General features: G+C 54.1%; 48 protein-coding genes (2 of these 48 cut by a window edge). 17 read left to right on the forward strand and 31 right to left on the reverse strand.

Going from position 1 to position 57,671, the window contains the following annotated elements; translation table 11 throughout:
- From phnJ to OGX93_RS11785, 10 genes are all read right to left on the reverse strand, one after another.
- Positions 1-471: the 5' portion of an alpha-D-ribose 1-methylphosphonate 5-phosphate C-P-lyase PhnJ gene (gene phnJ / locus OGX93_RS11740; protein ID WP_174234025.1), read on the reverse strand. Its footprint begins 321 nt before the window's first position; 471 of the gene's 792 nt are visible here — the first part of the coding sequence; its start codon is at positions 469-471; its stop codon lies beyond the left edge, outside the window.
- A gap of 46 nt (positions 472-517) precedes the next feature.
- Complete coding sequence (locus OGX93_RS11745) at positions 518-1,585, reverse strand: carbon-phosphorus lyase complex subunit (protein ID WP_012134543.1); 1,068 nt, start codon at positions 1,583-1,585, stop codon at positions 518-520.
- On the reverse strand, positions 1,585-2,169 hold the full coding sequence (gene phnH / locus OGX93_RS11750) for a phosphonate C-P lyase system protein PhnH (protein WP_012134542.1): 585 nt from the start codon (positions 2,167-2,169) through the stop codon (positions 1,585-1,587). Before phnH ends, OGX93_RS11745 begins: the two co-directional genes overlap by 1 nt.
- Positions 2,166-2,618: a phosphonate C-P lyase system protein PhnG gene (gene phnG, locus OGX93_RS11755; RefSeq protein WP_012134541.1), complete on the reverse strand. Its 453-nt coding sequence runs from the start codon at positions 2,616-2,618 to the stop codon at positions 2,166-2,168. Before phnG ends, phnH begins: the two co-directional genes overlap by 4 nt.
- A 4-nt stretch (positions 2,619-2,622) precedes the next feature.
- Positions 2,623-3,348, reverse strand: coding sequence for a phosphonate metabolism transcriptional regulator PhnF (gene phnF, locus OGX93_RS11760; protein ID WP_024130818.1), 726 nt, complete (start codon positions 3,346-3,348; stop codon positions 2,623-2,625).
- Between the two features lie 20 nt (positions 3,349-3,368).
- Positions 3,369-4,148 (reverse strand): phosphonate ABC transporter, permease protein PhnE, encoded by a 780-nt coding sequence (phnE, locus tag OGX93_RS11765; protein WP_012134539.1) that lies wholly within the window; start codon positions 4,146-4,148, stop codon positions 3,369-3,371.
- Between the two features lie 104 nt (positions 4,149-4,252).
- Positions 4,253-5,269, reverse strand: a complete 1,017-nt coding sequence (gene phnD, locus OGX93_RS11770; protein WP_024130817.1) for a phosphonate ABC transporter substrate-binding protein — start codon at positions 5,267-5,269, stop codon at positions 4,253-4,255.
- Positions 5,270-5,292: 23 nt separating this feature from the next.
- Complete coding sequence (phnC, locus tag OGX93_RS11775) at positions 5,293-6,081, reverse strand: phosphonate ABC transporter ATP-binding protein (RefSeq protein WP_112001340.1); 789 nt, start codon at positions 6,079-6,081, stop codon at positions 5,293-5,295.
- Positions 6,082-6,213: 132 nt separating this feature from the next.
- Positions 6,214-6,660: a VOC family metalloprotein YjdN gene (gene yjdN, locus OGX93_RS11780; protein WP_047459584.1), complete on the reverse strand. Its 447-nt coding sequence runs from the start codon at positions 6,658-6,660 to the stop codon at positions 6,214-6,216.
- 120 nt (positions 6,661-6,780) lie between these two features.
- Entirely contained in the window at positions 6,781-7,116 is a 336-nt protein-coding gene (locus OGX93_RS11785; RefSeq protein ID WP_003031835.1) for a zinc ribbon domain-containing protein YjdM, read from the reverse strand.
- A 431-nt stretch (positions 7,117-7,547) separates the two neighbouring features.
- On the opposite strand from OGX93_RS11785, the gene crfC reads away from it, so the two are divergent.
- Positions 7,548-9,902 carry a clamp-binding protein CrfC gene (crfC, locus tag OGX93_RS11790; RefSeq protein WP_112001339.1) on the forward strand — a complete coding sequence of 785 codons (2,355 nt, stop codon included), beginning with the start codon at positions 7,548-7,550 and terminating at the stop codon, positions 9,900-9,902.
- Positions 9,899-10,792 carry a diguanylate cyclase regulator RdcB family protein gene (locus OGX93_RS11795; RefSeq protein WP_012134530.1) on the forward strand — a complete coding sequence of 298 codons (894 nt, stop codon included), beginning with the start codon at positions 9,899-9,901 and terminating at the stop codon, positions 10,790-10,792. Before crfC ends, OGX93_RS11795 begins: the two co-directional genes overlap by 4 nt.
- Positions 10,793-10,809: 17 nt before the next feature.
- Here OGX93_RS11795 and kdgT read toward each other — a convergent pair whose 3' ends face one another.
- Positions 10,810-11,808 carry a 2-keto-3-deoxygluconate transporter gene (kdgT, locus tag OGX93_RS11800; RefSeq protein WP_071257264.1) on the reverse strand — a complete coding sequence of 333 codons (999 nt, stop codon included), beginning with the start codon at positions 11,806-11,808 and terminating at the stop codon, positions 10,810-10,812.
- Positions 11,809-12,516: 708 nt separating this feature from the next.
- Here kdgT and proP point away from each other — a divergent pair.
- Both proP and pmrR read left to right on the forward strand, forming a co-directional pair.
- A complete protein-coding gene (proP, locus tag OGX93_RS11805) occupies positions 12,517-14,019 on the forward strand; it encodes a glycine betaine/L-proline transporter ProP (protein WP_047459579.1) in 1,503 nt (500 codons plus the stop codon).
- A 178-nt stretch (positions 14,020-14,197) separates the two neighbouring features.
- The gene (gene pmrR, locus OGX93_RS11810) at positions 14,198-14,287 is read left to right on the forward strand and encodes an LpxT activity modulator PmrR (RefSeq protein WP_052194426.1); all 90 of its coding nucleotides are present in this window, start codon (positions 14,198-14,200) and stop codon (positions 14,285-14,287) included.
- On the opposite strand, the gene pmrB is transcribed toward pmrR, so the two are convergent.
- From pmrB to uxuA, 15 genes are all read right to left on the reverse strand, one after another.
- On the reverse strand, positions 14,281-15,366 hold the full coding sequence (pmrB, locus tag OGX93_RS11815; RefSeq protein ID WP_024130816.1) for a two-component system sensor histidine kinase PmrB: 1,086 nt from the start codon (positions 15,364-15,366) through the stop codon (positions 14,281-14,283). The genes pmrR and pmrB overlap by 7 nt on opposite strands.
- The gene (pmrA, locus tag OGX93_RS11820) at positions 15,367-16,035 is read right to left on the reverse strand and encodes a two-component system response regulator PmrA (RefSeq protein ID WP_012134524.1); all 669 of its coding nucleotides are present in this window, start codon (positions 16,033-16,035) and stop codon (positions 15,367-15,369) included.
- Entirely contained in the window at positions 16,032-17,675 is a 1,644-nt protein-coding gene (gene eptA, locus OGX93_RS11825) for a phosphoethanolamine transferase EptA (RefSeq protein WP_214143876.1), read from the reverse strand. The genes pmrA and eptA overlap by 4 nt, the downstream gene beginning before the upstream one ends.
- Before the next feature lie 198 nt (positions 17,676-17,873).
- The gene (gene fumA, locus OGX93_RS11830) at positions 17,874-19,520 is read right to left on the reverse strand and encodes a class I fumarate hydratase FumA (protein WP_071257269.1); all 1,647 of its coding nucleotides are present in this window, start codon (positions 19,518-19,520) and stop codon (positions 17,874-17,876) included.
- Between the two features lie 86 nt (positions 19,521-19,606).
- A complete protein-coding gene (dcuB, locus tag OGX93_RS11835; RefSeq protein WP_012134520.1) occupies positions 19,607-20,947 on the reverse strand; it encodes an anaerobic C4-dicarboxylate transporter DcuB in 1,341 nt (446 codons plus the stop codon).
- 597 nt (positions 20,948-21,544) lie between these two features.
- On the reverse strand, positions 21,545-22,264 hold the full coding sequence (gene dcuR, locus OGX93_RS11840; RefSeq protein WP_012134518.1) for a two-component system response regulator DcuR: 720 nt from the start codon (positions 22,262-22,264) through the stop codon (positions 21,545-21,547).
- Positions 22,261-23,892 (reverse strand): sensor histidine kinase, encoded by a 1,632-nt coding sequence (locus OGX93_RS11845; RefSeq protein ID WP_024130815.1) that lies wholly within the window; start codon positions 23,890-23,892, stop codon positions 22,261-22,263. The genes dcuR and OGX93_RS11845 overlap by 4 nt, the downstream gene beginning before the upstream one ends.
- Before the next feature lie 109 nt (positions 23,893-24,001).
- Positions 24,002-24,955 (reverse strand): nickel/cobalt transporter, encoded by a 954-nt coding sequence (locus OGX93_RS11850; RefSeq protein ID WP_071257272.1) that lies wholly within the window; start codon positions 24,953-24,955, stop codon positions 24,002-24,004.
- 105 nt (positions 24,956-25,060) lie between these two features.
- On the reverse strand, positions 25,061-25,840 hold the full coding sequence (locus tag OGX93_RS11855) for a heme ABC transporter ATP-binding protein (protein ID WP_286449933.1): 780 nt from the start codon (positions 25,838-25,840) through the stop codon (positions 25,061-25,063).
- Positions 25,833-26,825: a FecCD family ABC transporter permease gene (locus OGX93_RS11860; RefSeq protein WP_047459566.1), complete on the reverse strand. Its 993-nt coding sequence runs from the start codon at positions 26,823-26,825 to the stop codon at positions 25,833-25,835. Before OGX93_RS11860 ends, OGX93_RS11855 begins: the two co-directional genes overlap by 8 nt.
- Positions 26,825-27,646 carry a heme/hemin ABC transporter substrate-binding protein gene (locus OGX93_RS11865; protein ID WP_104867877.1) on the reverse strand — a complete coding sequence of 274 codons (822 nt, stop codon included), beginning with the start codon at positions 27,644-27,646 and terminating at the stop codon, positions 26,825-26,827. Before OGX93_RS11865 ends, OGX93_RS11860 begins: the two co-directional genes overlap by 1 nt.
- A complete protein-coding gene (gene chuS / locus OGX93_RS11870) occupies positions 27,643-28,671 on the reverse strand; it encodes a hematinate-forming heme oxygenase ChuS (protein WP_286487805.1) in 1,029 nt (342 codons plus the stop codon). The genes OGX93_RS11865 and chuS overlap by 4 nt, the downstream gene beginning before the upstream one ends.
- A gap of 45 nt (positions 28,672-28,716) precedes the next feature.
- Entirely contained in the window at positions 28,717-30,699 is a 1,983-nt protein-coding gene (locus OGX93_RS11875; RefSeq protein ID WP_012134511.1) for a TonB-dependent hemoglobin/transferrin/lactoferrin family receptor, read from the reverse strand.
- Between the two features lie 75 nt (positions 30,700-30,774).
- A complete protein-coding gene (hemP, locus tag OGX93_RS11880; RefSeq protein ID WP_077956852.1) occupies positions 30,775-31,011 on the reverse strand; it encodes a hemin uptake protein HemP in 237 nt (78 codons plus the stop codon).
- 150 nt (positions 31,012-31,161) lie between these two features.
- Positions 31,162-32,226 (reverse strand): mannonate dehydratase, encoded by a 1,065-nt coding sequence (uxuA, locus tag OGX93_RS11885; RefSeq protein WP_012134508.1) that lies wholly within the window; start codon positions 32,224-32,226, stop codon positions 31,162-31,164.
- 478 nt (positions 32,227-32,704) lie between these two features.
- On the opposite strand from uxuA, the gene uxaC reads away from it, so the two are divergent.
- The 7 genes from uxaC (at position 32,705) to OGX93_RS11920 (ending at position 41,930) form a co-directional block, all read left to right on the forward strand.
- On the forward strand, positions 32,705-34,114 hold the full coding sequence (gene uxaC, locus OGX93_RS11890; RefSeq protein WP_104867875.1) for a glucuronate isomerase: 1,410 nt from the start codon (positions 32,705-32,707) through the stop codon (positions 34,112-34,114).
- A 20-nt stretch (positions 34,115-34,134) separates the two neighbouring features.
- The gene (locus tag OGX93_RS11895; RefSeq protein WP_275155485.1) at positions 34,135-35,679 is read left to right on the forward strand and encodes an MFS transporter; all 1,545 of its coding nucleotides are present in this window, start codon (positions 34,135-34,137) and stop codon (positions 35,677-35,679) included.
- Positions 35,680-35,752: 73 nt separating this feature from the next.
- Positions 35,753-37,216: a mannitol dehydrogenase family protein gene (locus tag OGX93_RS11900; RefSeq protein WP_286449931.1), complete on the forward strand. Its 1,464-nt coding sequence runs from the start codon at positions 35,753-35,755 to the stop codon at positions 37,214-37,216.
- 372 nt (positions 37,217-37,588) lie between these two features.
- Complete coding sequence (locus tag OGX93_RS11905; RefSeq protein ID WP_012134504.1) at positions 37,589-38,632, forward strand: TRAP transporter substrate-binding protein; 1,044 nt, start codon at positions 37,589-37,591, stop codon at positions 38,630-38,632.
- Positions 38,633-38,708: 76 nt separating this feature from the next.
- Positions 38,709-40,583 (forward strand): TRAP transporter large permease, encoded by a 1,875-nt coding sequence (locus OGX93_RS11910; RefSeq protein ID WP_058668440.1) that lies wholly within the window; start codon positions 38,709-38,711, stop codon positions 40,581-40,583.
- Between the two features lie 117 nt (positions 40,584-40,700).
- Entirely contained in the window at positions 40,701-41,465 is a 765-nt protein-coding gene (locus OGX93_RS11915; protein ID WP_012134502.1) for an SDR family NAD(P)-dependent oxidoreductase, read from the forward strand.
- Positions 41,466-41,510: 45 nt separating this feature from the next.
- Entirely contained in the window at positions 41,511-41,930 is a 420-nt protein-coding gene (locus tag OGX93_RS11920; RefSeq protein ID WP_049011918.1) for an RbsD/FucU family protein, read from the forward strand.
- A gap of 38 nt (positions 41,931-41,968) precedes the next feature.
- Here OGX93_RS11920 and OGX93_RS11925 read toward each other — a convergent pair whose 3' ends face one another.
- Positions 41,969-43,036, reverse strand: a complete 1,068-nt coding sequence (locus tag OGX93_RS11925; RefSeq protein WP_353622170.1) for a LacI family DNA-binding transcriptional regulator — start codon at positions 43,034-43,036, stop codon at positions 41,969-41,971.
- Between the two features lie 343 nt (positions 43,037-43,379).
- Here OGX93_RS11925 and OGX93_RS11930 point away from each other — a divergent pair, with 343 nt between their 5' ends.
- Together OGX93_RS11930 and OGX93_RS11935 are read left to right on the forward strand one after the other, a co-directional pair.
- Positions 43,380-45,587 carry a TonB-dependent receptor gene (locus OGX93_RS11930; protein ID WP_286449929.1) on the forward strand — a complete coding sequence of 736 codons (2,208 nt, stop codon included), beginning with the start codon at positions 43,380-43,382 and terminating at the stop codon, positions 45,585-45,587.
- 30 nt (positions 45,588-45,617) lie between these two features.
- Positions 45,618-46,019: a hypothetical protein gene (locus OGX93_RS11935; protein WP_286449928.1), complete on the forward strand. Its 402-nt coding sequence runs from the start codon at positions 45,618-45,620 to the stop codon at positions 46,017-46,019.
- 31 nt (positions 46,020-46,050) lie between these two features.
- Here the strand turns inward: OGX93_RS11935 and OGX93_RS11940 are convergent, their stop codons facing one another.
- Positions 46,051-46,827 carry an SGNH/GDSL hydrolase family protein gene (locus OGX93_RS11940; protein WP_286449927.1) on the reverse strand — a complete coding sequence of 259 codons (777 nt, stop codon included), beginning with the start codon at positions 46,825-46,827 and terminating at the stop codon, positions 46,051-46,053.
- Between the two features lie 10 nt (positions 46,828-46,837).
- Positions 46,838-47,875 carry a porin gene (locus OGX93_RS11945; protein ID WP_012134495.1) on the reverse strand — a complete coding sequence of 346 codons (1,038 nt, stop codon included), beginning with the start codon at positions 47,873-47,875 and terminating at the stop codon, positions 46,838-46,840.
- A 414-nt stretch (positions 47,876-48,289) separates the two neighbouring features.
- Here OGX93_RS11945 and OGX93_RS11950 point away from each other — a divergent pair, with 414 nt between their 5' ends.
- Positions 48,290-49,660, forward strand: coding sequence for a class-II fumarase/aspartase family protein (locus OGX93_RS11950; protein WP_012134493.1), 1,371 nt, complete (start codon positions 48,290-48,292; stop codon positions 49,658-49,660).
- 37 nt (positions 49,661-49,697) lie between these two features.
- Here OGX93_RS11950 and OGX93_RS11955 read toward each other — a convergent pair whose 3' ends face one another.
- Positions 49,698-50,591 (reverse strand): MurR/RpiR family transcriptional regulator, encoded by an 894-nt coding sequence (locus OGX93_RS11955; RefSeq protein ID WP_049010346.1) that lies wholly within the window; start codon positions 50,589-50,591, stop codon positions 49,698-49,700.
- Between the two features lie 347 nt (positions 50,592-50,938).
- Between OGX93_RS11955 and dcuC the strand changes: the two genes are divergently transcribed.
- The 3 genes from dcuC (at position 50,939) to OGX93_RS11970 (ending at position 56,283) form a co-directional block, all read left to right on the forward strand.
- Positions 50,939-52,306: a C4-dicarboxylate transporter DcuC gene (gene dcuC / locus OGX93_RS11960; RefSeq protein ID WP_198447254.1), complete on the forward strand. Its 1,368-nt coding sequence runs from the start codon at positions 50,939-50,941 to the stop codon at positions 52,304-52,306.
- Positions 52,307-52,333: 27 nt separating this feature from the next.
- On the forward strand, positions 52,334-54,028 hold the full coding sequence (locus tag OGX93_RS11965) for an NAD-dependent malic enzyme (RefSeq protein WP_199976384.1): 1,695 nt from the start codon (positions 52,334-52,336) through the stop codon (positions 54,026-54,028).
- Positions 54,029-54,384: 356 nt separating this feature from the next.
- The gene (locus tag OGX93_RS11970; RefSeq protein ID WP_080750339.1) at positions 54,385-56,283 is read left to right on the forward strand and encodes a methyl-accepting chemotaxis protein; all 1,899 of its coding nucleotides are present in this window, start codon (positions 54,385-54,387) and stop codon (positions 56,281-56,283) included.
- A gap of 128 nt (positions 56,284-56,411) precedes the next feature.
- Here OGX93_RS11970 and OGX93_RS11975 read toward each other — a convergent pair whose 3' ends face one another.
- Positions 56,412-57,671, reverse strand: the 3' portion of a protein-coding gene (locus OGX93_RS11975) for an EAL domain-containing protein (protein ID WP_248622991.1). The gene runs 174 nt beyond the window's last position; the window shows 1,260 of its 1,434 coding nt (coding positions 175-1,434); the start codon falls outside the window, past its right edge; its stop codon occupies positions 56,412-56,414.

Raw genomic sequence — 57,671 nt, forward strand, 5'->3', positions numbered from 1 at the left:
CACCGGGTAGGCGTAGGTGGTGGCGATATGGCCGAAGCGGGCGATATCTTCGTACAGCTTCACCTGCATGACGCCGTACTCTTCCAGCGCGTGCATGGTGCGGGTTTCGGTTTCGCGCGGTTCGATAAAACGCAGCGGTTCAGGGATCGGCACCTGGAAGATAATGATCTGATCTTCGGTCAACGGCGTTTCCGGGATCCGGTGACGGGTCTGGATCAGCGTCGCGTCTTCGGTGCGTTCGGTGGTGTTCACGCCGGTTACGCGCTTAAAGAAGTTGCGGATCGACACGGCGTTGGTGGTGTCATCCGCCCCCTGGTCGATCACTTTCAGAATGTCCGGCTCGCCAATCACGCTGGCGGTAAGCTGAATGCCGCCCGTTCCCCAGCCGTAGGGCATCGGCATTTCACGCCCGCCGAACGGCACCTGATAACCGGGGATCGCCACCGCTTTTAAAATAGCGCGGCGGATCATGCGTTTGGTTTGCTCGTCGAGATAAGCAAAGTTGTAGCCGGAGAGGTTAGTCGTCACGGGCGGCCTCCTGTTGCAGGCGTTTGAGCAGTTCCAGTTCAGCCTGGAAATCGACGTAGTGGGGGAGTTTGAGGTGCGAAACAAAACCCGCCGCCTCGACGTTATCCGCATGCGCCAGCACGAACTCTTCGTCCTGCGCCGGTCCCGTGACCGTTTCATCGTATTCGGGTGCCTGTAGGGCTCTTTCCACCAGCGCCATCGCCATTGCTTTACGTTCGCTCATGCCGAACACCAGTCCGTAGCCGCGGGTAAAGTGCGGCGCGTCGTTTTCCGGTGCGACAAAGCCGTTGACCATTTCGCATTCCGTCATCAGCAGTTCGCCGACGTTCACGGCAAATCCCAGCTCCTCCGGCACCGTTTCCAGCCCGACGTAGCCGCTGCGGATCTCACCAGCAAACGGGTGGTTGCGCCCGTAGCCGCGTTGCGTGGAATACGCCAGCGCCAGCAGATACCCTTCGTCGCCGCGCATCAGCTGTTGCAGGCGTGAGGAGCGCGAACAAGGGTAAACCGGCGGCGTGCGGGTGATGTCATCCGGCACGGCGCCGCTGTCTTCTTCACGCTTCGCCAGCCCCTGGTTCGCCAGCAGAGAAAAAACGTGCGGCGCGGCGTCCTGCATGGCGTCAGCGGTACGCAACGGCGGCGTTTCGCCGTTCGCCAGCAGGGTAAAATCGAGCAGGCGATGGGTGTAATCGTAGGTCGGCCCCAGCAACTGCCCGCCGGGAATATCCTTGTAAACGGCGGAGATACGGCGCTCTAAACGCATCTCTGCGGTGTTCAGCGGCTCACTGACCGCCAGTTTTGCCAGCGTGGTGCGGTATGCGCGCAGCAGGAAAATGGCTTCAATGTTATCGCCGCTGGCCTGTTTTAAGGCGAGCGCGGCCAGTTCGCGGTCGGCGATGCCTCCTTCGGTCATCACGCGATCCACGGCCAGGTTCAACTGTTGCTCGATTTGCGCCACGCTCAGTTCGGCGAGGGTGTCGTCGCCCCGGCGTCGGTTTTCCTGCAACGCGTGGGCGTTGGCTATCGCCTTTTCGCCCCCTTTGACGGCTACGTACATCAGCACACCTCCACATGGGTGGTTCGCGGAATCGCCAGCAGTCGCTCGCCGCAGGTGAGGATGAGATCGACCCCCAGCGGGAACGGGTGCGGGCGCTCAGTCAGTTCATGGATGAGGCACTCCGGCAGCTGCGGGGCAATCATGCGTTCTTCGGCGATACCCGCCCCGGTCAGGCGCAGCATGCGTCCGCCGCTCAGGCTGGCGACCTGGACGATCAGGGTGGCGCTGGTTTCCGGCGCGACGGCGCTTCCGGCGGAAAGGGCGTTTAGCTGCTCGCTGCTGATGCGTTCATCGGCGACGGCAAAAGCGGCCTGCTGCGGCTGTTCAACCAGCGGCGCGCTGGTGTGAAAGCGCAGGTTCTGACTGGCAATGTCGTTGTTGATGGACGGCGCGAGCCATACCGGGGTGTCGCCGTCAACCAGAGTGAGCAATACGCTGGTGGTGGCCAGATTCAGCGGCTGCCAGCCGTGTTTCAGTTGATGCAGGGCGACAATCACCCCTGGCTCGCTCATCGCCTTCAGCAGGCGACGAAAACTCTGTTGCGCGTCCTGAACGGGCAGGGTAAAGGCGGTTTGTAGGGTCATGCGTTATCTCCGCGTACCAGCGTAAAGAAGTCGACCCGGCTGGCGTTTACTTCGGCGCGGCGAGCGGTAATGTGTGCGTCGCGTTCCGCCTCCAGCGGGGCAATTAAGGTTTCCATTAAGGTCTGGAAGTGAGTGTGCTCCTGCAACAGCGCGTCGATGACGGCGCACTGCTCGGCGTGGTGTTTGTTGCGTCCCAGCAGGTAGCTGTAGCCCAGCGTGCCGCTCTTAAGACGCACCACCGCACGGGTCAGCGTGGTATCTCCGGCGAAAAAGCGGTTGCCGGTGCCGCCCATGCGGGCCTGAATCTGCATCAGCCCGGTTTCCGGGGCGCGAATCAGTTCGTATTCCGGCGTGAGTTTCAGCGCCTGCATTTTCACGTTAAGCGCGTCGGCGTTGCTGTAAGCCAGCGCGCGCATCCAGCGCTGGCGAGTGGCGGTATCGAAGTGCATTCCGTCAGTGCTCCATAGTGAATTCGATCATGTCGGCGCGGGTCAGGCTGACGGAGTACTCCGTCGCGTTTTCCTCGCCGTCACGGTGGTTCAGTGTGCGCACGCACAGCAGCGGCGCCATATTGGGAATTTCCAGCACCTTGCTCTCTTTGGCCTGCGCACGGCGGGCACTGATGCGCGTCTGGGTGCGCTGTAGCGCCAGACCGCACTGCTCGCGCAGGTAGTCATGCAGCGAACCGTGGTTAAAGCCCTGCAACAGCGGCCAGAGGGCGAGGTCGGAAAAGTAATGGTCGATCAGGCACAGGGCGATGCCATTTACCCGGCGCAGGGTGCGCAGGTGGATGACGTTATCACCCTCTTTGACGCTCAGCGCATCGGCGATGTGGCTGGATGCCGGGCGCAGCACCGCCAGCAGTTTTTCGCTGGTGGGATGACTGCCTTGTTCCAGCAGATTCTGGCTAAAGCGCGCCTGGGCATTGAGCGGGTAATCGAACGGGCGCATCAGCACCAGTACGCCGACGCCCTGGCGACGCTGCACCCAACCGCGCTCCACGAGCTGATCGATGGCGCGGCGCAGCGTGTGGCGGTTCACCTCATAGCGGGCGGCAAGCTGATGTTCCGCCGGAAGGTAATCGCCGCAGCGGTAATGCTGGCGAAGCTCCTGCTCAAGTCTCGCGGCAATCTCCTGATAGCGCGTTGGGTAACTGGTCGGATGTGTAGACAAGTGCATAGCCATCAATGCCTCGCTAATCAGATAAAGTGCTTACGCAAACGCTGGGAGAGGAAATCCAGCAGGCTGACGGTAATGATGATTAACACCATCAGGGCGCAGGTCTGCGGGAACTGAAAGCCGCGAATCGCTTCCCACAGCGTGACGCCGATGCCGCCTGCGCCCACCATGCCGACCACCGTGGCGGAGCGGACGTTGGACTCAAAACGGTACAGCGAGTAGGAGATGAGCAGCGGCATAACCTGCGGCAGCACGCCGTAGAGGATCTCTTCAATTTTGTTGGCGCCGGTGGCGCGAATGCCTTCAACCGGGCCGGGTTCAATGGCTTCCACCGCTTCGGAAAGCAGCTTGGAGAGCACGCCGGTGGTGTGGATAAACAGCGCCATTACCCCGGCAAACGGCCCGAGACCAACGGCGACCACGAACAGCATGGCGAAAACCATTTCGTTAATCGCGCGGCAGGCGTCCATCAGGCGACGCATCGGCTGGTAAATCCACCACGGCACGAGGTTATCGGCGCACATCAGGCCGCAGGGAATCGACAGAATGACCGCCAGCGCAGTGCCCCAGACGGCGATTTGCAGGGTGACGGCCATTTCGCCCAGATAGTGCTGCCACTGGCTGAAGTCCGGCGGGAAGAAGTCGGCGGCGAAGGTCGCCATGTTGCCGGAATCCTGAATTAGCGTGAGCGGGGCCATTTCGGCGCCCTTCCACGAAACGACCAGGACGGCGAGAAGGATGGCCCAGCTCAGGAGCGAGAACCAGCTACGCTTTGGCGGGGCGACGGTGATGCTTTGCATGTTTAGCTCCGTGCGTCGTTTATTGCCGGATGGCAGCGCTTGCGCCTTATCTGGCCTACAGAACATCGTAGGCCCGGTAAGCGAAGCGCCACCGGGCATCAGGTTTACTGCACCGCTTTGGTGACGCTGGTCATCGCGCCCAGCGCGGCGGTCAGGCGGTCGAGATCGTCCAGCTGCGCTTTAATCGCGGAGGTTTTGCTGGTTTTTTCGCTCTCGTTCAGCCCTTTGTTGTCCTTCACGCCCTGCATTTCTTTAAACAGCGCCAGCTGGCGAATCGGCACCAGTTGCAGGTCGCTGGAGGGGCGGAATGGCGCCCAGCCCAGGCGTTCCAGCACGGTTTTCTCTTCCGCTGTTTTGCCGTAATTCATAAAGAAGTCGTACACCTTGTCCTTGGTGGTTTCGGAGAGATTTTTACGCCAGACGATTGGATCGCCCGGGATCAGCGGCGACTTCCAGACAACCTTCAGTGCTTTCAGCTTGTCCGGCGCGGAGGTTTTCAGTTTGTCGAGGTTTTCGGTGTTATTGGTTGCGACATCCACCTGCTTGTTGGCGACGGCCAGCGCGTTGGTTTCGTGGCTGGCGTTAACGGTGCGTTTGAAGTCGCTGGCGGAGATGCCGTTTTTGGCGAAGACGTAATAACCGGGGACGAGGAAGCCAGAGGTGGAGTTCGGATCGCCATTGCCGAAGGTGAGATCTTTACGTTTGGCGATCAGATCGTCCAGGTTATTGATCGGGCTGTCTTTGTTGACGATCAACACGCTCCAGTAGCCCGGCGATCCGTCTGCGGCGACGGTCTGGGCAAATACCTGACCGTTAGCGCGATCCACGGCTTCCATCGCCGAGAGGTTGCCGTACCAGGCGATATCCACTTTGTTGAAGCGCATTCCCTGAATGATGCCCGCATAGTCAGGCGCGAAGAAGGCGTTCACTTTGACGCCCAGTTTCTTTTCCATGTCCTTCAGGAACGGGTCCCACTGCGGCTTCAGGTTTTGCTGTGATTCGGTCGAAATAATGCCAAAGTTCAGTGCTTTTTCCTGTTCTTCCGCATGTGCCGGGCTTAACAAGGTGCTGATGCTGAACATGCTGGTGAACGCCAGCGCGGCAACGGCTTTGTAGCTCATTTCCATTCCTCATTGTGGGGATGTTAAGCAGCCTGCGCGTTCTGTTCGACGCGGTTCATGCTGCGGTAGAGATGGTCAAAACGATCGTTATCAAAGTGCTGGCTGCTGCCGTCATAGAACACATGCCCCTGACGCAGCGCCACAATGCGTTCGCAGTAGCGCAGGGCGTAATCCACCTGATGCAGCGTGACGACCACGGTGATGCCGTCGGTCTGGTTAATGTCGCGCAGGGTGTCCATCACAATGCGCGCCGACTCCGGGTCCAGCGAGGCGATCGGCTCATCGGCGAGGATCACTTTCGCCTGCTGCATCAATGCCCTGGCGATAGCAACGCGCTGCTGCTGTCCGCCGGAAAGCGTCGATACGCGCTGATGCGCGAAGTGCGCCATCCCGACGCGGGTCAGCGCCTGTAGCGCGCGCTGCTTCTGCGCCTGGGTGAACCAGCTAAAACAGGTACGCCAGAACGGCGTGCTGCCGAGCGCGCCAATCAGCACGTTCTCCAGTACGGTCAGACGGTTCACGAGGTTGAACTGCTGGAAGATGTAGCCGGTGTGAGCGCGGCTTTTGCGGATGTCCCGCGCCAGTTTGCCCTCACGCTGTACCGTGCGGCCCAGCAGCTCGACATGGCAGTCCGGCGCTTTATCGCCGGTAATCAAACCGCTTAAGTGACGTAAAAGGGTGGATTTGCCGGAACCGGAAGGCCCAAGCAGAGCCACCATCTCACCGGAAGAGATGTTCAGATCAACCGCATGCAGCGCCTGATGCTGATTGAACGTTTTGGAGAGTTTCTCGACGCGAATAACCGTTTGCATGATGCGGCCTCCCTAAAAAAGTGGCCCCATCGTGGCGGATTAATGTGACGTTTTAGTTAAGGGATGGTTACTTGACGATGAAGAATTGAAGGGGCTTCGATGACAGCACGGGAGGGCGCGCCTCCCGTCGGTTTACTCTGTCGGCTGCGGCTGTTTCACCACATTGATCATCCACGGTACGCCATATTGATCGGTCACTTTCCCGAAACCGTGCGCCCAGAAGGTTTCCTGCCAGTCCATTTCGATTTGTCCCTGTGCGGCCAGGTTATCAAACCAGCGTTTCCCTTCGGCGACATCCTGCGTGTCGAGCACCAGCGTAAAGCCGGAGTAACTCGCGTTACCCGACGCGACGGCGTCGCTCATCATGATGTCGCTGCCTGCAATGCGCACGTTGGCGTGGGCGATGGAGGTATCAGGGAATTGCATGCCTGACGGGCAACCGTCTTCGCTGCCCTGCTCTGGCGGGGGCATTTCACCAAAGGTGATTTTATAGAGGAGTTCCGCGCCTAACGTTTTGTGGTAGTACGCGATAGCGTCGGCACAGTGACCGGCAAAAGAGATGTAGGGACTTAACGGCATAATCGTGACCTCAGGTAAGAGAAGCCAGTTAAGTGTAGTTATCGTAGGCCCGGTAAGCGAAGCGCCACCGGGCAATAAATGCCGGATGGCGGCGTAAACGCCTTACCGGGCCTGGAAAAATCAGTTCTTTTTCACAAACTCAGATTTCAGCTTCATCGGGCCAAAGCCATCGATCTTGCAATCAATGTTGTGGTCGCCTTCAACCAGACGGATGTTCTTCACTTTGGTGCCAATTTTCAGCATGGAAGAACTGCCTTTTACTTTCAGATCTTTAACAACGGTCACGCTGTCGCCGTCTGCCAGCAGGTTGCCGTTGGCATCTTTTACGATCAGCTCGTCGCTGTCCTGCGCCGGTTCTGCGTCGTTCCATTCATGGGCGCATTCCGGGCAGATGAACATGCCGTTATCTTCGTAGGTATATTCGGAGTTGCATTGTGGGCAATGGGGTAATGACATGTCGATTTCCTCAAAAAAGTCAGCAGGGGCAAAAGCGCCCAAAAAATGGCAGATTGCCGAAAAAGGCCGCAATTATACACAAAATCCTTAACGTTGTCGGGACTACTCGCAATTTAAGGATACGACAACCTGTGGCTGAAGGTTGCCGCCAGGGAAAGAAAAATGTCATGACTATTTTTTTAAGGGAAATTGCTACGTTTTACTATTTAAGATAAGGTGAGAGGAACGACCAGACGCGTTATAAATCTTTATCCCTCTTACTTTTACACGGTAAGAGAGACAGGTGTGGTTGATAAAAATATCTCTAATATTAACAATAAGTTATTTTAATAAAATTATTTCCACACGTAATTATAAAAGCCGAAAAGCAAACAAATAAAATCATCCGGCTAAATAAAAGTAATAAAGTTTGCGTTAAGGAAAGATTTTCCATGTACACACAGACAATATATGAATTAAGCCAGGAAGCGGAAAGATTGTTGCTGCTTTCTCTGGAACATCTCCGGTTATTGCAACAACTGCCTGTGGCTTCGCTGGGTGGCGCCGCTCAGGAAGGGGGGGAAGGGAATGAAAATACCCGGTCTCAGCATGTTAGCGGGCGTGACGTGGAGGCTCAGCACGGCACGCTCAATAATGAGCTACGCAAAATAACGCGCCTGGAGATGGTGCTGGCGATTGTCGGGACGATGAAGGCTGGGAAGTCGACGACAATTAACGCCATTGTCGGAACCGAAGTCCTGCCCAACCGTAATCGGCCGATGACGGCGTTACCGACGCTGATTCGCCATACGCCAGGGCAGAAAGAGCCGGTGCTGCATTTTTCTCACGTCGCGCCGATTGATACGCTCATGCAAACGCTGCAACAGCGTATGCAGGCGTGCGATCGCCAGCATCTGACCCAGGTGCTGGAAATCGATAAAGACATGAATGCGCTGCTCCAGCGAATTGAAAAGGGCGTGGCTTTTGAGCGTCATTACCTGGGCGCGCAGCCCATCTTCCACTGTCTGAAAAGCCTGAACGATCTGGTGCGCTTGTCAAAAGCGCTGGGGGTCGATTTTCCTTTTGCGGCGTATGCCGCGATTGAACATATTCCGGTGATTGAGGTGGAGTTTGTGCATCTGGCGGGGCTGGAGAACTATCCGGGGCAACTGACGCTACTGGATACGCCCGGCCCTAATGAAGCCGGGCAGCCGCACCTGCAAAAGATGCTTAATGAACAGCTGGCGCGCGCTTCTGCCGTACTGGCGGTGATGGATTACACCCAACTGAAATCCATTTCGGATGAAGAGGTGCGCCAGGCCATTGCGGCGGTGGGGAAATCCGTGCCGCTGTACGCACTGGTGAATAAGTTCGATCAGAAAGACCGCAACAGCGACGATGAAGAACAGGTTCGCGCGCTGATTTCCGGCACGCTGATGAATGGCAGCATTACGCCCGGGCAAATTTTTCCGGTCTCTTCCATGTGGGGGTATCTGGCGAACCGTGCGCGTCACGAACTGCGGGTGCACGGGCGGTTGCCGGATCATCAGGAACAGCGCTGGGTGCAGGATTTTGCCGAGGCGGCGCTCGGCAGGCGCTGGCGGAGCGCAGATCTTGATGATATCGAACATATTCGTCATGCCGCCGATCTGCTGTGGGAAGATTCGCTATTTGAACAGCCCGTACAGCGGCTGATTCACGCCGCTTACGCCAACGCCTCACTGTATGCGCTCCGGTCGGCGTCGCATAAGTTATTGAATTACGCACAGCGCGCGCGTGAATATCTGGATTTTCGCTATCACGGGCTGACGGTGGCGCATGACGCGTTGCAGGTCAATATTTCCCGCGTCGAAGAAGATATGCGGCAGCTTCAGGTGAGCCAGGATCGCGTGAGCGATGAGGTCGGCCATGAAGTTGAACGGATGATGGAGGCGGCGAACACGTTCCTGAGCCAGCAGCAGGCCGATATTTTGCACCGTATCGCGCCGCTTTTTCGCGAAGAGAGCGTGGTGGCGTGGCTGCCGCGCGATCCGCTTTCCCCTGAGCAGGAGGCGGTGGTCGAGGGCGAAACGCTGGTGCTGCATAACGAAAGGCAGGCGCAGGTCGTTTTAAGCAAAATGCGTGCGTCATGCGAAGCGGTATTACTGGCGGCGCAGGAGAACATTAGCCGCGATCTGGCGCTGCGCTTCGAACAGCTCGAATCGACGCTAAGCCGGGTGTTAAATGACGCGATGCGGCCAATTGAGGCGCGGGTAAAAGACGATCTGAGCCAGGCGGGGTTCCGGGCGCGAATCAGCTTCCCGACGTTTCATGCCAGTATGTTTAACTTCAATACTCAACCGTTGTTTAGCGAGGCGGTCGCTCAGGAGAACCCGCCGGAAGGCGCCGCGCCTCGCGCGGGCGGTGTGCGCGACACCTTTGCGCGCTGGCTGAATCAACCGAACTGGGGATGGAATGATTATGTGGAAGCCAGGACACGCTATGTCATTGATATAACGGCATTGCATAACACTCTGATCCAGCATGTCAGCCATTTCTTCCAACAAATTCATAAAGCTTTAGATGCCCAGGTCGATGTTTCTGTTACGGCAGGTATGGCGACCTTTTTTGCCGATTTTTCGTTGTGTCTGTCGGGATTGCAGGAGAGCTTGCGCGAGAGTCTGGTGACGCGCCAGCAACATGAATCGGTTGTGAACAGACTGAGCCAACAGTTACAGCACAGTATCTCCGCCACCCGGTGGATTCATGAAGATTCCCGCCTGTTACGTGATGATATCCAGACCCTTTTTGCAGCCGAGCACTCATGACGAACGTGTTACTGGAAGGCCCGGGACGGATGCTGGAATGCATTCACCCGAAGTTTATGGTCGATCTGGTTCAGGGAGAAGAGCCGAAGCGACCTGGCGGCAACCTGCAACAGCAGCAGCGTTTTCGCGAACGCCTGACGCAAGAAATTCTGAGCCAGACGCAGCTTCGCGCCTGGGTCATGGCGGGCGTATTCAATGAGCATCTGATGATGCGTCTTAAGCTGGTGGAAAAACTGGCGGGGATGCTCGATCCCGGCCATCTGGCGCTAACGCGCATTTCCCGGCAATTGACCCTTCTGCAACAGACGGAAAGCCCCAGAGGGCAAGCTATTCCTGGCATCACGCAGCAGTTAGCGGCGCTGAGCGACGGGTTTGCCCGGCGCAGCGAACATAAAGAGAAGGCGCTGACCCGGCGTGGATTGACGGTGCAGGCGGGCGAACACAGCGAGCAGATTTTTACCCGCTGGCGCGCCGGAGCCTATGACGGCTGGTCATTGCCGGGGCGCTGTTTTGTCGCGCTGGAGGAACTGCGCTGGGGGCCGTTTGGCGATGCCTGTCGGTTGGGCAATATGGAAGTGGTCGCGATGCTGAAAGATAATTTGCGCGCGATGGCTACCGATTATCTGGCGCACAGTATTCACGCCGCGCCCACCACGCGTCATTATTACCATCAGTGGCTTCATTCGCCCGCTGTGGCCGGCGCGGGGGAGCACAATGACATGTTGAGCTGGATTGGCGACTGGTGCGATCCCGATAAACATCCGGTGTGCTGGTCAGTGACCCAGCGCTGGCAGACGGTGGCGTTGGGGATGCCAAGGCTGTGTTCGGCACAGCGCCTGGTGGATGCGATGATTGAGGAGATTTTTGCGCCGTCCCCTCTCGTGGGCTGAGAGGGGACGTATGACGTTTAGTGATGGAGGGATTCCGTTGGGTTTGCCTTCGCGTTGCCCGGCGCCGGGACGTTGCCGAAACGTTTTGCATACAGGGCGGTGATAATCGGAACCAGAATCGCCGTCACAATCACGCTGGCGGCAACCAGCGCCGTGGCGGACGCGGCGACGGGTTCAAACGCCGGGTTAATCTGCGCGATGATCACCGGGTTTGCTACCGCAGCGCCTGCCGCAGAGGAGGCCGCGACGCCCGCAGTGCCGTTACCGCCGCCAATGACGCGGTCTGCGATAATCAACGGGATTCCGGTAATAATGATAACCGCGACACCCAGCAGGATGCCCAGCAGGCCGGTATCGACAATCACGCTCAGGTTAATGGTGTTACCCAGCGCAAAGCCGAAGAACGGGATCAGCACTGGTGTGGCTTTGCTGAAGAACGCGCGCAGGTCGTGGTCCAGGTTGCCTAATGTGAAGCCAATCAGGAACGGCAGCACGGCGCCGACAAAGTGATGCGGTTCGAAGGAGGCGAGGCCTGCGGAACCCAGAATCACCATCGTCATCAGCGGGCCAGATTCCAGAGACATCAGGACGAACGCGCCGGACTCTTCTTTGGTGCCGTACTGGTTCATCAGGCTGGCGTACAGGCCGCCGTTGGTCATGTCCATTGCGGAGACGATCGCCAGTACGGACAAACCGGCGAAGAAGCCGGTTTGAATACCGGTATCCGGGATAAACGAGGCGGCAATCATCGCGACCACCCACGCCACGGCTATTTTAGTAATAACCAGCGTACCCGATTTACGTAATACCGTCCCGGTAGCGCGCAAATCAATCGAGGCGCCAATACAGAAGAACCAGACGGCCAGAATCGGCACGGTGCCGCTGATCATGCCTTTTGTAAATGAACCAAAATAGGCGCCGGTATCCGGGGCCAGGGTATTTAAAATTGCGCCGAGCAGCAGAGGGATCAACATCATCCCGCCAGGGATGCGTTCAATCGTGGCTTTAATTTTCATAAAAGTCCTCACATCTTGTCGCGCGGAACTAACGGACAAGTCGATAAATATTATTTAATTTCAATTTGTTATTTCACAAAGAGAACGGCGGGAAACCCTCTTTCTCCCTGCGTGATACATAATCGAATGTGGCATACGTCTGTTTGTCACAATCCTCAGGGATGTTGCGTCGGGTGTTATCTTGCATTCAGTGGAATATTGATTCAATCAAAATAAAACACTGTTTTAGTTATCTTCATCACATATTTTACGTAAAGGCCAGGGAACGCGATGATTATTAAAAATGCTGTAAATTGTTTGTGAAGAGTTATGGCGGATTTTTTGCTAGCAGCATAATAGTGACGGACGTGATATTTCGAAAAGAATAACGAAATCGCCTCTCATTTATTGTCAATAATGCGCTTTGCTGACAATGTAAAAATACAGATAAAAATGCCCTTATTTACGCTCGCTGACGAAACGGCAATATATGTGTGAAGTTGATCACAAATTTAAACACTGGTAGGGTAAAGAGGTCATTAACCGCCCAATCAGGCGTCAACAGGTTCGGTTGTACAGACCTTGACCAGTCAGTGTAAGTAAACCTGCTACGCTTGTTCTACGAGGAATTGTGCCCGCACGATTCCAACGCTCGACGGTGACGTTAGCGCTTTGTGCGCCAATGAATGCAGTATGTAGCGAGACAGGGCTTAGTCTACGAGGACAGCTATGCTGAAAAGGAAAAAAGTAAAACCGATTACGCTTCGCGATGTGACCATTATTGATGATGGTAAACTGCGTAAAGCGATTACCGCAGCCTCGCTGGGTAATGCGATGGAGTGGTTTGATTTTGGTGTTTATGGGTTTGTCGCCTACGCGTTAGGTAAAGTGTTTTTCCCGGGGGCTGACCCCAGCGTGCAGATGATTGCCGCACTTGCCACCTTCTCCGTTCCCTTCCTGATTCGACCGCTTGGCGGCTTATTCTTCGGTATGCTCGGCGATAAATATGGTCGCCAGAAGATTCTTGCCATCACGATTGTGATTATGTCGATCAGTACGTTCTGTATCGGGTTGATTCCCTCTTATGCCTCTATCGGCATCTGGGCGCCGATACTGTTGCTGCTGTGTAAGATGGCGCAGGGCTTCTCGGTCGGCGGCGAATATACCGGCGCGTCGATCTTTGTCGCCGAATACTCGCCAGACCGTAAACGCGGCTTTATGGGAAGCTGGCTGGACTTCGGCTCCATTGCGGGCTTCGTGCTGGGCGCGGGCGTGGTGGTGCTGATCTCCACCGTTGTCGGCGAGGAGAACTTCCTCGACTGGGGCTGGCGTATTCCGTTCTTCATCGCACTGCCGCTAGGGATCATTGGTCTTTATCTGCGCCATGCGCTGGAAGAGACCCCGGCCTTCCAGCAGCATGTGGATAAGCTGGAGCAGGGCGATCGCGAAGGTTTGCAGGAAGGGCCAAAAGTCTCCTTTAAAGAGATTGCAACCAAACACTGGCGCAGCCTGCTGGCGTGTATCGGCCTGGTGATTGCCACCAACGTGACCTACTACATGCTGCTCACCTATATGCCGAGCTATCTGTCGCATAACCTGCACTACTCGGAAGACCACGGCGTGCTGATTATTATCGCCATCATGATCGGGATGCTGTTTGTGCAGCCGGTGATGGGGCTGCTCAGTGACCGTTTCGGTCGCCGTCCGTTTGTGATTATGGGCAGTATCGCGCTGTTTGCGCTGGCTATTCCGGCCTTTATTCTGATCAACAGTAATATTATCGGCCTGATTTTTGCCGGTCTGCTGATGCTGGCGGTGATCCTGAACTGCTTTACCGGGGTGATGGCTTCTTCTCTGCCAGCGATGTTCCCGACGCACATCCGTTACAGCGCGCTGGCGGCGGCGTTTAATATCTCGGTGCTGATTGCGGGTCTGACGCCGACCCTGGCCGCCTGGCTGGTGGAAAGCTCGCAGAACCTGATGATGCCAGCCTATTACCTGATGGCGATTGCGGTCGTCGGTTTTATTACCGGTATTACCATGAAAGAGACCGCCAACCGTCCGCTGAAAGGGGCGACGCCAGCGGCCTCGGATATCCAGGAAGCGAAAGAAATCCTTGGCGAGCACTACGATAATATCGAGCAGAAAATCGAAGATATCGATCAGGAGATTGAGGAGTTGCAGGCTAAACGTTCGCGGTTAGTGCAGCAGCATCCGCGTATTGACGAGTAAGCTTTAGCGCACCGCCTGATGGCGCTGCGCTTATCAGGCCTACAGACGGTGCAACACCTTTGCCTGATGGCGCTACGCTTATCAGGCCTACAGACTGCGTTTATCAGGTCGACAAATCTTAATGTTCGCTTAATCTTCGTCAGGCATACTCTCCTCCAGACCATCGGAGGAGAGTGTGATGAAAACGCGAATGTATGAAAGTCTGACAACCCTGTTCAGTATGCTGATTGTCAGCAGTTTCCTGTATGTCTGGGTTACGACTTACTGATCTCTTTTCAACAGCACCCACGCGCGGGTTCCCGTCGTTCCCACACGGTTTTGCAAAAAGAATTGCCCGTGGTGCAACTGCGTGATGCGGGAGACGATGCTCAATCCCAGCCCGATACCGCCATAGCGACTGTCCATGCGGACAAACGCTTCACTTAACTCCCCGCATTTACTTTCATCAATTCCCGGCCCTTCGTCTTCGACGGCCATCATCGCGTCGCTTTCCGCATTATTGAGGATAATGGTGATGGTTGACCCTTTCGGACTGTAGCGGTGCGCATTTTCCACAAGATTACGCAACAGCATACGCAGTAGCGTGGCATCGCCGCGCACGGTGGCGTCTGCTGTGCTTTCCGGCAGTTGCAGCGTCTGCTGGCGTGTTTCCAGCATGGTGTTCAGTTCATCGTAAGAGGGCAGGATCACGTCATCCAGCAGCTTCACCGACTGGTAATTACCGGATGAGAACGACTGCCCCACGCGCGCTAATTGCAGCAGCTGTGAGACGCTGTCCATCATTTGATCAAGACGCGCAATCAACGGCGTGACGTTAACGTTGTGCGCTTTCGCCAGCAGTTCCAGATGCAGACGCACGCCCGCCAGCGGCGTGCGTAGCTCGTGGGCGACGTCGGCGGTGAACAGGCGTTCATTCTCCAGCGTCGTCGTCAGGCGAGTGACCAGTTGGTTAAGCGCCGAGACGACGGCTTCAATTTCAATCGTCGAGCTGTGAATGTCGATAGGCGTCAGGTTATCGGCCGTGCGGGCTTCCAGCTCTTTTTGCAGGTCGGCAAGCGGGCGGGTGATGCGCCGGACGGCCTGATAGCAGATCAGCAGCGTCAGGCTGACCATAAACACGGCGGGAACGATCAGGCTGGCGACCGCTTCGCGAACCTCATGCCTGATGTGCCGATCGTTATTCCTGTCCTCCAGCAGCGCCTGCTCGAAAAGCTCAATCTGCTCGGTGCTCTCGTGCCATAGCCAGAAGGTGCTGATCAGTTGCAGCACCAGCAGGATAGAGCCAATGGTCAGCATCAGACGCTGACGAAGGGTCATCGGTCTGTGCAGAAAACGCGTAAGGTTCACTTAGTTTTCCTCAACGGCAACCAGCATATAACCAAACCCGCGCACCGTGCGGATACGTGATTTCCCCACTTTGTCGCGCAGGTTGTGAATATGCACTTCCAGGGTATTGGTTGACGGTTCGTTATCCCAGTTATAGATGTCGTTATACAAGATTTCACGGTGTACCGGGCTGCCTGCTTTGAGCATCAGCCGCGACAGCAGCGCATACTCTTTGGGCGTTAAGATAAGCTCTTGCCCGGCCAGCCACACCTGACGACGCCCCAGATTCAGCATCAGATTGCCGACGGTCAATTCGCTTTCACCCTGATTGTGATGACGACGCAGCAGCGCGCGAATACGCGCATGTAACTCCTCCAGCGCAAACGGCTTCACCAGATAATCATCCGCCCCGACATCCAGCCCGGTGATGCGGTCGTTGAGCGTGTCGCGGGCGGTGAGGATCAATACCGGAAGGGTGTATTTTTTCTGTCTTATTCGCGTCAGAAAATGCAGACCGTCCTCATCAGGCAACCCAAGATCCAGCACGACCAGGCTGTAATGCCCTGTTTCCAGACAGTGTTCCGCCGCCCGGGCGGTAGAAACGCCGTCGCAGGCGTAACCCTCCGTTTGTGCAGCAAGTATCAGTCCCTGTAATAACAGCGTATCGTCTTCAACAATCAGAATTTTCATTCAGTTAGCCTCCTGCAAGGTTGCAGAATATCGTCTGCGGCCTGGTAGTTCCTGGTCTGTACGCCCGTTAATCCGAGCATGGTTGAGAAAAGGTTGTCCTGCGAGAAATCCTCCTGGGCTGCCCGCTTTTGCAAACATGTCAGGTCTGTCCGGTAACGTTTCTGATAATCCTCCGAGAGCCAGAGGAGCATCGGGATATGCTTTTGTGCATCCGGCGCAATGGCGTATGGCAGCCCATGCAAATAGACGCCATTTTCTCCTAAAGATTCACCGTGGTCGGAAAGATAGACCAGGCTGGTGGTGAATTTATCCTGATGCGCTTTTAATATATTGATTGCCTTATCAACAATATAGTCCACGTACAGTACGGTATTATCGTACGTATTCACTAACTGTTGCTGCGAACAGGTCTGAATTTCATTGGTGTCGCAGGTCGGGGTAAATTGCGCAAATTGCGGCGGATAACGGTGATAATAGGTCGGGCCGTGGCTGCCGATGGTGTGCAGCACAATGACGCCATCGCCCTGGAGTTTATCGATGTATTCCTCCAGCCCGTGAAAGAGCACTTCGTCGTAACATTCGCCGTTAATGCACTGACCCGGCAATTTCAGCGCGGTCATATCCTGATGCGGCACGCGATCGCAGGCGCCTTTACAGCCGCCGTCGTTATCGTTCCACAGCACGCTAACTCCGGCTCGCTGAATGATGTCCAGCAACCCTTCCTGATGGTGCGCCAGCCCTTCGTTGTAGTGTTTACGCGGCATACCGGAAAACATGCAGGGAACCGAGATCGCCGTTGCGGTGCCGCAGGAGGTGGTGTGCGGGAAGTAGACCACATTATCCTGCGCCAGACGCGGATTGGTGTGCCGTGAATAGCCAGACAGCGAGAAGTTATCCCCACGCGAGGTTTCGCCGACGATCAGGATGGTCAGATTATGCCGTTTTTCTTTCAGCATCGCGGGATTGCGATGCGCATCTTCGCCAATGCGTACCAAAGGCAGGTTGGCGAGTTGTTCATGTGAATACCACGACCAACTGGCGACCAGGCTGTTCGACGGGCTGAGAGACTTGATCAGCTCTTTGTTATTGCGAAAAAGCGAGGCGTAATCTTTGTAGAAGCAGGCGGCGACCAGCACGATCAGCAAAAGCGAAGCCAGCACGTTGAGGGCGCGATACGCGCCGCTGCGTAATGTCAGAGAGGTCGGTTTGATTTTGATGCTACAGGCGATTACCGCCGCCAGAAGGCCGCTTAATCCCAGCGTAAGCGCCATTTGCGGCGTGACCAGCGCGAACGTTTCTGCCGGTGTGGTATCCATCATGTTGGCGATCATGGAGCGGTCCATGACGATGCCGTAGGTCATGATGAAGTATTGCGCGGCGGCGCCCGTCAGAATAAAGAGGCAGGCCAGCGGGCGGTTAAGCCACAGGAACGACGCCAGCGTCAGTACGATATTGATGACGCTAAACGCGACAAGCGGCATGGATAAAAACACCAGCACGTTGTGCATTGAATCCAGCGGCAGGGCTTGCATCACCTGCTTGTAGAAAGCGATGTTCAGACAGACGGCGATGTAGAATGAAAGGAGTAACAGCCAGGTAATGTGTCCGAGGGTCGGTCTTTTTAAAACGCGCTTCAGCATTATGGTATGTCCATCAACTAAGTGCGCCGATCCTCGCAAAGCAACATTAAGCCAACCTTAAGTTTTTAAGGTTGTGGGGCGACCTGCGATCGTCGCCACAGGACTGATAAACGTAGCGCCATCGGGGGGTAAACGGCGTATCCGCCATGCTGTAAATAAAGGGAAAAACGGCCCGACAGGATCGCCGGGCCGGGCAGGTTATTTCGCGCAGTTCGCGCACTGTTTGCTGACAATCTGCTGGAAGAAATCGTTGCCTTTGTCATCCACCAGGATAAACGCCGGGAAGTCTTCCACTTCGATTTTCCAGATCGCTTCCATCCCCAGTTCCGGGTACTCCACGCACTCCAGATGCTTGATACTCTGCTGCGCCAGCACCGCAGCCGGGCCGCCAATGCTGCCCAGATAGAAGCCGCCGTATTTGTGGCAGGCGTCGGTGACCTGCTGGCTACGGTTGCCTTTCGCCAGCATGATCATGCTGCCGCCGTGAGATTGCAGCAGGTCAACGTAGGAGTCCATGCGTCCTGCGGTGGTTGGCCCCAGGGAGCCGGACGGGTAGCCTGCTGGCGTTTTCGCCGGGCCTGCGTAGTAGATGGGGTGATCTTTAATGTACTGCGGCAGACCTTCGCCGGATTCGATGCGCTCTTTCAGCTTCGCATGGGCGATATCGCGACCGACGATGATGGTGCCGCTCAGCGACAGGCGGGTTGATACCGGGTACTGTGAAAGCTGGGCGAGGATCTCTTTCATCGGCCGGTTGAGGTCAACTTTCACCACTTCGCCTTCACCGGCCTGACGCAGGGCTTCCGGGATGTACTGCGCGGGATTGTGTTCCAGTTTTTCGATCCAGATCCCTTCACGGTTGATTTTGGCTTTGATGTTGCGGTCAGCCGAGCAGGAGACGCCCATGCCGACCGGGCAGGACGCGCCGTGACGCGGCAGGCGGATTACCCGGATATCGTGCGCGAAGTATTTACCGCCAAACTGTGCGCCGAGGCCGAGCTTCTGCGCCTCTTCCAGCAGTTCCTGTTCCAGTTGAATATCGCGGAAGGCCTGGCCGTGTTCGTTACCTTCAGTCGGCAGACCGTCGTAATAATGCGCACTGGCCAGCTTCACGGTTTTCAGCGTGCTTTCCGCCGATGTCCCGCCAATCACAAACGCGATGTGGTACGGCGGGCAGGCTGCGGTGCCCAGGGTACGCATTTTCTCAACGAGGAAGTTTTTCAGCTTGCCGGGCGTCAGCAGCGCTTTGGTTTCCTGATACAGATAGGTTTTGTTCGCCGAGCCGCCGCCTTTTGCCACGCAAAGGAACTTGTATTCGTCGCCATCAACCGTGTAGAGGTCGATTTGCGCGGGCAGGTTGGTGCCGGTGTTGACCTCTTTGTACATATCCAGCGCGGCGTTCTGCGAATAGCGCAGGTTGTCTTCGATATAGGTGTTGAACACGCCTTTGGAGAGCGCGGCTTCATCGCCGCCGCCCGTCCAGACGCGCTGGCCCTTTTTACCGACGATAATCGCCGTGCCGGTATCCTGGCAGGTCGGCAGAACGCCTTTAGCGGCAATTTCGGAGTTGCGTAAAAATTGCAGCGCGACGTACTTATCGTTTTCGCTGGCTTCGGGGTCATGGAGAATGGAGGCGACTTGTTGCTGGTGCTCCGGGCGGAGCATAAAGGAGGCATCGTGGAAGGCTTGCTGGGCCAGGAGCGTCAGGGCCTGTGGCTCAACCTTCAGTATCGACTCTCCTTCAAATTCGCCAACGCTAACGTGATCGGAGGTCAGGAGATAATACTCCGTTTTGTCTTCCCCCATCGGGAAAGGCGCCTGATATATAAATTCTTTATTCGACATATGCTTCCAGCCTTTTTAATTATCCTGAATTATTTGAATTGTATAGATGGCGTGCCGCGCGATAACGGGCGGCACGCAAGGTGCTGTTACAGGAACCCGTACATGGCGGCGAAGATCCAGCCAAATACACAGGAGACGCTTACGCCAATCAAACCGGGCAGAATAAAGCTGTGGTTAATGACGAAGCGACCAATGTGGGTGGTGCCGGAACGGTCGAACTGAATCGCGGCCAGATCGCTCGGGTAGGTCGGCAGGATGTAGTAGCCATAGCACGCCGGTGCTGACGCCACGATGTAAGCCGGGTCTACGCCGATAGCCAGTGCCAACGGAACGATCGCTGCCAGCGCCGCCGCCTGGGAGTTTACAAACTTGGAGACCAACAGCAGAACAATCGCATAGGCCCACGGATACTCTTTCACCATTTCGCCCAGCACGCTTTCGATTTCAGTCATGTGCGCGCCGAACATGGTTTCCGCCATCCAGGCAATACCGTACACCGCCACAATCGCGATCATACCTGAACGGAAGACTTCATTTTTTGAGATAGAAGCAGGATTGGTTTTTGTCAGGATAATAATCAGCGCGCCGGTCAGCAGCATGAACATCTGAATGACCAGCACCATCGACAGCGGTTTGCCGCCGAAGACCGGACGCAGTTCAGAGAAGGCGCCTAACAGAGCGACAACGGCGATGGCTGACAGGAAGATCCACATGGCCAGCCAGTTGCTTTTCGGCAGTTTTTTATCCAGCAGCGTGGCGGTGTCGCCATACACGTAGTGGTAGTTTTCCGGGACGGAGATGAACTTCTGGAACTCTTCGTCTTTATCCAGATCTTTACCACGGAACCAACTGAAAATACCGATAGCCAGGATACCCAGCAGGGTCGATGGAATGGTGATGGAAAGCAGGTCAAGGAACTCCAGATGCTTACCGTTAAAGGTGAAGTTACCCAGCATCGCGACCAGCGAAACGACCGCTACAGAAACCGGGCTGGCGATGATCCCCATCTGCGCGCCGATAGAACTGGCTGCCATAGGACGTTCCGGGCGAATATTGTTCTTAATCGCGACGTCGTAGATGATGGGCAGAATGGTGTACACCACATGGCCCGTACCGCACAGGATGGTCAGCGTGCAGGTTACAAACGGGGCGACGATGGAGACGTATTTGGGGTTGCGACGCAGCAGCTTCTCGGCAATCTGCAACATCACATCCAGGCCGCCGGAGGCCTGTAGCGTGGCGGAGGCGGCGACCACGGCGATGATCACCAGCATCACGTCGACGGGCGGTTTACCCGGCTGGAGGTGGAAAACAAAGACCAGAATGACCAGACCGATACCGCCTAATAAACCCAGCGCGATACCGCCTTTTCTGGCGCCATAAAACAAACACACTAATATTATGATAAGTTGTATACTAAATAACATTTATCTACCCTCGCGATAAACCTGTTTAATTTTTGATAAATAGATCACAGTCATGTTCTGTTTTTTGTGAGTTGTCCTCAGAGCCTGACGAATATTCGCTTTGTCTGTATTGATGATTAATCTCTAAACATGAAATAAGAATTTTTCAGTAAATCATGAGTCATTCTTGGCTTCTGTTTATGGCGTATTCAGAGAACGAAGCTCCCTGGCGATGGGCTGGTTAACAAAGAAGAGCAGGGCAGGTTGTGTGTTTTGTATTCTATGTCACTGAATTTCAGGAACATATCGTCTGCTCACAAAAATAGCGTTATTTTAATTTTTTTTATGTGTCCGGTGAATCCCAGACTACTCCTTTATAGTTAAAAATACACACTCTACGAGTCACATAATACTTAATTAACTTTTGTTACCGTTTTTGAAATTAAAAACAACGTGACGCTTCTGAATAATAAGCTGATGAATTAAAACATATTTGTGTTCATATTTGATCTGGCACAAATTCTCTATTTTTGAGGGTGTAACTTGTGCCTTTGTTATTTTTCATTATTGTAATAATTGTTACCTTTATATAACGCATAATGCGAAGCGGCTTCTTTTCTACTGGCAATATTGCTTAAGTAAAGAATAATGTTCGGCCTGAATACGATAACGGTAAACCGGTCTGCCGGTCACGCCATAATGGATGCTGGTAAACAGAATATGGCAATTGACCAGCCAGATAAGATATTTACGGCAGGAAACGCGGGAAATATTGACCTCATTCGCCAGCTCGTCAGTTGAAAATTCCTGGTCCTGGTGCGCATCGATCCACTGACACAGGGTGCGCAGCGTTTGCGGCGTCAGCCCTTTAGGCAGGCGTCGGGTATCCGGCTCATTGGATGCACTGCCGTGAATCAGCCGATCCAGCTCTGATTGTTCATAATACTGGTGCTTCTCCATCGCCGTTTTCTTTTGCAGCCAGCCGGTCAGCGCCTCTTCAAAGCGGGAAGCCTGAAACGGTTTGATCAAATAATCGACCACGCCGTAATGGAGCGAATCTTTGATGGTGGTGGCGTCGGCGGCGGAGGAGATAACGATGACGTCACATTTGCATCCGGCGCTGTGCAGGACGGGCAGCAGGTCCAGCCCGTTCTCCTTCTGCATGTAAATATCCAGTAAAATCAGATCAATATGGTTTTCGCCATCGAAAATAAACGCTTTTGCTTTCTCCAGCGTAGACGCGGTGCCGCAGCAATGAAAGCCAGCGATCTGCGCAACATAGCGGCGGTTTAACTCTGCTACCATCGCATCGTCATCGACAATTAAAACATTGATCATATGCTGGTCCTCTCCCCGTCCCAGGGTATTTGAACAAAAAATTGTGTGAAGATCCCGGGTTCCGATTCGACGGTAATATTGCCGCCGATACTCTCAACTTGCTGTTTTACTATCGCCAGACCGACGCCACGCTCCGTTCCCTTTGACGAGACGCCTTTGTCAAAAATTTGCTCTATGCGTTCGGGGTCAATTCCCGGCCCGTCATCGTTGACTTCACAATGCAGCCAGCCATGCCGATAATGCAAGGATACGCTGATTTCACCGCCGGGTTGTTGACCTAGCGCCTCCAGCGCGTTTTCAATTAAATTGCCCAGAATGGTAATCAATACGGTGATTTGATCTTCATTACGGCTGTCCGGTAATCGACTTTCATTGCTAATCACCAGGCTGTGCCCTAAATCGGAGGTGCGATTAATCTTACTGAGCAAAAAGCCTGCGATAACGGGCGACTTTATTTTCCCCAACAGTGAGCCGATCTCTTCCTGATAGTTATTAGCCGTCTTAATAATATAATCTTCAAGCTGCTTATAACTCTTCAGATGCAATAATCCCAGAATGACATGTAATTTGTTCATAAATTCGTGGGATCGTTCACGGAGTGCATCCGCGTAGTTGACCATTCCGTCCAGACGCTGCATGAGCTGGCGGACTTCTGTTTTGTCCCTGAACGTGGAGATCGCGCCGATGATTTTTCCATTGCTGCGTACCGGAACGGTGTTGATAAGCAGCAGACGATCTTTAACGGTAATCTCTTCATCCCGGCGCGGCGTACCGTCGCGGAGCACGTCGTTCAGATTCACTACCTGCGACCAGGCGTGGCTAAGCGAGGATAAGTGCGCGTCATCCTGCGATTTGCGGTAATCGAGAAGTTCCTGCGCCGCCTGGTTGATTAACGTCACCTCGCCGCCGTCGTCAACGGCGACCACCCCCTCTTTGATGGATTGCAGCATCGCCTGGCGCTGCTCAAACAGCGTGGAAATTTCATACGGCTCCAGGCCGAACAGGATGCGTTTGAGCACCTTCACCAGCACGTAAGTGCCCAGCAATCCCACCAGCGCGCCGAACAGAATCGACCAGATGATGCTCCAGCGGCTGTTGTTGATCTGCTCCGTTACTCTGCTGAGCTCAAGGCCAATCGCCACGACGCCGATCTGCTGATGATTGTCGTCATAAATGGGCGTGAAAACCCGCAGCGCTTTGGCAAGAAAACCGCGATTGATGGCGACGTTTTCATGCCCCTGTAGCGCCAGCAGGATGTCGTCGCCTTTAAACGGCTGGCCGATTCGCTGCGCTTCCGGGTGTGAATAGCGAATGCTCTTCATATCGGTAATTACGATAAATAACATATCGTTGCGCTTGCGAACCGCCTCGGCGATCGCCTGAATGCCGCTCTCTGTCGGCTTTTGCTTCATACGCTGGCGAATTTCCGGGGAGTCCGCCAGCGTACGGGCGACCGCCAGCGCTTTATCTGCCAGCGCGTCGCGCGTCATGTGGCTGATCTGTGAGAAATAAATCAGATGGACGACGAGCAGCACGGAGAACAACACGGCGCTGACCATCAATATCACGGTCGTGCCGAGTTTCATCTGGCGTTTTCGTCCAGCGCGGCGTTGCAGAGAATGTTTCATCGCGATCCTGAGATTACACATTGTGTGGGTATTATCCCTGATGGGACGGGTAATTCAAAGGAGGTAGGGAAAGACAGGGGCATAAGCACGCTATCGCCCGGCAAACAGGTTAACACCCCGCCGCAATATAATCACCGTTCGCACTGATGGGGATCACCGTCAGAAACAGAATGAGGGCAAACAGTACCAGCGCCAGACCGCCGATGATGCGGATAACCGGCCCCAGCCAGCGCAGGGGGGCATGGTTCCCGGCAAACAGCGCCTGGGTCTGGTTGCGTGCGTAACGTACCGCCAGCGACAGCCCCATAATCGACAGCGCCGTGCCGAAGGACATGGTCATGACGGCGGCAATCCCCCAACTGACAATGCCGAGCGCGTTGGAGAACAGTAAAATCATGATTGCCCCGCTACAGGGGCGGGCGCCTGTCGCCAGAATCACGCCGAGGCGTGTTTTCCAGTTGCCGTCGGTGAGTTCTGCGCCCACGCCGTGATGCCCGCAGCCACAGTGTTCGTCGTGGCTGTGCGGCAGAGAGAAACGCGAGAAAATGGGCCTTGGACGCAGGGTTTTTAGCGCCTGGTAGATGATAAATAGCCCGAACGCGCCAATCAGGACGGCGCTGATTTTCTCGACGTACCAGCGGCTGGTGCTGAGATCGCCGGCGGCCAGGTTGAAGCCGACCGCCAGAATAAACACGAACAGTATGGCGCTGACGCCCTGCATCAGGCTGCCAATAAAGGGCACGACCCGCGCGGCAAGCAGGCTCTCTTTCGTCGTGCTCAGCCAGGTGGTGACGATAAATTTCCCATGCCCCGGCCCAATCGCATGCAGTACGCCGTAGAAGAACGCGCCGGTCAGCAGCCATAGCCCGCCGGTGTACTGGTGGTTATTGAGTTGCAGCAAATACATGACCAGATAGCGGTGCAGGGTGATCTGGGCGGCGAGACACCACTGGATAAACGCTTCCCAATGGCTGTGCACGGTGAAACCTGCCCACAGCAGCGTCAACATCAGAAGTCCTGCCAGCGGTAAACGCAGGGAGGGAAGTTGTTTTGGTGCGATCATGATTCCGCCTGGTAATGAGTTTTGCGGAAAGTATAGCCTGAGGAAAGCGATTCTCCGCAGAATTGTCAGCCGGATAAGGCGAAGCCGCTATCCGGCATTTTCCGGTTAAGGCGCGAGGAAGATCTGCGGCCCGCCGCTTGTCGGGTGTGTTCCGACGTGGACTTCCGCGCCGTACCAGCGGGTTAGCGTACCGGCTTGCAGAACCTCGGCGGGTGCGCCTTCGGCAACGATGTTGCCGCCATGCAGCAACACGATTCGATCCGCCCACAGGGCCGCCAGGTTGAGATCGTGCAGCACGATGCAAACATGCAGATGGCCCTTACGGGTCAGCGTTTTCAGCAACCGCAGTAAATGCTGCTGATGGAACAGATCCAGCGCGGAGGTGGGCTCATCAAGAAAAAGCCAGCCGCGTGGGGAGCCGTCGCACCATAGCTGCGCCAGCGCGCGCGCCAGCTGTACGCGCTGCTGTTCGCCGCCGGACAAGGAGGCGTAACGTCTTCCCGCCAGCGACAAACATTCGGTAAGCTGCATCACCTGATGAATCACCGCCGCTTCGGGCTGCTGCGTCCAGGGCATTCGCCCCATGCCGATTACGGCCCCAACGGGCCAGTCAAACCCCATTCGCGTTTGCTGAAGCATGACCGCGCGGTAGCGGGACAGCGTCTGCGCAGACCATTGCTCAAGCGGTTTGCCGGCCAGCAGGCAACGCCCGTCTGCCGGAGTGAGATAACCGGTGAGCAGCCTTAACAGCGTCGATTTCCCGGCACCGTTGGGGCCAATTAATGCCAGCAGTTCTCCCTGGGTCAGGGAGAGCGAGATATCGCGAATAATTGTTCTGCCCGCAGCGGCGTAGCTGACGCTGTCAGCGAGAAAACGTTCAGCCATACTGACCTCCCCGGCGGAAAATAAGCCACAGGAACCACGGCGCGCCCAGAATACTGGTCAGCAGCCCGACCGGCATTTCAGCCGGGGCAACCAGCGTTCGGGCGATGGTATCGGCAATCAGCAGCAGAAAGGCGCCCGCCAGCACGGAGCCGGGGATAACCGCACGATGGTCTGCCCCTAACCACATTCGTATCAGATGCGGCACGACCAGACCGATAAAACCGATCACGCCGCTGACGGCGACAGCCGCCGCCACCAGCAACGCGCTACAGATCAGCAGGATTCGCTGAACAACCCGGACATCGACGCCCAGGTAATGCGCCTCTTCCTCTCCCAGTTGCAGCAGGTTAAGCGCGCCAGCAAGACGCCAGATGAGAAATACCGTTGGGATCATCAAAGAGGCGACCGCCAGCAGCGTTGACCACTGCGCCTGGCCAAGGCTGCCCATTCCCCATAGCGAGAGCTGGCGTAGCTGGGTGTCATTGCTGATCCACGACAACACGCCCACCGCCGCGCCGCATAGCGCATTAATGGCGATGCCGACCAGCAGCAGCCGGGAGAGCGAACTGTCCCGCTGTCGGCTGAGCAGGAAAATAACGACTGTTGCGATGAGCGCGCCAATGAATGCCGCCAGCATCGGCGCATACAGCATAATCAGGGGAGGCAGCGTGAGCGGAAGGACGACCCACAGCGCAACGGCTAACGCCGCGCCGCTGCTGATGCCGAGCAGTCCCGGATCGGCGAGGGGGTTGCGAAAGAGCCCCTGCATCACGCACCCGGCCAGCGCCAGCGAGCCGCCAATTACCAGCGCGAGCAGAACCCGGGGCAGACGAATGTTGAACCAGATCTGGCGTAACGCGTCGTCGCCGTCATGCCAGAGCAGGCTGAGCGGCAGGCGTAATGCGCCAAAACCGCTTGCCACGACCGTCACCACTGCCAGCATCAGCGCCAGCGTATACAGAGAAAGCGTGATCCGCCGTGGCATCAGGGCAATGACTCCGCTTTCGCGCGTAGCTGCTGAATCGCCTGAGGCGTACGCACGCTAAAACCGAGCAGCGCCATATCATCGACCGCGAACACCTGCTTATTGCGCCCGGCAGGGGTCTGCGCCAGTCCCGGTAACTTCCAGAGATTCTCTTCGCCGCCCATCGCCGTTAATCCCTCCTGGGGAAGCACCACCAGATCGGGCTGGCTGGCGATCACGCCTTCCTGTGAGAGCGGCTGATAGCGGGAGACGCCCTGCATCGCATTTTGTAGCCCTGCCGCGCGAATGGCGGCATCCGCTCCCGTTTGCTGTCCGGCGGCCATCGCGCTCATTCCGCCGTGGTTAAGAATAAACAGCACCCGCTTATTGAGCGGCGTGGTCGGCAGCGCGGAAATCTCTTTATTCAGCGTCTGGCGCAGCGCCTCGCCTTCAGCCACCCGGTCGGTGGCGTTGGCGATGACCTGCACTTTCTCGTCGATGACGCGCAGGTCGTTGCGGCTCGGTACGGTAATGACCCGAACATGACTTTGCTCGACCTGTTTGAGTACCAGCGAGGGCTGAGCCTGGCTGCTTGCCAGCACAAGATCGGGACGCGTGGCGAGGATACCTTCGGCATTTAGCTGGCGCAGATACCCCACATCCGGCAGGGCAGTGGCCTCCGGCGGCCACTGGCTGGTGCTGTCGCGGGCGACCAGCGAAGACTGTGCGCCGAGCGCGTACACGATCTCGGTGACATCTCCGCCGAGCGCGACGATCCTATCCTGTTTCGCGGCAAGAACCGTCAGCGGCAGGGCGGCAATCAGGGCAAGCAGTTTTTTCATGCCGCCAGCCCTTTTGGCATCAGCGCCTCAATCTGTTTGCGCCACTGTGTCTGTTCTGGTTCGCCTTCCGTACGCTGACCGTAAAGCTGAGCGATTTGCGTGCCGTCATGCGCAAAGAGTTCCAGACTGGTGACGTGGCCGTCTGCGGTAGGTTTGCGGGTTATCCAGGTCTCGGCAATCGTCTCTTCCAGCAGGTGCAGCGTAAACGTCGGGTTGAAAATATTCAGCCAGCCTTTCATCGGCACGACTTTTTCGACCACGCCGGTGAAAATTTGCACGCAGCCTCTGTTGCCGACGAACACCATGATTTCATTGCCGTCTTTAAGGGCGGCGTCGAGGAGCTGCGCCAGCGCGCCATTCGGCACCTTGCAGGCCAGATCGTCAGCGACCCGTTCAAAAGCCTGCTGGCGGGTCAGGTTATGGCGCTTGAGCAGCGTGAAGAACTGGTGAACGTCGGTCATCGCGCGCCACTCTCTGTCGACGGTCACGGCATCGGCAGCCGTTTCGTTAACAGGGGTTTCAGCCGCTTTCAGCGCCAGCGGCGCATTCTCGGTCACGATAAAATGTTGCAGAAGCTCGTCCCAGGCGGCGGTGTCGGTGTTGTCTGTGGCATACACCTTCAGGAGCGCATCGCCCTGATGATCAAAGAACTGAATGCTCTGGCGCTCGCCGCGGGCGGTCGCTTCCTTAATGTGGAACACGCTGGCCCATTGATTTAAAAATAAGCGCAGATCGAGCGCGCGTGGGTTCAGTACCAGCCCGGTGTGACCGCTCAGGTGTTGATTGGTGAATGCGCCGACCTGCTCGTGTACCGCATACTCGTTGCGGCAGATGCATTTTGTTTCGCCAACGGATTCCAGCGCCGCGAAAATTTCACGCGTGTCGCCGCGCAGCCGCCATGCGTCATGACCGACGCGGGCAAACGTCAGCTCCGCCTCGCTGATCCCCAGTAAACCAGCGATGTCACGCGCGTACTTACCAGGATGTTGTTCTTTTAGCTCAAGCCAGCGTGTGTAGTGGTTCATTGTCTCTTCCTTCCAGTATTTGCCCCGGCGAACCGGGGCGGGTGATTACCATTGATAGCTCACGAAAATCTTGCCGTTGCGCCCGTCCTGCGGGATGCCCTGCGGCGACCAGTACTCTTTATCGAAGGCGTTACCCAACACCAGCGTGGTGGTCATGCCTTTCAGCGCCTGCTGTCCCTGGTAGCTAACGTAAAAGTCGTTGACGGCATAACCCGGCTGTTTGCTGTATTCGCTGCTGATATGCGTTGAGCGATCGGCAAACGTTCCTACCCAGCCAACGGAGAAGCCGCTCTGCGCGACGGGAATATTCAGCTTGCTGGTGACGGTATCCGGGTTAATGCTGGAGATATACTCTCCGGTATCCTTGTCTTTCCCACGGGTGCGGTTGTAGGCCACGTCGAGGCTGAACAGATCAGCGGTATATTTCGTCATCACATCCCAGCCCCAGATTTTGGCGTTCGGGACGTTGTAAGACATGGTGGTCGCGGCGGCGAAATCGACGGTCGTGGAGATGTAATCTTTTGCTTTGGTGTCAAAGTAGCTGGCTTTGAACTCCAGCGCATCGTTGGACAGCATCAGATTGTCGAAACGCAGACCAAAACCGTACTCCTGCGTTTCGTTGGTTTCCGGGCGCAGGTTAGGGTTTGGCACCCAGTAGTTAGTGTAGAAGCTGCCAATGGAGAAGTGTTTTGCATCGTTATACATTTCACCCATTGTCGGCGCGCGGAATGCCTGGGCGTAAGAGCCAAACAGCATCAGCCAGTCCGTCGGGCTGACGGTTAACCCGGCGCGGGATGACCATTTATCGGCATCAACATCGTCATAGCCGTCGCTGCTGCCGCGGTAGTTGTCGTAACGCGTGCCGCCCAGCAGGGTGACGGGCAGGTCGCGAAGGGTGATTTCATCCTGCAACCAGCCGGAACTGAAGTCGATTTTTGCTTCCGGGAAGCCGGTTGTCACGCCGCCGGGTTTTTGCTCCTGACGGTAATACTCTCCGCCATACGTCAGCAGGTGAGAGGCGAAAGCGTCGCTGAAGAGACGCGTGCGGTTTTCAACTTTTCCGCCTTTGGTGGTTTGTTTGCGAAATTCGCCTGTGTTATCGACGTTCTGGGCGTTGATGCGCGCTTCAGACCAGTACACTTTGGCATCGGCATTCAGCCAGTCGTTGCCCTGCGGCGCGATCCTGTAAGAGAGCTGCATGTCGCGCTGGATGGTCGAGCGATCCACAAGAGGGTTGCTGGTGGAGGCATCAATCGTTTGTGGGTTCTTCGGCTCTTGCGCGTCGTTGTTGTAGTAACGTAATGACCCACTCAGCGCCTGCGCATCGTTAATATACCAGGTGCCTTTTGCCAGCATGTTATTGATCGATTCATCATTTGGCGCCGTGGAGCCGTCGCCCTGGCGCAGGTCGCCACGATCGCGGCTGGACCACGCCACCAGTCCATCAAGGTTATCGGTTCGGCCAAAGGCGCTGGCGCCCATTCCCAGACTGTGATCGCCGGTGCCGCCAGTGCCAAAGACGCGGAAACCGCTGTTCTGGCCTTCCTGAAGCAGATCTTTCGCATCGGCGGTTTCATAAGAGATCACGCCGCCCAGCGCGCCGCTGCCGTACAGCAGTGCGGAAGGGCCGCGAACGATCTCAATACGTTTGATCAACGCCGGATCGAGGAAGGTGCTGTTGAGGTGCCCGGTATCGGTTCCCTGACGAACGCCGTCCACCAGAATCAGTACGCCGCGACGGTCATAGCCACGCATACTGATATCCTGGCCGTTGGTTCGCCCGCTTCCGCTCAGGGTGATCCCTGGAACAGGACGCAGCAGATCGGCTGCCGAGCTGGCGGTCTGGTTTTCGGGATCGGACGTATCGATAACGCTCACCATCATGGGGGCTTCAAAGGTGCTGCGCGCATTACCGGTCGCAGTGACGGTGATATCGTCTGTGGTCGCGTAAGCCGCTCCTGGCAGGGTGCTAACGATTGCCAGCGCCAGCAGAGATGGGCGCAAAGAGGCAGATTGCAGGCGTAACATAACAACTCTCCATAAGGAAATTGAAAAGTGCTGGCTGCCTGGGGGGAGACCTGGGTGGCTGGCGAAATTGGTTATTTATTTAGTCAGGATCAGTTTCCCGGATTGCGTCTGGCGGAGCAGATAATGTTCACCCTTATGCTCAATCAGTACCCAGCCTTCTTCGCCGAGCAATACTTTGCTGTCTATCTGGCGTTTGGTGCCTGAAGGAGAAAGCGGAGCGTTGTTTTTTATTATTGCAGCCATAGTGTTATGCATAGCGGGCGCATCCGTTATGAAAATGATAATAAACATGATAACAAGAATGATTATCATCAAGATCAATTTTTGCATCAAGCGTTTTTTCGTAAAATAGCGTCTGGATCAACTTTGGTGAGAAAAGCGGTGATATTGAGGGGTACGGCAAGTAAAAACCCGCAAAATGGCGGGTTTTTTATCTCGTTACATCGTGATTCACAACGGACTTTATTTTTTCTCCAGCGCTTCCCAGAGACCTGACAGGTAAGTGACGCCGAGCGCGCGGTCGTAAAGACCATAGCCTGGGCGTCCCGTTTCTCCCCAGATAAAGCGACCGTGATCCGGGCGGATATAGCCATCAAAGCCGTTATCGTGGAGCGCCTGCATTACGCGGTACATGTCCAGCGAACCGTACTGCGAAGGGTGGGCCGACTCGTAGAAGTCTTTATCTTTGATCAGCTTAATGTTGCGTACGTGCGCAAAATGGAGGCGTTTGCGACGCGTGAATTCAGCCAGGATTTCATAGACGTTATTTTCTGGATCTTCCGCGATCGAACCGGTACAGAGGGTGATGCCATTCGCCGGAGAGTCAACGGCATCGCAAATCATCGCCAGGTCGGCGTGGTTTTTGACCACGCGCGGAAGGCCGAAAATAGAATACGGCGGATCGTCCGGGTGAATGGCCATTTTCACGCCCACTTCTTCGCACACGGGAATAATCTCCCGGAGGAAATAAAACAGGTTTTCCCGCAGCTTGTCGTCATCCACCCCACTGTAGCGCGCGAATAATTCCTGCACTTTAGCCAGGCGCTCAGGTTCCCATCCCGGTAATGCGAAACCGTTGGAGTTATCCAGAACCTCTTTTACGACCTCTTCCAGCGTCTTATCAATGCCATGTTTTTCAAAGGCCATCGTCAGAGAACCGTCCGGCAGGACGTAGTTCATGTCCGTTTTCATCCAGTCGAAGACCGGCATGAAGTTATAACAGATGACCTTTATGCCAAAGCCCGCCAGGTTGCGGATCGTCTGCTTGTAATTCTCAATATAGCGATCGCGTTCCGGGGTGCCGATTTTGATGTCATCGTGGATATTGACGCTTTCGATGACTTCCATCTTCAGGCCCGCAGCGTGCGCCTGCTCAACCAGCGCCTTAATTTTTTCAACCGGCCACACTTCCCCAGGGGCGACATCATAGAGCGCCCCGACGACGCCTTCTACACCCGGCACCTGGCGAATGTATTCCAACGGGATTTTGTCTTCCTGTGGCCCAAACCAGCGCATTGTCATCTGCATTCTTTGTCCGCCTTTCTTATCTTATTGCGTATTTCGTATATTTGACTTCATACCATACTAGTATTGACTAGCATATTCAGTAATGACAATTTGATCAACCTTACCGTAGAAAAAAGATTAAATGCCGCCAGGAATATACATTTCCGTTAAGGGGAAGCTTTTACTGGAAAGCTTATTTCCGGTAAGTGTTTTAATTTTGTAAAATATAATGATCAGTTTGTTCTTATTTGTCGTTTATCGTGAAAATAACCGCTATAGCACAGGGATTAATACACGCCATTACGACTGAAAGTGATTTTTTTATTGAAAGTTGCATAACATGATTTAAGTCACAAATTTCTTAATTACACTTGTATGGTAGTAGACTTTAAATGGGCGGGAGGGGTAATGTCGGGGCTATTAAGTACCTGTCATACACCGATTTTAGCCTCAACCTGGGGACGTTTTAGCAAAAGCCATCCCCTTGTGCGGAGTAATTATGTCCATGATAAATCAAAGTTTTATGATAAATAACGAACCGGGTCAGCGGTTGTATTCTGAGCTGGCTAAGACGTTACCTATTATTGACTATCACTGCCATCTTGAAGCGAAAGCGATTTGGGAAAACAAACCTTTTGCCGATATTACCCAGCTTTGGCTGGAAGGGGACCATTATAAATGGCGGGCGATGCGCGCCAATGGCATACCCGAGCGGAAAATTACCGGCGATGCCTCTTCAGAGGAAAAATTTGAAGCGTGGGCGCAAACCGTTGAGGCCAGTTTTGGTAATCCGCTGTATCACTGGACTCATCTTGAACTGAAATATTATTTCGCGATTGAGGAAACGCTAAACAGTAAGAACTGGCGCACGATTATGGCGCAGTGTAATGAACAATTACGTCGCGATGATTTTTTACCGCAGGCGTTAATTACCCGTTCAAATGTTGAAGCGCTTTGCACAACCGATGGGCCGCTTGACGATCTGGAATATCATCAGCGACTGGCGGAAAAGCGTGATTTTTCAACGCTCGTGCTGCCGACCTTCCGTCCCGATGAACTGTTTGAAACGCATCCCGATCGCTTCCTGACGTTTGTTTCCCGCCTGTCGCAGAAAACCGGAAAAACCATTACCACTCTGAATGAGTTTCTCGCGGCGCTTGAAGCGCGCGTCGATTTTTTCCACAGCACGGGTTGCAGGGTGTCGGATCATGGGCCGCTGGCCGTTCGTTTTCGCCCGCTTGATGCTGCCGGCCAGGCCGCGCTGTTCCAGCGCCGACTGGCAGGTGATGCGCTGACTGAAGATGAACTTCAGGCCTGGGATAGCCTTATTTTTGTCGCCTTAGCCAAAATGTACAAACAGCGCGACTGGGCAATGCAGATTCACTTTGGCGCGATTCGCAACAACAACACGCCAATGTTCGAAAAAATCGGCATTAACTGTGGCTTTGATTCCATTGGCGATCAGACGCACCTTGCGGAAAGCCTGAATGGTCTGCTGAACGCAATGGCGGAAAACAACGGTCTGCCGAAAACGATCCTCTACAACCTCAACGCCAGCTATAACGATGTGGTTGCCTCCACCATCGCTAATTTCCAGAGCGGTGAAGATGGCGTGAAATCCCCGCTGCAATTTGGCTCCGGCTGGTGGTTTAACGATACGCGACGCGGCATGGTGAATCAGCTCAATGCGCTTGCCGATCAGGGATTACTCTCTAACTTTATTGGTATGCTGACGGATTCCCGTAGCTTTGTCTCCTATACCCGACACGATTATTTCCGCCGAATCCTCTGTGATTTGATTGGCGGGTGGGTCGAAAGAGGGGAAGTGCCGGAGGACGATGCGATCCTCAATAACATGATTCGTGGCATCTGCGTGGATAACGCCCGCCGCTATTTCCGTTTTCGATAAGACTGATGCAGGAATAAACGATGACCCGTAAGAACAGAAAAGTCACCATTCCCGTCAGTATCGGCTACGGCCTGACGGATATCATGGGGGGCGGCGCATTTACCGTTATCGGTGCCTGGCTGCTTTTCTTCTATACCACCTTTGTTGGTCTGTCGCCGATTGAAGCGGCGTCTATTGTGGCGATCGCGCGTATTGTCGATGCGATCGTGAGCCTGTTTATGGGCAGCTTCACGGACCATTTCTATAAGCATTATTTGGGCAAGAAATTTGGCCGCCGCCGTTTCTTCCTGCTCATTGGCGCGCCACTCATGCTGGTTTACATCCTGTTATGGATGAACGGCATGAACTTCTGGTTCTATCTCGCTGTGTACCTGGCCTTTGAGATTATCGCCGCTATGGTGCTGATCCCGTGGGAAACGCTGCCGTCTGAGATGACCAAAGACTTCAATGACCGTACCAAACTGTCAACGTGCCGCATGTTCCTGTCGGCATCCGGGACGTTCCTTGCCACCTTTATTCCGGGCCTGCTGATCGGCTGGCTGGGTGAAAACAACGCGGATGCATATCTGATCAACGGCGTTGTATTTGCCGTGCTGTTTACGGTCTGTGTGTTTATCTCCTGGAAAGTGACCTGGGAACGTGAACTGACGCCGGAAATGCTGGCGGAAATGGAAAAAGAGCGTCAGCCGATGACCGCTGGCGAAAAACTGGCGGCGTTTGGCAACCTGTTCAAAGAGTATGCCTCAACGTTAAAAGTGCGCGCGTTCCGTAAACATCTGGCGATCTATCTCTTCTCCTTTACCGCCAAGGATGTCTACAACACCGTATTCGTCTTTTTCTGCGTCTACTGCCTGAATGTTTCATCCTCTCTGGCGGGAACATTGCTGTCGATGAGTATCGTCGGCTTGCCGGTTACGCTGGCGGCGGGCGTGGCGATTATTAAATATGGCCCTTCTCGCCTCTATGTCTTCTCCTACAGCCTGATGATGCTGTGCCTGGGCGGGTTCTTCCTGGTTTACCAGTTCCCGACCGACAACAAAATCGTATTGTTGGTGATTCTCGCCGGGGTTTACCAGGTTGGGCGCTGCATTCTGGAGTTCACGCCGTGGAACGTGTTCCCGTTCATCCCGGACATTGACGAAATGATCACCCGTCAGCGCCGTGAAGGGCTGTTTGCCGCCGTCATGACGTTCTCCCGTAAGACAACGGTAGCTATTGCGACCTTTGCCGTGGGCCTGCTTCTGCAAAGCGGCGGCTTCGTGAAAGGCAGCCAGACGCAGCCGCAGGAAGCGATCACGACCATTGCCATGCTGCTGTTCGTTGGTACGGCCGGGCTTCTGATCATTGCACTGTGGCAAGCGCTGACCTTCCATCTGAATAAGCGCACGCACAAAATTTTCGTGGACGAAATTGAACGCCTCAAAGCGGACGGTCTTAAACAGGATGTGACGCCGGAAGCCCGCCATATTGTGGAAGACCTGACGGGCTACAGCTATGACTCGCTCTGGTGTCAAAGCGCGCCTGAACGGGTAAAGCCCACTGAACCCACCTCCATACTGAGCTGATACAGCCTGGCGGCAGCAAGGGTGCAATAGGCCTGCTGCCGCCAATCCCTCTTTTTATACAGTGAGTAGAAAGATGCAAAATAAGCTATTACACGCGAATGCCACCGTTCCGAACTGGGATCGCAACGCGCTGGTTCCGCGAATTGTTCACCTGGGATTTGGCGCGTTTCATCGTGCGCATCAGGCCGTTTATGCGGATATTCTGGCTGCGGAACACGGCAGCGACTGGGGCTACACCGAAGTTAACCTGATTGGCGGCGAGCAGCAGATCGCCGATCTGAAAAATCAGGATCGCCTCTATACGGTGGCGGAAATGTCGGCCGATGCCTGGACCGCCCGCGTGGTTGGCGTAGTGAAGAACGCGCTGCATGCGCAGGTGGATGGCCTGGAAACGGTGCTGGCTGCCATGTGCGAGCCGCAGGTTGCCATTGTATCGTTGACGATCACGGAAAAAGGCTACTGCCACTCTCCGGCTACCGGCCAGTTGATGCTCGATCACTCGGCTATCGTTGCCGATCTGCAAAACCCTCAGCAGCCAAAATCAGCGCCGGGCGTTATTGTCGCCGCGCTGGCGCGCCGCAGAGCGGCGGGCCTCCCGGCGTTTACCGTGATGTCCTGCGACAATATGCCGGAAAACGGTCATGTTATGCGCAACGTAATATGCGCCTATGCGCAAGCCGTTGATGCCGGGCTGGCTGCCTGGATTGCGCAGAACGTGACGTTCCCCTCCACGATGGTGGATCGTATCGTCCCGGCGATGACGGCGGAAACGCTGGATAAGATTGAACAGCTTACTGGCGTGCGCGACCCGGCAGGCGTGGCCTGCGAGCCATTCCGCCAGTGGGTTATCGAGGATAACTTTGTCGCAGGCCGCCCGGAATGGGAAAAGGCCGGAGCCGAACTGGTGGCTGACGTGCTGCCGTTTGAAGAGATGAAGCTGCGTATGCTTAATGGCAGCCACTCTTTCCTCGCTTATCTGGGTTATCTTTCCGGCTATCAGCACATTAATGAGTGTATGGAAGATGAGCACTTCCGACGCGCCGCGAGGGCGCTGATGCTGGAAGAGCAGGCGCCGACGCTGAACGTGACGGGGGTGGATCTCACTCGCTATGCCGATATGCTGATTGCGCGCTACAGCAACACGGGACTGCGTCACCGTACCTGGCAGATTGCGATGGACGGCAGCCAGAAACTGCCGCAGCGCATGCTGGATTCCGTTCGCTGGCACCTGGTTCACCACCATCGTTTCGATCTGCTGGCGCTGGGCGTTGCGGGCTGGATGCGTTACGTCGGCGGGGTGGATGAACAGGGAAACCGTATTGACGTTAGCGATCCGCTGTTGCCGGTCTTGCAGAATGCGGTGATGCAGAGCGCGGAAGGCGAGGCGCGGGTAAAAGCGCTGCTGGGCGTGGAGGCCATTTTCGGGAACGAATTACCGCATGAGCCGCTGTTTGTGGCGCAGGTAACGCAGGCTTACCTGTCGCTGCTGGAAAACGGCGCGAAAGCGACGGTCGCCCGCTATATCTCTGAACGGTAAAGCGTAAAGGAGTGCCGCCAGATAACGACGGCACTCCTGCGTTGACTAACGCCCCCCATTCACTAACCCTTTTCCTCTTTTTTCTCTCCCGTCGCTTTCTTCTGCGCTAAACAGTGACTAAACAGCGATGATGTCGTTTTAACGATGTAACGCACCTGCGCGAATTAGCGATGTCCGCCACAAAATTCACATATCACTCCCACTGATGAAAGGAAGCGACTTGCTTTTGTACAGGGAGGCGGATAGTTTCTGTAACGTTACACTAAAACGTTACAGAAGAAACATACAGCAGTTTTTCTCATTTACTCTCCTGGCGATTTAGCGGTGCCAGACGGCGTTATCGCTACCCTAATGGTATGTGGAAGGACAATCATGATGGAAATAAAACAGCTTCGTTCGACCAGACGTTTTTTAGCTTTAGCTTGCTTAAGTACCGCGCTGATAGCGGGCAGTGTGGTGACTTCTTTTGCTCAGGCAGCGCTTAATTTTCGCGTTTACTCCTCTCTGCCCGGGGATGATTCCTCCGCGCACTATATCTGGTTTACCCGTTTTCAGGAGAACCTGAACAAAAACGAAAAATTGAAAGGGCAAATTAAGCTCAACTATTTCGCCAACGGGATGTTAGGAAAAGAGGCCGATGCCACGCAGCAGGTACGCATTGGCGCAATCAATATGATGATCTCCGGCACCTCGATTTGGGCCACGCTGGTGCCTGAAATCGGCGTTCTGGATCTGGGTTATCTGTTTAAAGATTACGACCAGGTTGGCAAAACGCTGGACGGAAAAGCGGGCGAGCAGCTTTCTGCGTTAATGCTGAATAAAGCCAACGTTATGGTGCTGGGTTATGGCTATAACTTAGGCGCGCGTAATGTGTATACCAAAAAGGCCATTGAAAAACCTGAAGATTTAAAGAATCTGAAAATCCGCGTTCTGCCAGTGCCTAACTTTATCGCCACGCTGAATCATATGGGCGCGGTGGCGATTCCGATGCCGGGCGGCGAGGTCTATTCCAGTCTGCAAATGGGCGTTATCGACGGCGTTGAACATGATGCGCCGACCATCTACTCCAGCAAATATTATGAAATTATCAAGAATGGCACCCTGACCCGCCATAGCTTTAACCCGCTGATGATTGCCATGAATAAGAAGAGCTTCGAGCAAATTCCAGAAGCGCTGCGGGCCGACGTCCTTGCGGCGGCGCAGGAAGCCACAGAGTACGAGCGCCAGCAGGCAAGCCAGAAAGAGCAGGAAGCGATTAAAAACCTGGAAGCCAAAGGGGTGACATTCCGCGAGACCGATCGCGCGTACTTTGCGCAGCAGGTGCAGCCGGTCTGGAAGGCATTCCTCGATCAATATCCTGATATGAAACCGATTGTTGATGAGATTACCGCCGCGGCGCCAGGCGATAAGTCGTAATACGTGAGCCGCCGATTCAGCCGGTTTTGGGGTGGGTCGGCGGTATCACCCGGTAAGCCCATGAAAGGAGTCCAACATGGCAGATATCTCTATGAAAGCAAAGGATGAAAATGCTTTGCTGATGCTGTTAGGCCGACTGAGCAGAGGCTTAACGACCTTAACATCCTGGGCCGGGGCACTGGTGCTGTTTATCAACGTACTGGTGGTATTCGCATCCGTTATCTGGCGCTACGCATTGCATTCACCGATTCACTGGGCGGAAGAGGTGGCGCGTGCGCTGATGATTGCCCTCGTCTTTTTTGGCGTGGCCACGTCCACAGGCAGAGGCGGGCATATTGGCGTCGATCTGTTCCTGCGTTTTTTGCCCGAGCAGGTGCGCCCTTATGTTATCCACGCCAGTCGTTGGGTGCTGTTTCTGGTGTCGGTGGGGCTGGTGATTTCCAGTTATGACCTGGTGCAGGCCGCGCGGGTACAAACGACCGAGACCGGCCTGCCGCAGACGATTTACGTTATCCCGGTGTTGATCGGTTCCGTGGTGATGATGGTGGCCGCGCTGGAACATGCGCTACATGAACGCGCGCGGGTTGTTCTGCTCAGCGGCGGCGGAATCCTGGTGCTGGCGGCGCTGGGGTATCTGAAACTCTCGCTGATGGCCGATCCGGCCAGCGCGGCGGCGGGGCTGATGCTGATCTGTTTTGCGCTGGGTATCCTGGCCGGTGTGCCTATCGCGTTTACGCTGGGCATGTCCGCAATGGTGTTCTTTATTTGCGATCCGTCGTTACCGTTTGTCTTTTTCTCTCAGCAGGTTGCCGCCGGGGTAGACCACTTCGTTCTGCTGGCTATTCCGTTCTTTTTACTTGCCGGGGCGGCAATGGAAATCAACGGGATGTCAACGCGTCTGGTTGAGCTGATTGTGCGCGGGATGGGGCGCTTTCGCGGCGGGTTAAACATGACGACCGTGCTGTCGATGGCCTTCTTCTCCGGGATTTCCGGTTCCAAACTGGCGGATGTCGCCGCGGTGGGCGGTGTCTTGATGCCTGCGGTGCGTCGCGCTAAGCAGGACAGCGAAGAGGCCGCAGGGGTGTTCGCCGCATCGGCGGTGATGGCGGAGACCATTCCTCCGTGCGTAAACCTGATCGTCATGGGGTTTGTGGCGAATATCTCCATCGGCGCGCTGTTTATCGCCGGCCTGGTTCCCGCCGTCTGCTTGCTGATACTGCTGATGATCGCGGCCAACCGTTTTGGCGGAAAAATTAACGTCAGCGAGGCTTACCCGGTTTTACGCCCGCGTGCGCAGCTCTACCTTGGCGCCGCCGTGGGGCTGGTCATGATCTTTATGATTGGCCGTGGGGTGATGATGGGGATTGCGACCTCGACAGAAATCTCTGCCTTTGCGGTGATTTACGCCATCGTTGTCGGTCGCCTGGCGTTTCGCGAGCTGACGCTGAAAGCGACGGTAAAAATGTTTATTGATATCGCGGCCATGTCCGGCGTACTGCTGTTCATCGTCGCCTGCGCGACCAGCCTTTCTTATGCGCTGACAATACAGATGATTCCGCAGCAAATTGCTGAACTGCTGGTGGGGATTGGAATGGAGCAGGGCGCCTGGCTGTTCCTGCTGTTGACCATTGTGATTCTGATTATCTTTGGCGCGGTTCTGGAAGGTGCGCCAGCGTTGATCATTTTCGCCCCTATCCTGGTGCCAATCGCCATTCAGCTTGGATTTAACCCGCTGCATTTCGGTATTGTCATGATTCTGGCGATGGGCTTTGGCTTATTTTCACCGCCGATTGGATTAGGGCTGTATACCACCTGCGCCATCTGCGGCGTGGAGATGAAACATGTTATTCGGCCAATGGCGAAATATCTGGCGGTTGTTTTCGTCGGCATCATCATTGTGGCGATGGCGCCGCCATTAACCACCTGGTTGCCTGGACTGGCAGGCTACTGATTATTCATTACGGATATTCGCCACGCTCAGTGGCGGGGATGTCCGCGTGCTGAAAATAGCAGTAACGCGACAGGTTATCGCCTGGCGATGTTTAAATCTGAATAAGTGGAGTATGAAATGGGATCATTAGTGGGTAAAAAAGTTTTTATTACCGGTGCGGAACAGGGTATTGGTAAAGAAACGGCCAGAAAATTAATTGAGGCCGGATGTGATATCTATATTCATTATTTCAGCGGCGAAGAAGGCCCACGAGAATTAATGGCCATTGCGGAGCAAAAGGGAGGCCGGGCGGCTTGCGGTTATGCTGATTTAACGAATGAGGAAGATGCCGCGCGGTGCGTTGCGCAGGGCGCGGCGTTTCTTGGCGGCATCGATATTCTGGTGAATAACGTTGGTGGAATTATCGCCCGAAAATGGCTCGGCGAGATCGAACCACAGTTCTGGCGTACCGTTATTGACGTGAATATGACCACGATGCTCAATGTCACCCAGCAGGCGTTACCCTGGCTGAAAGCCTCGCCAGATGGGGCGAGCATTGTGAATCTGGCGTCATTAGCCGGTCGTTCCGGCGGCCATGCGGGCTCTCTGGTTTATTCCACCACGAAAGGCGCCGTCTTGACCTGGACGCGCTCACTTGCCGCCGAACTGGGCGAATCTGGCATTCGGGTGAACGCCGTGGCCCCAGGATTGATTCTGGGCACCCGTTTTCACAATCAGCATACGACGCAGGCGTCTGCCGACCAGACGATTCAGGCTATTCCTTTGGGGCGCGCCGGTACGCCTGAGGATGTCGCCCGGGTGATCTGTTTCCTCGCCTCTGAATATGATGGTTTCGTCTCTGGCGCGACGATTGATATTAATGGCGGTATTTATCGGGCGTAAAAGCGGGCGGGTTGTAAAACCCGCCTGATTTAAAAGGGACTCTTTATGATAAAGTCAGATATTATTCATCCTGATTTATTACAGGCACTGGCGCAGTGCGGTCATAAAGCCAATATTCTGATCGCGGATGCGAATTACTCTTTCCTGACCAACTCGTCACCGCAGGCACGTATTATCTGGCTTAACTTTTCTCCCGGCTTAATTGGCAGCGTGATGATTCTGGAGAAAATTCTTGGTTATATTAACGTAGAGAAAGCGACGTTAATGACGAGCCCGGCTGAATTTGATAACACGATTGAGCGTGAATACCGTGGTCTGCTTTCAGAAATGACGGAACTTTCTCATGTTGAGCGAAATGCGTTTTACGCGCTGGCAAAATCATCGGATACGCTGCTGGTGATTGCGTCAGGCGAAACCCGCCGTTTTGCCAATATTCTCCTCACCGTCGGCCCGACATTACTCTGAGAAGACGAGAAGAACGCGACGTTCTTCTCGCGTTATTCTCATCGTATATTTTCCGCTTCCTGCACCGATTGTCGGCATACCAGGGAAGGGGGAAACAAAAACTCGTCGGGAGGGATTGCCGGAGTCTCTATTCGGGCGATCAGGCGCTCAACCATCACGTCCGCCATCTCCGTGAGCGGCGGCATAATAGAGGTCAGGCCGGGGTAAACCAGGCCAGAGAGTGAAATATTGTCGATACCGACGAGAGAGATCTCTTCCGGCACGCGGATGCGGGCTTCGTGCAAACCACTCATCAAACCAATGCCAAGCGCATCGTTAATGGCGACGATGCCGTCAGGACGAAGGGATTGCTGGCAGAGGGTTTGCGCCAGAGAACGGCCCAGTTCGGTCATTTCGGTATCTCCGTAGGCGGCCATCGCTTTTCCTTCGATGATCATCCCTTCACGATACATGTCGTGCTGGCGTACCGCGCTGAGAAAGCCTTCTATTTTATGCGCGCGGCTGGGGGTCATCCCTGCGACGGTCGCAAACGCGAGGCGGCGACACCCGCGCGCGATAAGATGCTCTGCCGCCATTCGGCCCGCCTCAACGTTATCCATCGACACGCTGTCCAGCGCGAAACCGCCAGAATCAACGCTTGCAGGCATACGGCCATCGTAGTTCACCATTATCATGCCCTGCGCCGCCGCGCGGGTGAAATGCGGCTTTTCGATATCACAGGCGGCCACAATAATCCCGCGAACGCCATGAGCAAACATATCTTCCAGAAACGCTTCTTCTTCTTCGATTTGGCGATAGGTGTTGCCGATCAGCACGCGGTAGAGGTGTTTTTTGGCGGCCAGATCCACTTCACGCGCCAGTGCCGCAAAGCTGGGGTTCACGATGGATGGCACCAGCAACCCGATCATTTTTGCCTGCCCCGTTTTGAGTTGCTGGGCGACCCGGTTGGGGAAATAGTTGAGCGTTTGCATGCTTTGCTGAATGCGCGCCAGCGTTTCCGGGCGCATTTGATCGGCGCGGCCGTTAAGCACATTGGACACCGTGCTGACGGAAACGCCCGCATGCTTTGCGACATCTCGAATGTTTGCCATACATCTCCTTTGCAGCAATCGGTGAATGGCGGCTCATTCAGTATCGCCATCTGGATAGCAGAGTATAAACTACAACGGTTTAGTGTAACGTTACAGCTAATCGTGTCAATGCCATAAATCCCGTAACCGTTGTTCACACAATGAAAAATCTAAATAACATTGATAATGAGTTTCACTCTCATTATCATGTTGGCTGTGCGGGTTTCGGTGATTATTCTTCGTATCAAGGATGGACACAGAACATATATATATGGAAAACCCTTCCCATACATAAAACGAGCATTTTTGTTCGGGTTTCATTCAATAAAACCCCATTTTAAAGGGTTTTTTTCGTGTCCTTGTATTCATGAGATTAATGATGAAAAGCAGCGCAAAAAATAATTATTCTCTGCAAAAATCCTTGCTGGCATTCGCGATTGGTGCCGCCGCTCACGGTGTTTACGCAGCAGAAGACACTACCGGGAAAGAAGATACGATGGTCGTTGAGGCCAAATCCGCAAACAGTGGTTTTAAAGCCGGTGGCGACGCGCAGGTGCCCGCGTTCCTGGAGGGGCAGGTTGCCCACGGAGGACGACTGGGGGTTCTGGGCGAACAAAAAGCGATGGATGTGCCGTTTAACGTTATCGGTTACACCTCAAAACTGGTGGAAGACCAGCAGGCGAAGACCATCGGCGAGGTGCTGAAAAACGACGCCGCAGTACAGCCCGTACAGGGATACGGGAACTTCTCAGAAAACTATCGTATTCGCGGCTTTGAGCTGGCGGGGGATGACGTGACCTGGGGCGGTCTGGCTGGCGTGCTGCCGCGTCAGGTTGTGGATGCTTCGCTGTTTGAGCGCGTGGAAGTGTTTAAAGGCGCCAGTTCTTTCGTGAACGGCGCAGCAAGTTCCGGCGTGGGCGGTATGGTCAACATGGAGCCGAAACATGCTGATGACCTGCCGCTGACGCGCCTGGGAGTGGATTACACCTCTTCAACTCAGGTAGGCGCCACGCTGGATGCCGGTCGTCGTTTTGGCGATAACAATCAGTTTGGCGCGCGAGTAAACATTCTGCATCGTGAAGGCGAAACCGCCGTTGATAACGAGAAAAAGCGCACGACGCTGGCCGCCCTCGGGCTGGATTATCGCGGCGATAAACTGCGCTCCTCGCTGGATGTCGCCGCCCAGAAAAAGACGTTCCACGGCGGGACGATGGGAATTAACTTAAGCGGCGTCGATTTCGTGCCGGATGTACCGAACAACACGGATAACTACAGCCAGAAGTGGGGCTACAGTGATATCACTAACCAGTTCGGTATGGCGCGCGCTGAATACGACATCCTGAATAACTGGACGGTCTACGGCGGCGCCGGGGCGCAACATGCGCATGAAACCGGGATTTATACCGCGCCAAAATTACTGAACAGATCGGGTGATGCTGTCGTCAATGTGCTGTATACCAACCGTATTATTGACGCGTTCAGCAGTATGGCGGGTATTCGCGGCGAATTTGATACCTGGTCGGTCAGCCATAAGGTGAACCTGGGCTATTCGGCGGTGATCAAACGCGATAAAACGGCATGGCGTATGAACTGGGCCAACCCTGGCTCCATGACCAATATCTATGACAACCATGACGTGCCGATGCCGCAGTGGGATCTCGCCGGCGGCAACTATCACGATCCGCTGACAACCTCCCGAAACCGTACTCAGGGTTATCTCCTCAGCGATACGCTGGGATTCTTTGATGACCAGGTGCTGCTGACCGTCGCCGCGCGTAATCAGAAAGTGGTGGTGCGTAACTACAGCAATGCGACCGGTGAAGAAGACACTGCTTCTCGCTATACGGAAAGTCGATGGATGCCGACCTACGGTATCGTATATAAGCCGTGGGACACGGTGTCACTGTATGCCAACCACACCGAGGCATTACAGCCGGGTGAAAACATTACCGATCAGGAGTCGCCGGATTACGGTAAAAGCATCGGTATTCTGCACTCTAAGCAAAATGAAGTGGGCGTGAAAATTGATTTCGGCACTGTCGGCGGTAGCCTGGCGCTGTTTGAGATTAAGAAACCGTCCGTGATTAAGAACGAGACGACGCAGGAATATTCGACCGATGGCGAGCAGCGTAACCGGGGTGTGGAAGTTAACCTGTTTGGTGAGCCGGTTTACGGCCTGCGTCTGAACAGCAGTGCGACCTGGTTACAGCCGAAACTGACCAAAACGCAGGATGGCGTCAACCAGGGGAATGATGCTTCCGGTACTCCACGTTTCACCGCCGTTCTCGGTGCTGAATATGATATCCGGCAGGTTGATGGGCTGACCGCTACCGCGCGACTGAATCACACCGGCTCGCAGTATGACGGCGCCGCCAATGAGAAGAAGCTGGACAGTTACACCACGCTTAACCTCGGCGTTCGTTACCGGATGCGCGTAAACCAGGAGCAGAATGAGATGGTATGGCGTTTAGGGGTGGATAACGTCACCAACGAGCAATACTGGTCTGGCGTATCCGACTACGATGGCGTGTATGTGTTCCGTGGCGAACCGCGTACCCTGAAGCTGTCTGTTAATTACGACTTCTGAGTTAAAAACGGGCAGGGATGCCCGGTAGTAATGCCGGATGGCGGCTTTGCCTTATCCGGCCTACGGTACTACGGTGTGGTGCGGGTAATGCCGGATGGTGGCTTCGCCTTATCCGGCCTACGGTACTACGGTGTGGTGCGGGTAATGCCGGATGGCGGCTTCGCCTTATCCGGCCTACGGTATTACGGTGTGGTGTGGGTAATGCCGGATGGCGGCTTCGCCTTATCCGGCCTACGGTATTACGGTGTGGTGTGGGTAATGCCGGATGACGGCTTTGCCTTATCCGGCCTACGGTACTACGGTGTGGTGCGGGTAATGCCGGATGGCGGCTTTGCCTTATCCGGCCTACGGTACTACGGTGTGGTGCGGGTAATGCCGGATGGCGACTTCGCCTTATCCGGCCTACGGTACTACGGCGTGGTGAGATTGTAGGCCCGATAAGCTTGCGCCATCGGGCAACCGACTATGGTGATTTCTGAAACTCGCTGACGGTTTCCCACGCAATCTGCTGCAATGCTTTTGCGGTGGCTGGGGTCATATCCGTGTCTACGGGCAGCGCTCCGCCCACTGGCGACTGGTTATACAGCGTGGCAAAGAACACACAGGCGGCTAAATAGGTTCCTGCGATGGAAGGGTGTACGCCATCGTGGTAATAAAGATTAATTTCCGGGTGTGCTTTACGCGCTTTTTCAAAAGCCAGACCGACCGGCGCGACATAGCCGCCAGTTTTCTGCGCAATGGAAACATAGGCGTCAGCAAGTTTCTGTATATCCTCTGGTTGATCCCGCTTTGCCCAGGTCATGAAGTACACGACTTTTGAACCTGCCTGATGCGCCATATCCGCCATTTTTGTCGCGGATTCGATGAAATTCTGCCGGGTGCTCTCTTTCTGTGAGATCGTCTCCGTGGAGTTGCCTTGCAAGATGACAACGTCCCATTTTTGCAATGTATTCTGATAGGCGAGATTATGAATTTGCCAGCCTAAATGACCGCTTGAGATGGTGATCCCCCGATATTTATACCCTTTCGCGTGGTTCGGCAGTAAAGAACGCGTCAGATCCCGCAACCGGGTATTAATATTGTTGTTATAGAACGTAAAAGAGTTGCCATACAGCGCGACAATTTTATTATCCCCCTCTATTTTTGCATAGGGTGAGGGCGCTAATAGCGCATCAGCATGCACACATAAACTGCCAAATAAAAAAGTTGATGCAAGGGATAACTGCATTATTCTTTTCATAAATCACCTGTCAGAAGTCATAGCGGAGTCCAACGATGAGCGCGTCATCATTGACTTTTTGGTTTTTATTGGCGAAGGCTTTATCGTAAGTAAATGATAACCAGGTATCATCGGCTAATGTTATTTGTGTTTCGACACGCCAGTCCTCTTTTTCATAGACGGATTTATCTTTCTCATCCAGGAAACTGTAACCGGTAAGGAATTTAAATTTACCGTATTTCCAGGACAGTAATGAATCCATGCCTTTAAAGTCATTGTCGCTTTTATTATCGCGCGCAATGGATGTGCGTAATGCGGTGACGGCGGCTTCAACGTTCTTATAGCTGAGCTGCAAGCCTGCCATGATCTGGTCGTTTTGATTCCGGCCATCAGTGGTTTTTACGCCATCCTGGCGTTTATAACGGCTGGCGGCAATCGCCGGTGTGAGTCTGAAATCCCCCAGTCTGAGCGTGTTTCTGTAACTGGCCATTGCGCCATAATCCAGGGCTTCATTACTGCTGCCATTGCCCGCGACCCACGCCAGCTGTATCTCATTGCCTGCAAATTTAGCATTCCATTGTACGGTGCCGTCCTGGCGGTTGAACTGGTAGGAGTCATCAATGGTGGTGATGCCGTAGCTGTAAATATTCGGCGTAAAGTTTTTATATTTATCAGTCATTTTCATGACCTGATACAACGGGTTTTTGGTCCTGCCGACAATCAGTTCGCCCCAGGTTTTATTGGACAAACCAATATAGGAGTAGCGCGCTTTTAAATCGCTATCCCCGGTATTGCTGTCGTTTTTTTCGGTTCGCACCTGCCATTCCAGACGGCCCACGATCTTTGTCTCGGGGATAAAATCTAAATCCCGGGTGAGGTAAATCCCCAGACGGCCACCCAGATTCGTTCGCGTTTCGCTTCCGGCATAAGAGTTTTCTCCGCTGGCAATTTTACCTTCCACACGGCCATAAATATCCAGCGTATTTCCATCTTTATTATAGATACTCATCGCATATGAGGAGGTTGTCATCCCCGTCAGTAGAATGAGTGAAATCATTTTTATTTTCATAGCATCCCCAGAAAACAATAGTTAGCTTATTTATCTGTTCGAGTGAGCGGTTTATCGCAGGAGGGATTGTTCTGGAAAAAAGGATGGTCATGATATGGGAATTATTTTTTCTCATTACAAAATGTGATTTTTAGCGCATAACGATGTCCTGTTTTATCATGTTGCTAAATTTAATGGTGCTTATTTGCGAAAAGTTAAAGCAAAGCGAAATACGCGTTGCACTAACAAAGCAACTCATTGTGATAGCTATCTCATTTTTGTGTTTTTCGGGCGTTAAAAAGGGAAAGCAAAATTCTCATGACGTATTTTATGAATGGGAATTTTATTTTCCCCTGTTAATCAGTTGGCCGATCCCGCAAGATTCATTCACGACCTTTTATATTAATATGCTTTATATTGCCGGAGAGTCGCAGTATGTACGGTAAGCAAACAACAGTGTTTGATTCTGACCTCTATTCATCGCTCTTTACCGAGAGTCGGATGCGGGAGATCTGGTCTGACGACAATCTGCTTCGCTGCTGGTTGACGTTTGAAGCAACGGTAGCGCGCGTGCAAAGCGAGCTGGGCATTATTCCTGAACAGGCGGCGATTGAAATCGAGCAGGCATGTCAGAACATCGAGATAAACTGGCCTGCTTTAGCCCAGGGAACGCAAACGGTAGGCATGGCGATTAAGCCCTTGATCGACCAGATTTCGGCTGCTGGCTCTCCGTTGGTTAGCCGCTATCTCCACTGGGGATGCACCACCCAGGATCTTCTGGACTCCGGTGTGGCGATGCGATTACAGCAGACGCTACAACGGGTATATCAGCAGCTGATTGAGGTTGGGGAAGAGATGAAGGGCATGGCCTTAAAGCATGCCCGCACCGTTATGGTTGCGCGCACCAATTCGGTTGATGCTTCCGCCACGACCTGGGGGCTGCATGTCTCCGGCTATCTGGCGGAGGTGAATCGGCATCTGAACCGGCTGCAACAGCTCTATCCCCGGGCGATTACGGGTCTGTTTGGCGGCGCGGTGGGGAACCTTGCCTCCGTCGGTTCTCAGGGAATGGCGACGCGTGAGCGGTTGATGCGGGCGCTGGGGCTAAACGTTCCCTGTGGTATAAACAATGCCAGCCAGGATGCAATTGTTGAAGTGGTTCAATGCTTTGCGCTGATTCACGGTACGCTCTGCCGCCTGGCGAATGACGTGGAAACCCTGGGACGCACCCCCATCGCGGAAGTGCTTGAAGGCGAGGGCGGCGGAGGCTCCAGCACCATGCCGCACAAGGCTAATCCGCGCGCCAGCAATATGATTCAGACGCTGGCGAGGATGGGCTGGATGTACGCCTCCGGCGCGCCTGCGATGTTGGATCAGCAGGATGTGCGCGCGGCGTCGATGAGAGTATTGAACTGGACGATTCTACCCGAGGCGTCGAACGCCTTATCGGTCAGTCTTAGCCGGGCCAAAAAGCTGCTTTCCCACCTTATTGTGAATGAAGACAGAATGCGCGCTAATTTTGACTGCTCGAAATCTTTCATTATGTCGGAATCGATTACGATGAGTCTGGCGAACAAAATAGGGCGAGAACCCGCTTATAATTTAGTTAAAGCGCTGCTCAGTCAGGCGAATGGTGAGCAAAGTCTTATCGACATTGTCCACGCCAGCCCGGAAATTCGGGCGTCGTTATCCGCAGAAGAAATTGCCGATGCCTGCGAGCCGTTGTCTTATATTGGTTGCAACGATGCGCTGATTGCCGAGACCCTCGCGCGGTTTGATGAAATGAAAGTCATCGATATTGCGTAGCGCTTTATGTCGGGAGCGTCCCTCCCGACTCTGCTGGTCAGGTATTATGTGAAGAAGCGGAAAATGTCTCAAAGAAGAGAAACAACTCTTCCAGTTGGGCAAAGTTGCCTTCATTGTCACTCTTCTCATAAGCCAGATGCAGAATCAGTTCGATAAAAAAGAAACCGAGAATTCGGCTTTGAAAAATGGACTCCACGTCGCTTGGCAGTACAAACTGAAGATCGCAGAATTTACCGTAAGGATTAGCATCAGAATTGGTGATCAGCACGACGGTCGCATTTTTCTTTCTGAACCATTTCGCGATATTGAGTGCGACCCGGTTAAAGCGATAGTAGGAGAATACGATCAGAACATCATCTGGTTCGATGTTTATCAGGCACTTGGGCAGCTCGCTGATGTCGGTAGGCAGAAGAGTGATGTTGCTGCGAAAGTACTTTAACAACGTACAAAAATGCAGCGCCATCGCGTGGGAGGAGGAAGGGCCGACCACATAAATATGGCGCTGGCTGTTGAGTACCAGTTCGATGAATTTATTCAGGCTATCGATGCTGATAGTCTGTTTAAAACCATTAAATAATGAAGTGACTTTATTATTAAAGGTATCAACAATCTGTTCTGTTTTGGTGGTGTTTTTAGGTCGCTGGCGACTGTTTTTCTCAAAAGGCGCGGCGATTTTGTTTTTTGACAGCGTGGTATCCAGCGCTCTTCTGAAAGCTGCATAGCCAGTAAAACCAACTTTATTCAGAAAGCGCCCGATGGTTGCTTTGCTCACGGCGGCATTCTGGGAAAGATCGACAATCCCATGATAAGGTAATTCGCTGAAGTGTTTATTAATATAGTCATTAAGCCGACATTCAGACTCGGTCAGGTCACCAATATTTTGGGTGAGTGAATTATACTCATCCAGACTTAATGTGTTTTTTCTGTACATGTGCAGTACCCGGTGACGTTTTATATTGAGATTGTTATATGAAAAGATACCTCTGCCGTCAATCATTCCGTGGCTGGCAATTTAGTAAAACGTCTTATTTTCTGCGGGATCGCGCCCCATGTAGATAAGATGCGATCTTACTCACAAAAAAATATGGGAAAAGCCCTTTCCCATATTTTATAGCACGGTGGTTTATTACGATTAAATCGACAGTACAATTATTTAATACCGTGAACTGACGGACATATTCTCATGGCAATATGTATGAGCAGGTTTTTAGCTGTTGGTGAAAACGCTGCTTGCATAAGGCTGACATCTCTGATTTGTATGGTATAGGGATTGTTGTTATGACTGCATTTATTATAGCAATAGTGATAACAGTAATTGCCGCGTGGTTAATTGTGAAAAATTACCAGCCGCAAACTGTGTTATTATTCGCGGGGCTGGCGTTATTAACAGTTACCGTTCTGTTTTACCCAGAGAATAGTATTCTTTATGGTAAAGCAAAATCTACCGGGTCAACCTGGCTGGATATCTTCAGTTTTGCAAAAGAGTCTTTGACCACGCAAATCGCGGGTATCGGCTTAATTATTATGGCGGCGGGGGGATTCGCCAGTTATATGGATCACATCAAAGCCTCGAATGCGATGGTGAATATGTGTATTCGTCCCTTGCAGGTCATTAAAGCGCCTTATCTTATTCTTGCGCTGGGCTACATTTGCGCGCAGCTTCTGCATGTGGCGATCTCCAGCGCAGCCGGGCTGGCGATGTTATTACTGGTGACGTTCTTTCCCGTTCTGGTGCGGCTGGGCGTCAGTAAAGCGTCCGCTGCCGCGATGATCGGCCTGTGCGCGTTTATGGATCTTGGCCCGGCGGTTGGAACGGCGAATCTTGCGGCCAAACATGCCGGAATGGAAAGCGCGATTTACTTTGCGCACTATCAGATGCCGGTGGCGGTTGTGGTCATGCTGGCCGTCGCGGTGGTGATTTTCTTTACCGCCAAATATTTCGATAAAAAAGATGGGTTTGTTCCGGGGATGGAAGAAGTTGCCGAAGCGGAAGAGGAAGGACGCAAAGTGCCCGCCATTTATGCGCTGCTGCCTGTATTGCCCGTCATTCTGGTTCTGGTTTTCAGCCCGCTGGCGATCGCATCCATCAAAATTGACGTTGTGACGGCGATGATCCTCGGGGCGGTGGTCGCTTTTTTCTTCGAGCTGTTCACCACGCGTGATTTCCGCGCCTGTTGCAAAGGGTTGCAGGTATTTTTCAAAGGAATGGGAAGCATGTTTACCAGTATCGTTTCTTTACTGGTCTGCGCGGATATCTATGCCCAGGGGCTACAGAAGATCGGCGCAGTGGACTATCTCCTTCAGTCCGTACAAAGCGCCGGTCTGGGCTTTACCAGTATGACGCTGGTGATGACGGCGCTGGTGGGCGTTACTGCGGTATTAACCGGTTCTGGCGTGGCGGCATTCTTCTCCTTTTCCGGGCTGGCGCCCTCTATCGCGGCGAAGTTTGGTGAAAGCGCGGTCAATATGATTCTGCCTATGCAACTGATGGCGGGAATGGGGCGCTCTATTTCTCCGGTTGCGGGCATCATTATCGCCGTGAGCAAAGCGGGCGAATGCTCACCGTTTATGATCGTCAGAAGAACGCTGCTCCCGGCGCTGGCGGGGATTGCCGCGATGTTGATTGCCAACTATGTGCTGATTTAACGCTTTTCTTATTACCGGATTTAACTCATGGACAGCAACGTGACACACGATGTTTTATACGTCCCGTTTACGGGGAAACTGTTACTGGAATCGCCGTTATTGAATAAGGGGAGCAGTTTTACTCAGCAAGAGCGGAATGATTTTAATCTTAATGGATTGTTGCCCTGCGCTATCGAAAATATTGATGAGCAAGCGGAACGCGCTTACCAACAATATCTGGAGGCGGAGTCTGATAACGCGCGGCATATTTATTTGCGTAATATCCAGGATACGAATGAGACGCTATTTTATTACCTGCTGAAAAAACATCTCCCGGAAATGCTGCCGATTGTTTATACCCCGGTTGTTGGCGCGGCCTGTGAAAAGTTTTCCGGGATTTACCGTCGCGCCAGAGGGGTCTTTATTTCGTGGCCCGATCGCGAACGTATTGACGATATTCTGCATGATATCCCGAGACACGATATCAAAGTGATTGTGGTGACGGACGGGGAACGTATTCTGGGACTGGGCGATCAGGGCGTCGGGGGAATGGGGATACCGATTGGCAAACTGTCGCTGTATACCGTTTGCGGCGGGGTAAATCCGGCGCATACGTTGCCCGTTATGCTGGATGTCGGGACAAACAATCCGCGATTATTAGACGATCCCCGCTATATGGGCTGGCGGCATCCGCGCATCACTGGTGAAGACTACTTTGCGTTTATCGGTATGTTCATCGCTGCGGTGAAACGTCGCTGGCCGGATGTATTGCTGCAATTTGAGGACTTTGCCCAGCATACTGCGGTTCCTTTGCTGCATCGTTATCGTGATGAGCTGTGCTGTTTTAATGATGATATTCAGGGAACGGCGTCGGTCGCGCTGGCGACAATTTTAGCGGCCTGCCGCGCCAGCCAGCGTGATTTTAATCAGCAGACGATGGTCATCGTTGGCGCAGGGGCGGCGGGTTGCGGCATTGCCCGCCATATCATCGCCTGCCGGGTGGCCGAAGGTATGGACGCCGCAGAGGCCAGCAAAACGATTTTCATGGTGGATCGCGACGGCCTGGTGATGACCACCGCCTCGTCGCTGGCTGATTTTCAGGTTCCGCTGGCGCAGCCTCCTGAAATGCTATCTGGATGGGCATACGCTGGCGCGACGCCGTCCTTGCTGGAGGTCATTCATAACGCGAAACCTGGCGTGATGTTGGGCGTTTCAGGGCAGGCGGGACTGTTCACTGAAGAGGTGGTGCGTACGATGTATCGCCACTGCGATCGCCCGATTATTATGCCGTTGTCTAACCCGACCTCCAGAATGGAGGCCCGGCCGCAGGACCTTATCCGCTGGACTGATGGACAGGCGATTATCGCAACGGGAAGCCCTTGTGAGCCGGTAGATTTTGCCGGACGTACGATACCGGTATCGCAGTGTAATAACGTGTATATCTTTCCTGCCATCGGTCTTGGCGCGATTGCCAGCGGCGCCAGGAGAATCACGGAAACGATGCTGATGGCGGCGAGCCGCGCGCTTGCCGACGCCTCGCCTTTGGTGCGTCATCATGGCGGAGGACTGCTGCCGGAAATCAACATGATATGCGATGTAACCCGCCGTATTGCCTTTGCGGTGGGGAAGGCGGCGCAGCTGTCCGGCGTAGCGGATGCGCTGGATGATGCTGTGCTGACACAGCGCATTACGGCGCATTTTTGGCTACCGCACTATCGTCCTTATAAACGCCGTGCTATCTAGTTTTTGGCTATGAATGCCCCGCTTCGGCAGTCGCGCCGGAGCGGGGCCGGGCGTATTAATAAAAAATACAAGGCGATAAAAAATAAAGGTAAGGAATAAAACTGACATCATAAGTTGAAAAATAAAACTTCATTAGCCTGCGATGCATTGCGTGGATTGTGCAACTTCATGATATGTATTTAATTATTTTTGAAAGCGGATGTGCGGCCTTATACAAGGTCAGATGGACGGCTGTTAATTAAAATGCTGTTTTTATTTTATGTGGGGAAAACCTTATTCAGAGCGATCGAAATAAGTAAAGAATTGCGGATAAATGTCGTTATAACACTTATCCAAACCGATCGAGACCCTACCCCATGATGTGGAAAACAACTCAAGCCCGAGTGACACTCCTGCTTATAAGTTTTTTTGTTATATTACTGTTGGTTACGTTTGTTGTTATCAAACAATTCGTCTCTCCGCAGATTATTGCAACGGAAACCAGAAATATAAGAGCCACGGTCGAGCTGCAAAGTGACGCGATAAAAGAGCAAATGAACCGCGTTAAAGCGCAGCAGCGCACGATCACCGAACTGGTTTCCGGGCTTCAGAGCGATCAAATTGACGCGCTCTTGCCGCTGTTTGTGAATCAGTATGGCGATCTGAACGTTTTTGGCGGCGGCATCTGGCCATTACCCGGGCTGCGCGAGCCGGGCCGCGACAAATTCAGCACTTTTTATGCGCGCGATGCCGGTGGCGTGCTCCAGCTTAATACGGTCTGGAACCAGCCGGAGTCAGAAAAATACTGGGAACAGCCGTGGTATAAAGACGGTATGGCTGCGCCAAAAGGTGAGTGTGCATGGGCCAAAGCCTACCAGGATTCGGCCAGCCCGCAGCCGAGAACCAACTGCGCGATGACAATCTGGAAAGAGGGAAAGGCCTGGGGTGTCGCCACTATCGATGTGACGTTGGGCTTTTTTAACCAACTGGCAAAAGAGATGGGGAAGGCGGTCGAGGGAACCGTATTAATTGTTGAGTCTGATGGCAAAATTGTTGGGAACGGCGCGCCGACTCAAGGCAATACCGCATTGATGAATGTGCGCGATTTGAATATTCCGTCAGCTTTACCGCTGCTCAATCTGCTGAGCCAGGGGCAAAAAGCGGAATATGAGGGCGGCTATGACGGCGAAGACGGCGCCCATTCGCTGTTTGTTTTGTCGATAGAAGGCAGCCCGTGGTATCTGGTGATTGATACGCCCAGCAGCAACCTGGTGCGCCAGTCTAATGCGATACTGACAACACTCACGCTCGTGCAGACGGTGATCGGCCTTATCATTGTTCTTGTCCTGATGCTGATTGTGCGCAACATTTTCAGGAATGTGACGCTGCTGAACAGGAACATAGAGGCGCTATCCGGCGGCGGCGCCGATCTCACGCAACGGCTTGTGGAAAGTAAAAGCCCGGAATTTAATGCCATCATCAATAACTTTAATAAATTCATCGCGTTCCTTCAGGATTTGATGCAGCAGGTTGGGCACAGCTCCTCGGCAATTTCTTCCGCTTCGCGGCAGATCGCAGGAGGAAACCTGGATCTCTCCTCCCGTACGGAAGAACAGTCCGCTTCCATTGTTGAAACGGCGGCGTCGATGGAGCAACTCACCAGCACCGTACGGCAAAATGCGGAGAATGCGTTGCAGGCGAACAGGCTGGCGACACAGGCTTCCGACGCGGCGAAAGCGGGAGCTTCAGTGGTCAATGACGTGGTTGCCACAATGAGCAATATCAATGATTCATCCTCAAAAGTGGTGGAAATCATCAGCGTAATTGATGGCATCGCGTTCCAGACCAATATTCTGGCGCTGAACGCGGCGGTTGAAGCGGCGCGGGCCGGTGAAAATGGCCGTGGTTTTGCCGTCGTTGCCGGTGAGGTGCGTTCTCTTGCGCAGCGAAGCGCCCAGTCTGCGCAGGAAATTAAGAAGCTCATTGAAGAATCGGTCAGCAGTATTGAGCAAGGTAGCGGTCTGGTTCGCCAGGCGGGTACGACAATGGACGGCTTAATGGAGAAGGTTGAAGACGTGAGCGTTTTAATCTCTGAGATCAGCTCCTCAAGCGATGAGCAAAGTCGTGGAATTGAGCAGATTAATATCGCCATTACTCAGCTTGATAGCGCGACCCAGCAGAATGCGGCGCTGGTAGAAGAGGTTGCCGCAGCGGCCCAGTCAATGGAATCGCAAACCGAGATGCTTGAAAAAGTGGTCGGCAGCTTCAAACTCTGAAAAGCGGTATAACGAAACGCGCAGCATGATGGGGTTAGCCCTTCGCCGGACCGTGGAACACGTCGGTCTCAGAAAAGTTATCCCCTGTCATGCGGCGCTCTATGAAACCAGTAAGGCACAGCGTACGTTCAGCGAGGTGCGGGATGTTTCGGTAAAAATTGCTGGATTATCTCCGGCAGACGATCGTGAGTGATGGGCGGCGAGAAAAGATAGCCCTGAAAGCGGTCAACTCCCAGCGCTTTCAACTGATTGAATTTCTCCAGACTATCGACGCCTTCGGCAATACAGCGGCTCTGCGTCAACTGGCAGTAGTAGAGCAGGCTCTTTATCAGCGCCAGTGCATGTGGATCGCGTTGAAAATCATTCACGATACTCATATCCAGCTTGTAGCCGCTAAAGCGGATTGTCCTGACGGGAAACATTACGCTGCTGTGTGAAAAGCAGTCATCAAGGAAGATGCGAAAGCCTTGCCGTTGGATTTTGTCCATATTTTCTGCTGTTCTTCCTTGCTGATGCAGATCGACCGTTTCTGCAAATTCCAGCACTAATCGACCCGACCATTGCGGCTGCTGTAGCTGCTGGCGCGCCGTTTCCATCATCCGCAGCAGGTTTTCGTGGTTGGCGATGCAGGGTGGAATATTTATTGAGAACCAGAACTTACCCTGGTGTTGGTTAATGTTCTGGATTGCTATTTGTAGCACAAAGGCCGTGAGCAGAAGCCAGGCGTATTCGGCGTGGATCTGCGGCAGAAATTCGCCGGGAAGCAATACGTTGTCGCCTCTTCTCCAGCGGGAAAGGATTTCAACCCCCTGCAACCGCAGGTGGCCGTCGGTTATGGGTTGAAATACCGGGAATACCTGTTGGCTATGAATGGCATGGATAAATTCGCGCTCAAAGGGAGATAGCGCGGCGATGAGCTGCTTGTTGTGAGTCTTGCTCTGGCTTCCAGGAAAGCGGGTAATCAGATGCGGGTGAGACGCCACCATCTTTTTTAGTCCTGACGTTCTTTGATTATAAAGTGTTTTCTGGCTCACACCGCGGATCTTCGCCTGTGTGTTGATGCTGTACCCGTACAGAAGAGAGAGGGTGGCGCTCAATTCCGTTTTACTTAACCCTGCTGCCGGTTTGCCCTGTATCTGCGCGTCTAAAAAGGACAATTGCTGGAGTTTCGGGTATTGCAGGAAGTCCCCCTGTAGCAGCGCTGACAGTTGTTTCCCAGGAAGGTCGGAGGCGACCGCCCGGACGGCGGTAAGTTGCCGTTTATCAGGAACATGGTAGAGCAGCGTTTGCCATAGCCAGGCGGATGGACTACGGCTAAGGATCAGCATGGGCAGCGGTGTTTCTGCCTCAGCAAGCAGGAAGGCGGCTTCCTTAAGAATAAACAGCAG

The sequence above is a fragment of the Citrobacter sp. CK195 genome, from assembly GCF_030333365.1.
Lineage (GTDB): Bacteria > Pseudomonadota > Gammaproteobacteria > Enterobacterales > Enterobacteriaceae > Citrobacter_B > Citrobacter_B koseri.

Coding starts and splice junctions, on each gene's coding strand:
- yjdN (WP_047459584.1), bottom strand. CDS start 6,660: ATGCCGTTAAGTCCCTACATCTCTTTTGCCGGTCACTGTGCCGACGCT.
- OGX93_RS11915 (WP_012134502.1), top strand. CDS start 40,701: ATGGGATCATTAGTGGGTAAAAAAGTTTTTATTACCGGTGCGGAACAG.
- pmrR (WP_052194426.1), top strand. CDS start 14,198: ATGAAAACGCGAATGTATGAAAGTCTGACAACCCTGTTCAGTATGCTG.
- OGX93_RS11900 (WP_286449931.1), top strand. CDS start 35,753: ATGCAAAATAAGCTATTACACGCGAATGCCACCGTTCCGAACTGGGAT.
- OGX93_RS11795 (WP_012134530.1), top strand. CDS start 9,899: ATGACGAACGTGTTACTGGAAGGCCCGGGACGGATGCTGGAATGCATT.
- phnG (WP_012134541.1), bottom strand. CDS start 2,618: ATGCACTTCGATACCGCCACTCGCCAGCGCTGGATGCGCGCGCTGGCT.
- OGX93_RS11950 (WP_012134493.1), top strand. CDS start 48,290: ATGTACGGTAAGCAAACAACAGTGTTTGATTCTGACCTCTATTCATCG.
- OGX93_RS11935 (WP_286449928.1), top strand. CDS start 45,618: ATGCCGGATGGCGGCTTTGCCTTATCCGGCCTACGGTACTACGGTGTG.
- OGX93_RS11930 (WP_286449929.1), top strand. CDS start 43,380: ATGAAAAGCAGCGCAAAAAATAATTATTCTCTGCAAAAATCCTTGCTG.
- phnF (WP_024130818.1), bottom strand. CDS start 3,348: ATGCACTTGTCTACACATCCGACCAGTTACCCAACGCGCTATCAGGAG.
- phnC (WP_112001340.1), bottom strand. CDS start 6,081: ATGCAAACGGTTATTCGCGTCGAGAAACTCTCCAAAACGTTCAATCAG.
- OGX93_RS11920 (WP_049011918.1), top strand. CDS start 41,511: ATGATAAAGTCAGATATTATTCATCCTGATTTATTACAGGCACTGGCG.
- eptA (WP_214143876.1), bottom strand. CDS start 17,675: ATGCTGAAGCGCGTTTTAAAAAGACCGACCCTCGGACACATTACCTGG.
- phnD (WP_024130817.1), bottom strand. CDS start 5,269: ATGAGCTACAAAGCCGTTGCCGCGCTGGCGTTCACCAGCATGTTCAGC.
- dcuC (WP_198447254.1), top strand. CDS start 50,939: ATGACTGCATTTATTATAGCAATAGTGATAACAGTAATTGCCGCGTGG.
- proP (WP_047459579.1), top strand. CDS start 12,517: ATGCTGAAAAGGAAAAAAGTAAAACCGATTACGCTTCGCGATGTGACC.
- crfC (WP_112001339.1), top strand. CDS start 7,548: ATGTACACACAGACAATATATGAATTAAGCCAGGAAGCGGAAAGATTG.
- OGX93_RS11850 (WP_071257272.1), bottom strand. CDS start 24,955: ATGATCGCACCAAAACAACTTCCCTCCCTGCGTTTACCGCTGGCAGGA.
- OGX93_RS11955 (WP_049010346.1), bottom strand. CDS start 50,591: ATGTACAGAAAAAACACATTAAGTCTGGATGAGTATAATTCACTCACC.
- OGX93_RS11895 (WP_275155485.1), top strand. CDS start 34,135: ATGACCCGTAAGAACAGAAAAGTCACCATTCCCGTCAGTATCGGCTAC.
- chuS (WP_286487805.1), bottom strand. CDS start 28,671: ATGAACCACTACACACGCTGGCTTGAGCTAAAAGAACAACATCCTGGT.
- kdgT (WP_071257264.1), bottom strand. CDS start 11,808: ATGAAAATTAAAGCCACGATTGAACGCATCCCTGGCGGGATGATGTTG.
- OGX93_RS11905 (WP_012134504.1), top strand. CDS start 37,589: ATGATGGAAATAAAACAGCTTCGTTCGACCAGACGTTTTTTAGCTTTA.
- OGX93_RS11945 (WP_012134495.1), bottom strand. CDS start 47,875: ATGAAAATAAAAATGATTTCACTCATTCTACTGACGGGGATGACAACC.
- uxaC (WP_104867875.1), top strand. CDS start 32,705: ATGTCCATGATAAATCAAAGTTTTATGATAAATAACGAACCGGGTCAG.
- hemP (WP_077956852.1), bottom strand. CDS start 31,011: ATGATAATCATTCTTGTTATCATGTTTATTATCATTTTCATAACGGAT.
- OGX93_RS11860 (WP_047459566.1), bottom strand. CDS start 26,825: ATGCCACGGCGGATCACGCTTTCTCTGTATACGCTGGCGCTGATGCTG.
- OGX93_RS11845 (WP_024130815.1), bottom strand. CDS start 23,892: ATGAAACATTCTCTGCAACGCCGCGCTGGACGAAAACGCCAGATGAAA.
- dcuR (WP_012134518.1), bottom strand. CDS start 22,264: ATGATCAATGTTTTAATTGTCGATGACGATGCGATGGTAGCAGAGTTA.
- phnH (WP_012134542.1), bottom strand. CDS start 2,169: ATGACCCTACAAACCGCCTTTACCCTGCCCGTTCAGGACGCGCAACAG.
- pmrA (WP_012134524.1), bottom strand. CDS start 16,035: ATGAAAATTCTGATTGTTGAAGACGATACGCTGTTATTACAGGGACTG.
- fumA (WP_071257269.1), bottom strand. CDS start 19,520: ATGTCGAATAAAGAATTTATATATCAGGCGCCTTTCCCGATGGGGGAA.
- phnE (WP_012134539.1), bottom strand. CDS start 4,148: ATGCAAAGCATCACCGTCGCCCCGCCAAAGCGTAGCTGGTTCTCGCTC.
- OGX93_RS11865 (WP_104867877.1), bottom strand. CDS start 27,646: ATGAAAAAACTGCTTGCCCTGATTGCCGCCCTGCCGCTGACGGTTCTT.
- OGX93_RS11940 (WP_286449927.1), bottom strand. CDS start 46,827: ATGAAAAGAATAATGCAGTTATCCCTTGCATCAACTTTTTTATTTGGC.
- OGX93_RS11855 (WP_286449933.1), bottom strand. CDS start 25,840: ATGGCTGAACGTTTTCTCGCTGACAGCGTCAGCTACGCCGCTGCGGGC.
- OGX93_RS11910 (WP_058668440.1), top strand. CDS start 38,709: ATGGCAGATATCTCTATGAAAGCAAAGGATGAAAATGCTTTGCTGATG.
- OGX93_RS11875 (WP_012134511.1), bottom strand. CDS start 30,699: ATGTTACGCCTGCAATCTGCCTCTTTGCGCCCATCTCTGCTGGCGCTG.
- OGX93_RS11785 (WP_003031835.1), bottom strand. CDS start 7,116: ATGTCATTACCCCATTGCCCACAATGCAACTCCGAATATACCTACGAA.
- dcuB (WP_012134520.1), bottom strand. CDS start 20,947: ATGTTATTTAGTATACAACTTATCATAATATTAGTGTGTTTGTTTTAT.
- uxuA (WP_012134508.1), bottom strand. CDS start 32,226: ATGCAGATGACAATGCGCTGGTTTGGGCCACAGGAAGACAAAATCCCG.
- OGX93_RS11745 (WP_012134543.1), bottom strand. CDS start 1,585: ATGTACGTAGCCGTCAAAGGGGGCGAAAAGGCGATAGCCAACGCCCAC.
- OGX93_RS11965 (WP_199976384.1), top strand. CDS start 52,334: ATGGACAGCAACGTGACACACGATGTTTTATACGTCCCGTTTACGGGG.
- OGX93_RS11970 (WP_080750339.1), top strand. CDS start 54,385: ATGATGTGGAAAACAACTCAAGCCCGAGTGACACTCCTGCTTATAAGT.